Genomic DNA, 56,075 nt, shown 5'->3' with positions numbered 1-56,075 from the left:
CACGCTGCTCACCGCGCGTTGCCCGGTGGTGCTGGCCCCGGCCATGCACACCGAGATGTGGGAGCACCCGGCCACCGTCGCCAACGTGGCCACCCTGCGCGCCCGAGGCGTCCGGGTCATCGAACCGGCCGTCGGTCGACTCACCGGCGTCGACACCGGCAAGGGCCGGCTGCCCGCTCCGGCGGAGATCTTCGCGGTCGCCCGCCAACTGCTGGCCCGTGGCGGGTCGGCACCGGCCGACCTCACCGGTCGTCATGTGGTGGTCACCGCTGGCGGCACCCGGGAGCCCCTGGACCCGGTCCGTTTCCTCGGCAACCGTTCGTCGGGCAAGCAGGGCTACGCGTTCGCCCGCGCGGCGGTCGCCCGGGGCGCCCGGGTCACGCTGATCGCGGCGAACGTCTCCCTCGCCGACCCCGCCGGGGTCGACCTGGTCCGGGTGGGCTCCACCGCCGAGTTGCGGGAGGCCACCCTGAAAGCCGCCGTCGAGGCCGACGCGGTCGTGATGGCTGCGGCTCCGGCCGATTTCCGGCCCGCGACGTACGCGACTGGCAAAATCAAGAAGTCGGACGACGGTGTCGCGCCGACCATCGAGCTCGTCACGAACCCGGACATCGCGGCGGAGCTCGGCCAGCGTAAGCGACCGGAGCAGGTGCTTGTGGTGTTCGCCGCCGAGACCGGCGACGCGGAGGCCAACGGTCGGGCGAAGCTCGTCCGCAAGCGGGCCGACCTGATCGTGGTCAACGAGGTCGGGCCCGACAAGGTCTTCGGCGCCGACACCAACACGGTGACGGTCATCGGAGCGGACGGCTCGGTGAGCCGCCTGCCGGAGCAGGCCAAGGAGGCCGTGGCCGACACCGTGTGGGATCTCGTCGTGGCGCGGCTGGCCGACCGCTCCTGACGAGTGGAACTGGACGTGACCGATCCCGACACCGGCCGCAGTGGTGACTAGACTGCCGCGAACGACTTCACACGCTTAGGAGTGCCGTGACACGCCGCCTCTTCACGTCCGAATCGGTCACGGAAGGCCACCCGGACAAGATCGCCGACCAGATCAGCGACGGTATTCTCGACGCGCTGCTCACCGAGGATCCGCACAGCCGGGTTGCGGTGGAAACCATGATCACCACCGGCCAGGTGCACATCGCCGGTGAGGTCACCACGAAGGCGTACGCCGACATCCCGACGATCGTGCGCAAGACCATCCTCGACATCGGCTACGACTCGTCGAAGAAGGGCTTCGACGGCGCGTCCTGCGGCGTCAGCGTCTCCATCGGAGCGCAGTCCGAGGACATCGCGCAGGGCGTGGACAACGCCTTCGAGCTGCGTACCGGGGCGTCGGAGAGCGCACTGGACGCGCAGGGCGCCGGCGACCAGGGCATGATGTTCGGCTTCGCCTGCTCGGAGACGCCGGAGCTGATGCCGCTGCCGATCGCCCTCGCGCACCGGCTGGCCCGCCGCCTCGCCGCGGTCCGCAAGGACGGCACCATCCCGTACCTGCGCCCGGACGGCAAGACCCAGGTCACCATCGAGTACGAAGGGCTGCGCCCGGTCCGGTTGAACACAGTTGTCGTGTCCAGCCAGCACGCCGCGGACATCTCGCTGGAGTCGCTGCTCACGCCGGACGTGCGCGACCACGTGATCGCCCCGGAGCTGGAGAGCCTCGGTCTGGACACGGACGGCTACCGGCTGCTCGTCAACCCGACCGGCCGGTTCGAGATCGGCGGCCCGATGGGTGACGCCGGCCTGACCGGCCGCAAGATCATCGTCGACACCTACGGCGGGTACGCCCGGCACGGCGGCGGCGCGTTCTCCGGCAAGGATCCGTCCAAGGTGGACCGCTCGGCGGCGTACGCGATGCGCTGGGTGGCCAAGAACGTGGTCGCCGCCGGCCTGGCCGAGCGGTGCGAGGTGCAGGTCGCCTACGCCATCGGCAAGGCGCACCCGGTGAGCCTGTTCATCGAGACGTTCGGCACCGAGACGGTGCCGGTCTCCTCGATCGAGAAGGCCGTCAACGAGGTGTTCGACCTGCGCCCGGCAGCGATCATCCGGGACCTCAACCTGCTCCGCCCGATCTACCAGCAGACCGCCGCGTACGGCCACTTCGGCCGTGAGTTGCCGGACCTGACGTGGGAGAGCACCGACCGGGCCGCCGACCTCAAGTCGGCCGCGGGAGCCTGACCGCCACCAGGCGTAGCGACCGGCGACCCGCTGCGGGGTCGCCGGTCGCGCGCGTCTGCGTGGACGTCCCGTTGGCGCACCTGGACCGACCGTTCGACTATCTGGTGCCGGCCGACCTGGACGACGTGGCGGTGCCCGGCACCCGGGTGAAGGTGCGCTTCGCGGGGCAACTCGTCGACGGCTGGCTGCTGGCCCGCGCCGACGACTCCGGGCACACCGGCCGGCTCGCGTACCTGGAGAAGGTGGTCTCGCCGGAGCCGGTGCTGTCGCCCGAGGTGGCCCGGCTGGCCCGCGCGGTCGCCGACCGGTACGCGGGCAACCTCGCCGACGTGCTCCGGCTCGCCGTGCCGCCCCGGCACGCCCGCGTGGAGAAGGAAGCCCGCGCCGACCACCTCAGCCCTTCGACCGCCGCCGAAGCCGCCGAAGCCGCCGACGCCGACGCCGACGCCGACGCCGCGGACGTCCCCGTCGCTGAAAGCGCCGTCGCCGACGCTGTCGCCGGGGCCGCAGCTCCCGCTGCCTATGGCAACGGTCACGCTGCCGGCGGCGGTGCTGTTCACGCTGCCGACGCGGCAGCCCCGGCCGGCCGGGACGTGGCCGCCGTACCCACGGCCACGGCCGGGGCCGACGCGGACCCGGCGGTTGGGTCCGCGCCGGTGGATCCGCGCGGGTGGCGGGATTACCCGACCGGGCCTGCCCTCCTGGCGGCGCTCACCGACGGCCGGGCACCCCGCGCGGTCTGGTCGGCGCTGCCCGGCGAGGACTGGGCGGCCCGTTACGCCGACGCGGTGGCCGCCACCGTCGCCGGGGGGCGCGGTGCGGTGGTCGTGGTGGCCGACGCCCGTGACCTCGATCGGCTCGACGCCGCGCTCACCTGTGTGCTCGGCCCGGGGCGGCATGTCAGCCTCTCCGCCGCGCTCGGGCCGGCCCGGCGCTACCGGGCGTTCCTCGCCGCCCGGCGCGGGGAGGTTCCGGTGGTGATCGGCACCCGGGCGGCCATGTTCGCCCCGGTGGACCGACTCGGCCTGGTCGCGGTCTGGGACGACGGCGACGATCTGCACTCCGAACCCCGGGCGCCCTATCCGCACGCCCGCGACGTGCTGCTCACCCGCGCCCAGCTCGCCGAGGCCGGCGCGCTCGTCGGTGGGTACGCCCGCACGGCCGAGGCGCAACTCCTGCTGGAGACGGGGTGGGCCCGGGAGGTGGTCGCCGACCGGGCGACAGTACGGGCCCGGATCCCGACAATCGCGCCGACCGGTGACGACCCGCAGTTGGCCCGCGACCCGGGGGCGGCCACCGCGCGGCTGCCCAGCCTGGCCTGGACGGCCGCCCGAGACGCCATCCGGGCGGACCTGCCGGTGCTGGTGCAGGTGCCCCGGCGTGGCTATCTGCCCTCGATCTCCTGCGCCGAGTGCCGGACTCCGGCCCGCTGCGCGCACTGCGCCGGCCCGCTGGCGTTGCCGTCGGCCGGCGGCACTCCGGCCTGCCGCTGGTGCGCCCGGGTGGCCGCCGCGTACGCCTGCCCGCAGTGCGGTGGCCGGCGGCTGCGGGCGGCGGTGACGGGCGCGCGGCGTACCGCCGAGGAGTTGGGCCGGGCCTTTCCCGGCGTGCCGGTGCGCACCTCGGGCCGGGAGGAGGTGCTCACCGACGTGCCGGGCGGCGCGGCTCTGGTGGTGGCCACGCCCGGTGCCGAGCCGGTCGCCGAGGGCGGCTACGGCGCGGTGTTGCTGCTCGACTCGTGGGCCCTGCTGACCCGTGCCGACTTGCGCGCCGGTGAGGAGGCGCTGCGGCGCTGGATGGCCGCCGCGGCCCTGGCCCGGCCGGCCCCGGCCGGCCGGGTGGTGGTGGTCGCCGACGGCGCGCTCGCCCCGGTGCAGGCGCTGCTGCGGTGGGACGCGGCCTGGTTCGCCGGCCGGGAGTTGGCCGAGCGCCGGGAGTTGGGTTTCCCGCCGGCGGTGCGGATGGCGAGCGTCACAGGCTCCGCCGAGGCGGTGGCCGACCTGCTCGCCGCCGCCCGGCTGCCCGGCGACGCCGAGGTGCTCGGCCCGGTGCCGGCCGACGAGGGCCGGGAGCGGATGCTGGTCCGGGTGCCCCGCGCTCGGGCCGCCGCGCTCGCCGAGGCGCTGCACTCGGCCGCCGGGGCGCGGGCCGCCCGCAAGGCCGCCGACCCGGTCCGTCTCCAGGTCGATCCGCTGAGCCTCTTCTGACCGTTTCGGTCCGCGCCGACGGCCCCTGGCCTGGTCCGGGACGCCTGTGCTCGCACACCGCGTCCGGCAAAGTGGTGGCGCCCGAGTGGTAGCATCGCCCGTCATGCCATGGCGTACGACGGCTCCAGGTCGCGACGGGGCGTCAGACGCGCCGAGCTGGGTCCTCGCCGGATGGCGGGAACGCGTCGGTCGGGCGCGATGTCGATGATGTCTTTGAGCCGGTGATCAGGGGTGGACCAGTCGTGACCGTTCGACAATCGATCGTCTTCAACGGCGACCTGGGCAGCGGCAAGAGCACGGTTTCGGTGGAGATCGCCAACCGGCTTGGGATGCGCCGGGTGAGCGTGGGTGACCTCTATCGGGAGATGGCGCAGCAGCGGCAGATGACCGCCCTGCAGCTCAACCTGCACGCCGAGCTCGACCAGGCCGTCGACGGATACGTCGACCAGCTCCAGCGGGACATCGCCGCCTCCGGCGAGCACCTCGTCATGGACTCCCGGCTGGCGTGGCACTTCTTCACGAACGCGCTCAAGGTGCACATGATCACCGAGCCGGGGGAGGCGGCCCGCCGGGTGCTGGCCCGCCCGTCCGGGCCTGCGGAGAGCTACGCCTCGCTGGAGGAGGCCAAGGCCAAGCTCCGCGAGCGCAGCGAGAGTGAGCGGAGCCGGTTCATCGTCCGCTACGGGGTGGACAAGGCTCGCCTGCGCAACTATGACCTGATCTGCGACACGACCCGGGCGTCCGCCGCCGAGGTGGTCGAACACATCATCGCCGCGTACGAGGGCACGCTCGGCGCCGACGTCCTGCGGGATTGCTCGCCGCTGCTGCTGCTGGACCCGGCCCGGGTCTACCCGACCGAGGACATCGCGACGCTGCGCGGTCTGTGGGACAGCGACTTCGTCGGTGACGTGGCCGAGGCCGGTGACGAGTCGCTGGAGCCGTTGAAGATCGGTTTCACCGGTGAGTACTTCTTCGTCGTCGACGGGCACCGCAGGCTCAGCGCCGCTCTGCAGAACGGCTTCTCCCTGGTGCCCGCCCAGCTCGTCGCGGAGGTCGACGAGCCGGTCGTGGGCGGCATGAGCGCCATCGACTTCTTCGCCGCGCAGGTGCGCCCCGGCGTGGTCTACGACTGGGAGTCCGCCCACAAGATCCAGCTGCCGCTGCCGGAGCCCGCTCTGCTCGGCGGCGCCACGGTCCTCGCCGGGGAGCCGGGCGTCAGCGCCTGAGAGTCAGTTCGTCGGGCCGGCCACCGCGGCCGTGCCGGTGACGCTCGGCACCCCGGCGGTGGCCGATCGAGGTACGCCGGCCGGCGCCCCGCCGTGCACTCCGTAGACTGGTACGGCACCGCACGTCCCACACATGAAGGAGTCGTCCCGCGTGACCGTCCAGCCCATCCGTCTTTTTGGGGATCCGGTGCTGCGCACGCCGGCCGATCCGGTGGTCGACTTCGACGCCGAGCTGCGTCGGCTCGTGGCCGACCTCACCGACACGATGCGTGAGCAGGGCGGCGCCGGCCTGGCCGCGCCGCAGCTCGGTGTGAGCCTGCGGGTGTTCACCTTCGACGTCGACGACGTGCTCGGGCACCTGATCAACCCGGTGCTGGAGTTTCCCGACGAGGAGGAGCAGGACGGCCCGGAGGGCTGCCTGTCGATCCCCGGGCTCTACTTCGACACCAAGCGCCGGCAGAACGTCATCGCCAAGGGCTTCAGTTCGTTCGGCGACCCGATGCAGATCGTCGGTACCGGCCTGATGGCCCGCTGTGTGCAGCACGAGACCGACCACCTCGACGGGGTGCTCTTCCTCGACCGGCTCGATCCGGAGGGGCGTAAGGAAGCCATGAAGGCGATCCGTCAGGCCGAGTGGTACGACGCGGCAGCCCCGCCGACGGTCAAGCTGAGCCCGCACCTCAGCGACCCCTTCGGTCTGGGGCGGTGACCCGGATGCGCGTGATCTTCGCCGGTACTCCGGCCGTGGCCGTTCCCGCCCTGGCCGCCGTCGCGGCCTCCCCGCACGAACTGGTGGCCGTGGTCACCAGGCCCGACGCGCCCGCCGGGCGTGGGCGTGGCCTGTCCCGCTCCCCGGTCGGCGCGTGGGCCGACGAGCACGGCGTCGAGGTGCTCACCCCGGCCCGCCCTCGCGACCCGGAGTTCCTCGACCGGCTGCGCGAGCTGGCACCGGACTGCGTGCCTGTGGTCGCCTACGGCGCGCTGGTGCCGCCGGCGGCCCTGGAGATCCCCCGGTACGGGTGGATCAACCTGCACTTCTCGCTGCTGCCCGCCTGGCGCGGCGCCGCGCCCGTGCAGCACGCCGTGCTGCACGGCGACGAGCTGACCGGGGCCAGCGTCTTCCAACTGGAGCAGGGTCTGGACACCGGGCCGGTCTTCGGCACCCTTACCGACGAGATCCGCCCCACCGACACCTCCGGCGACCTGCTGGAGCGGCTCGCCGACTCCGGCGCCGGGCTGCTGGTGGCGGTGCTCGACGCGATCGCCGACGGCACCGCCCGGGCCGAGCCGCAGCCCGCCGACGGTGTGTCGCTGGCGCCGAAGCTGACAGTGGAGGACGCCCGGGTGCGCTGGGCTGACCCGGCCTTCGCCGTGGACCGGCGGATCCGCGCCTGCACTCCGGCCCCCGGGCCGTGGACGACATTCCGGGACGAGCGGGTGAAACTCGGCCCGGTCGTGCCGGTGGCCGACGGCCCGGACCTGAAACCAGGGGAGCTGTTGGTGGAGAAGTCCCAGGTGCTTGCCGGAACGGCCACCGTGCCGGTGCGCCTCGGCGAGGTTCGTGCCGCGGGTAAGCGGGCCATGCCGGCGACTGACTGGGCGCGCGGCGTCCGGGTCAGCACCGGCGAGGCCTTCGCGTGACGGCCCCGGAGGGGACCCGCCCGAGCCGTGGTGGTTCGTCGGCCGGCCGCGGTGTGGATCGTCGGCCCGTCCGGCCTCCACTGGACCGGCCACGGCGCGCGGCGTACGAGGCGGTGGCCGCCGTGCACCGCGACGACGCGTTCGCCAACCTGGTGCTGCCGATCATCCTGCGCGACGAGGGGCTGTTCGGTCGGGACGCGGCCTTCGCCACCGAGCTGACCTACGGCACCCTGCGCCACCTGGGCACGCTGGACGCGATCCTCACCGACGCGGCCGGCCGGGACGTGGCCCGGATCGACCCGCCGGTGCGCGACGCGCTGCGGATCGGGGCCTACCAGTTGCTGCACACCCGGGTGCCCCCGCACGCGGCCGTCTCGTCGACAGTGGATCTGGTCCGTGCCGTCGCGCCGGGCGCCACCGGGTTCGCCAACGCGGTGCTGCGCGAGGTGTCCACCCTCGACTCCGACGGGTGGGTGGCCAAGCTGGCTCCGCCGATGGATACCGACCCGGTCGGGCACCTCGCCCTGGCGTACAGCCATCCACAGTGGATCGTGCGGGCCTTCTCCGAGGCGCTCGGCGGTGACCTGGGCGAGACGGAGCGGCTCCTGATCGAGGACAACGAGCGGCCTCCTGTGCACCTGTGCGCCCGCCCCGGCCTGATCGACCCGGTCGAGTTGGCCGACCAGGTCGGTGGTGCCCCCGGCGCCTTCTCGCCGTACGCCGTCTATCTGTCCGGCGGCGCGCCGGGTGACGTGCCTGCGGTGGTCGACGGCCGCGCCCACGTCCAGGACGAGGGCTCGCAGCTCGTGGCCGTCGCGCTCGCCGACGCGCCGCTTGACGGCCCGGACGGGCGCTGGCTGGACCTGTGCGCCGGCCCGGGCGGCAAGGCCGGCCTGCTCGGCGCGCTTGCCGCGCAGCGCGGCGCCCGCCTGACCGCCGTGGAGGTGGCCGAGCATCGGGCCCGGCTGGTGTCCCAGGCGACCCGAGGTCTGCCGGTCACCGTGCTGGCCATGGACGGCCGGGAGGTCGGCGCGGACCCGAAGTTGCCCGAGGGGCACTTCGACCGGGTGCTTGTGGACGCCCCGTGCACGGGGCTGGGGTCACTGCGCCGCCGGCCCGAGTCGCGCTGGCGGCGCCAGCCGTCCGACCTGCCGCAGCTCACCCGGCTGCAACGGGAACTGCTCGGCGCGGCGCTGCGGGCGGTCCGCCCGGGCGGCCTCGTCGCCTACGTCACCTGCTCGCCGCACACCGTGGAGACGCACGTGACGGTGACCGAGGCGGCGCGTCGCAGCGGGGTGTCGGTGGACTTCGTCGACGCCCGGCCGTTGCTCCCGGCGGGGATGCCCGGTCTGGGCGACGGCCCCACCGTGCAGCTCTGGCCGCACCGGCACGGCACCGACGCGATGTTCCTCGCTGTCCTGCGCCGAGGCTGAGTCCGCGCCAACGGTGAAAGGAAGGGCCCCTTGTTAACGCGGCGCGTTAACAAGGGGCCCTTCCTTTCAGCTCAGCTCGGCTGGGCGGTCAGTTGACCGGGAGGCCCTTGTTGCCCGCGTTCTTCATCGAGCGGGTCAGGTTCCGGTCGCTGATCCAGAGGAAGCACTGCACGCCCCGGTTGCCGTTCTTCCAATCCTCCTCGTACGGCTGGTAGAAGATCGTTCCGGCGCGGTAGTCGAGGTCGGAGTTGTCCGGCACCTTGGCGAACTTGGCGATCAGCGACCGGCAGGCCTTGTGGGTCCGCTTGCTGGTGCGCTTGAACTCCGCGTAGCTGATGTCCGGTGCCTCCCAGATTCCGACGAACTCGGCGTGGTGCTTGGCGGTGCAGGAGACCGACACCATCTCCTCGACCTTGTCCTTGACCAGCTTCGGGTTGAAGCAGCGGTACGCCAGCGGCGCCGCACCGGTAAGCGCACCCCGGAGGCTGCCGGTGCGCAGGTCGACGGCGGAGTCGTCGATGCTGGCGATCTCCGAGACGTCGCAGCGGTACCAGCGGGCGCCACCGGCCCAGGCGGGTGCGGACGGCAGCACGACGGTCAGGGTGAGCCGCCCGGTGCGCCGGTCGGCGCCGAGCGCCTTGCCGACCTCGGCCTCGCAGGCATCCCGCGCGGCCCGCATGCCCACCGAACCGGGCGGCGGGGGTGTGCTGCGCTCGGCGCCCGGACCGGTGAGCGTGCCGACGTACATGGTCTCCACCCGGTGCGACTCGCCGCACTCCATCGGGTTGTAACCGCTCAGGAAGCCCACCTGCTGCGACGAGTGGTGGCAGACATCGGCGGCGGGCACGAACTGCTGCGCGGCGACGGGCGCCGGCCAGTCGTCGGTGAGGTCACGGTCGACTCCGGCGGGTGCGCCACAACCGGCGAGCACCAGGGCCACCGCCGCGCTCCCGACGACCGCCGTCAACCACCGTCGCATCTCCGACCTCCCGCTGCCGGTGGCGTCCGGCCGGCCCCAGCCGGCCGGTAGCGCCACGGCGCAGGAGCATACGGCACCGTAGGTCAGATCGCGGGTAGTCCCTCGGGGCCTGCGCCGCGCATCGAACGGGTGAGTTTGCGGTCGTCGCTCCACAGGAAACAGCGCACCCCACGGTCACCCTCCTCCCACTCCTGCTGCGATGGTGGGTAGTAGATGGACCCGGCCCGGTACGGCAGGTCGCTGTTGTTCGGCACGGCGGCGTACGTGGCGATCAGCGCCATGCAGCGCCGGTGCACCTTGTCGCCGGAGCGGGTGAACTCCGCCCAGGTCATGTCCTGTTCCTCGTAGACGCCGACGAATTCGGCGCGGTGCGGCTCGGTGCAGAGCACAGGCGCCATGTAGTTGAGGTTGTCGCCGATCAGCTTGGGATCGAAGCAGCGGTGGAACAGCGGCGCGTCGCCGATCAGCGCGCCGCGCAGGCTGCCGACGCGGTTGACCGGCCGGGTGTTGTCGATGCTGTCGGTCTCGCTGAGTTCGCAGCGGAACCAGCGTGCGCCGCCGGACCAGGCCGGCGCGGAGGGCAGCGAGACCGACAAAGCGAGCCGCGCGGTGTGCCAGTCGCCGCCGAGCATCTCCCGGGCCCGCTGGTCGCACTCGGCGCGGGCCGCGCGCAGTGCCGTCGAGCCGGGCCCCGGGCGGCTGCCGGCCAGCGCGGCGGGGCCGGTGAAGGTGCCGACGTGGATCGCCTCGGCGAGGTGGCTGCGGGCACAGTCCACCGTCTCGTACGTGCTTGCCTGCACGATCGAGGTGATCCGGGGCAGGCAGGTGTCGGTGGCGGGGGTGAACGGACTCGGCGTCCGCAGGGCGGGCCAGTCGTCGGTGAGGTCGCCGTCCGGACCTCGCGCGTGCCCGCAGCCGGTCAACAGCACGGCCGTGACGCCGGCCAGCGCCAGCGCGGAAAGCCACCGTCGCATCGTTCGCCCTTCCGGAGCTGGCGGCCGGTCATCGCGCCCCCGCGGCGAGACTCCGGCGGGCGGGCAGCCTACGGCACCGTCCCCGTTGGAGTGTTGTCGCGTTTCCGTCGATCGGCTAGCCGCTGATGTCTGTTCGTCCGGATTCGCCGATCCGGAGCGGCCAATTCTGCACGACGGGTCACTGTCGCGTCACATCGCGTTCCAGATGGTGCCGCGATGCGGGCAGTGGGTGGCCGCGTTCGTACACTGGCCCCGTGACCGTACCGCCGCCCATCGTCGCGCCGAGCATCCTGGCCGCCGATTTCGCCCGCCTCGCCGACGAGGTCCGTGCCGTCGAGGACGCCGCGGACTGGCTGCACGTCGACGTGATGGACAACCATTTCGTGCCGAACCTGACCATCGGGCTGCCCGTGGTGCAGAGCCTGCGGGCCGCCACCACGATGCCGTTCGACGTGCACCTGATGATCGAGGACCCGCGTCGGTGGGCTCCCGGCTACGCCGACGCGGGGGCGTACAACGTCACCTTCCACGCGGAGGCGGCCGACGACCCGGTGGCCCTTGCCAAGGACCTGCGCGCGGCAGGTGCCAAGGCCGGGCTGGCCATCGACCGGGACACGCCGATCGAGCCGTACCTGGACCTGCTGCCCAGCTTCGACACCCTGCTGATCATGACGATCAAGGCCGGCTTCGGTGGGCAGCGGTTCATCCCGCAGATGCTGGACAAGGTCCGCGCCGTCCGCCGGCACGTCGACGCCGGGCACCTGGAGCTGCGCATCGAGGTGGACGGCGGGATCGCCGCCGACACCATCGAGCAGGCGTCCGCCGCCGGGGCCGACGCGTTCGTGGCCGGCACCGCCGTCTACGGCGCCGCCGACCCGGCCGAGGCGGTCCGGCATCTGCGGGCGCTCGCGGAACGCGCCGCTTCCGGCGCCTGAGGTGGAACCCGACGGCGACCGCAAGGACGTCATCCTCGTCGTCGACGACGACGAGGACATCGCCCGGTTCGTCGAGTTCAACCTGCGCCTGCACGGCTTCGAGGTGGTCCACGCCAGCGACGGCCAGGAGGCTCTCGACATCATCGAGCGGGAGCGGCCGGACCTGGCAGTGGTCGACCTGATGATGCCCCGCATCGACGGGCTGGAGCTGACCCGTCGGCTGCGCGCCGACCCGATGACCTCCGCCCTGCCGGTGATCATGCTGACGGCGAAGGGGATGACCGTGGACAAGGTCCACGGGCTCAGCGCCGGCGCCGACGACTATCTCGTCAAGCCCTTCGACACCGCGGAGTTGGTGGCCCGGGTCTCCTCGACGCTGCGCCGCAACAAGGAGTTCCGGGAGGTCTCCCCGCTGACCGGGCTGCCCGGCAACAGCCGGATCCGCCGGGAGATCAGCGACCGGGTCCGCAATGGCGTGGACTACGCGGTCGGCTACATCGACATCGACCGGTTCAAGAGCGTCAACGACAGGTACGGCTTCGTCCGCGGCGACGACTTCATCTCCGCGCTGGCGCGCAGCCTGCACCGGGCGGTGGTGGCGGTCGGGCTGCCGCCTGCCTTCCTCGGTCACGTCGGCGGCGACGACTTCGTCATCGTCTGCGCCCCGAACCAGGTCCGCCCGCTGACCTCCCGCGCGGTTGTCGACTTCGAGAAGTCCGCCGACACGCTCTACGACCCGACCGACCGCGAGCGCGGATTCGTCGAGCTGAAGGACCGGCGGGGCACCATCCGCAGGGCCGCCCTGGTCACCCTCTCGATCGGCGTCTCCCTATCCGATGCCGGCAAGCGATTCACCGACCCGCTTGAGGCCATCGCGGTGGCCTCGGAGATGAAGACGGTGGCGAAGAGCCAACCGGGGTCGTACGTCGCGGTGGACCGACGCCGCGGTGTCCCGTGAGCGTTACAGCGCTGTGAAGTAGCTCGCCACAAGTAGCGATGCACCCCCGTCGGCGTGTAAGACTTCGGGGTACCCACCACGCGCTGGCGGGACTCGGTGAAATTCCGAACCGGCGGTGATCCACGGTCCAACCGTGGTCAGCCCGCGACCCGGACGGCTTGCCGCCCGGTGGACCTGGTGTAACTCCGGGGCCGACGGTTGGGGGCGGCTCGTCTGCTCCCAGACAGTCCGGATGGGAGACAGCGCGCGGGACGGACGGGTCCGAGCCGGCCGCTGGCTTCAGCGTGCCGTTCGACCTCCCGGGGCGGCTGCGCCGTACCCGGAATCCGCCGCCGCCTGCCCGCGGCCCCATGCCGCCTCCCTGACCGCCCGCGCGCGGACCGGCGAGTGAGAGGGCAGGGGCAGGGCGATGGCCAGCGTCTCCGTTGATGAGGCGATGCGGCGCGCGATCGAGTTGGCGGCGCGCGGGCTCGGCACCACAAGCCCCAACCCGGTGGTCGGCTGCGTGCTGCTCGACGCGGACGGCGAGGTCGTCGGGGAGGGCTTCCACGCCTACGCCGGCGGGCCGCACGCCGAGATCGTCGCGCTGGCCCAGGCCGGCCCAAGGGCCGAGGGCGGCACCGCGGTCGTCACTCTGGAGCCCTGCGACCACACCGGCCGCACCGGCCCCTGTAGCAGCGCGCTCGTCCAGGCCGGCGTGGCCCGTGTGGTGATCGCCGTACCCGATCCGAACCCGGTGGCGTCCGGCGGCGCCGCCACGTTGCGCTCCGCAGGGGTCCGGGTGGATCTGGGGGTACGCGGCGACGAGGCCGAGGCCGGAAACGTCGCGTGGCTGACCTCGATGCGCCGGGGCTGGCCCTACGTCATCTGGAAATACGCCGCGACTGTCGACGGCCGGTCCGCGGCGGCCGACGGCACCAGCATGTGGATCACCTCGGAGGCGGCCCGCATCGATGTGCACGCCCTGCGCGGCACTGTCGACGCGGTAGTCGCCGGGGTCGGCACCGTGCTCGCCGACGATCCCCGACTCACCGCCCGCAACCTGCGCGACGGCAGCCTGGCCATCCGGCAGCCGCTGCGGGTGGTGGTGGACAGCTCGGGGCGTACACCCGTCGACGCCCGGGTCCGCGACGGCGCCGCGCGGACGTGGATCGCGACCGCCGCCGAGGTGGGCGCAGGCCCAGACGGTCGGGTCGACCTGCCGGCGCTGCTCGCGGCGCTGCACCAGCGCGGGGTCCGCGCGGTCCTGCTGGAGGGCGGCCCCCGGCTGGCCGGCGCGTTCCTGGCCGCCGGCCTGGTCGACAAGATCGTCGGGTACGTCGCGCCCCGGCTGCTCGGCGCCGGCCCGACCGCACTCGTCGACGCGGGAGTGACGACCATCGCCGAGGCCATCGATCTGGAGTTCGTCGACGTTACGCAGATCGGCCCGGATCTCCGGATCACCGCTTTGCCCCGAAAGAGGGAGGGCTGACATGTTCACCGGCATTGTCGAGGAGCTGGGCGAGGTCGTCCGGGTGACGCCCACGGCTGACGATTCGGCGCTTGTCGCCGTACGCGGCCCGCTCGTCACCTCCGACGCCCGGCACGGCGACTCCATCGCCGTCAACGGCGTCTGCCTGACAGTCGTGGAGGCAGCCGACGGCGTCTTCACCGCCGACGTGATGGGCGAGACGCTGCGCCGCTCCGCGCTGGGCGCGCTGCGCCCCGGTGACCCGGTCAACCTGGAGCGGGCCGCCGCGCTGGGCAGCCGGCTCGGCGGGCACCTCGTGCAGGGCCACGTCGACGGCGTCGGCGAGCTGATCTCCCGGGAACCGGCCGAGCAGTGGGAGACGGTCCGGTTCCGGCTGCCCGCCGCCCTGGCCCGGTACGTGGTGGAGAAGGGCTCGATCACCATCGACGGCGTCTCGCTGACCGTGGCCGAGGTGGGCGCGGACGAGTTCGCCGTCGGGCTGATCCCGACCACCCTGAAGCTCACCACGCTCGGCGCGAAGGGCGTCGGCGACCCGGTCAACCTCGAGGTCGACGTGGTGGCCAAGTACGTCGAGCGGCTGCTCGGCGCCCGGCTCACCGACACCGCCGCCGGCGCGACAGGCGGGGTGGCCTGATGGGCCCGCTCGGCTGGTTGCTCGACGCCCAGGTGCAGGTGGCCGGCTCGCCGGTGCTGGTCCGGGAGATCGTCGGCAACGGCTTCGGGTTGATCTCCGCGCTGCTCGGGTTGCGCCGGGTGGTCTGGGCCTGGCCGGTCGGCATGATCGGCAACGCGCTGCTGTTCACCGTCTTCCTCGGCGGGGTGTTCGTCACCCCGCAGGCCCACGACCTGTACGGGCAGGCCGGCCGGCAGGTGTTCTTCTTCGCGGTGAGCGTCTACGGCTGGTGGCGGTGGCAGCGCAACCGCCGTGCCGACGCCGGGCAGGCCGCCGTGGTGCCGCGCTGGGCCACCGGACGGGAGCGCCTGGCGATGCTGCTGGCCGCCGGGGTGGGCACCGCCGCGGCGTACCCGGTCCTCGACGCGCTGGGCTCCTGGGGTCCGCTGCCGGACGCCTGGATCCTCACCGGCAGCCTCCTGGCCACGTACGGCATGGCGCGGGGCTGGGTGGAGTTCTGGCTGGTCTGGATCGCTGTCGACGCGGTAGGCGTGCCGCTGCTGCTGCGCGGCGGGTTCTACCCGTCGGCGGTCATGTACCTGGTCTACGGCGCCTTCTGCGCCTGGGGCTTCGCCGCCTGGTGGCGCACCTCGCGCGCCGTCCGGTCCGCGACCTCCATCCCGCCCACCTACACGGAGGCCGTCGCATGAGCGAGCGCAGCGAGCTTTTTGGCAGCATCGAGCAGGCGGTCGCCGACATCGCGGCCGGGCGGCCGGTCGTCGTGGTCGACGACGCCAACCGGGAGAACGAGGGCGACCTGATCTTCGCGGCCGAGATGGCCACGCCGGAGCTGATGGCGTTCATGGTGCGCTACACGTCCGGGTACGTCTGCGTGCCGCTTACCGAGAGCGAAGCCGACCGGCTCGACCTGCCGCCGATGCACCACACCAACCAGGACCGGCGCGGCACCGCCTACACGGTGACAGTGGACGCCCGGGAAGGTGTCAGCACCGGCATCTCGGCGGCCGACCGCGCGCACACCATCCGGTTGCTCGCCGACGCCGCCACCGACCCGACCGATCTGGCCCGACCCGGGCACGTGGTGCCGCTGCGGGCCCGCGAGGGCGGGGTGCTGCGCAGGCCGGGGCACACCGAGGCGGCGGTGGACCTGACCCGGCTGGCCGGTCTGCGTCCGGCGGGCGTGCTCTGCGAGCTTGTCAACGACGACGGCACCATGATGCGCCTGCCGGACCTGGAGAAGTTCTGCGCCGAGCACGGCCTCACCCTGATCACCATCGCCGACCTGATCGCCCATCGGCGGCGTACCGAGAAGCAGGTCGAACTGGTCGCGGACGCCCGGATGCCGACGCGGCACGGGGTGTTCCGGGCGCTCGGCTACCGCGCCGAGCACGACCCGGCGGAACACATCGCGATGGTCCTCGGTGACCTCGGCGACGGCCAGGACGTGCTGGTTCGGGTCCACTCCGAGTGCCTGACCGGGGACGTGTTCGGGTCGCTGCGCTGCGACTGTGGGCCGCAGTTGGACGCCGCGCTGGCCCGGGTCGCACGCGAGGGCCGGGGTGTGGTGCTGTACGTGCGCGGGCACGAGGGGCGCGGCATCGGGCTGTTGCACAAGTTGCAGGCGTACCAGTTGCAGGACCAGGGCCGGGACACTGTGGACGCCAACCTCGACCTGGGCCTGCCGGCCGACGCCCGCGACTACGGCACCGGCGCGCAGATCCTCTACGACCTGGGTGTGCGCTCGATGCGGCTGCTGACCAACAACCCGGCCAAGCGGGCCGGGTTGGAGGGCTACGGGCTGACCATCACCGGGCGGGAGGGGCTGCCGGCCGGCGCGCATCCGGAGAACCTGCGCTATCTGCGCACCAAGCGGGACCGGATGGGACACCTGCTGGGCGAGTTGGACGAGATGTCCGAGGCGCCGTTGGGGCGTCCGGTTGCCGACGACGAGATCGGAGCATGACGATGGCGGGTTTCGGTGAGCCGGGAGTCGACGCGGTGGACGCCGCGGGGCTTACCGTCGGCGTGGTGGCCGCCCGGTGGCACGGCGAGCTGACCGACCACATGCTGGAGCGCGCGGTAGCCGCCGCCGAGGCGTGCGGGGCGCGGTCCGTGGTGGCCCGGGTCGCCGGCTCCGTCGAGCTGCCGGTGGTCGCGCAGGCGCTGGCGCGCCGCTGCGACGTGGTTGTCGCGCTCGGCGTGGTGGTGCGCGGCTCCACGGCCCACTTCGACTACGTGTGCCGTTCGGTGACCGACGGTCTGACCCGTGTGGCGCTCGACGAGGGCAAGCCGGTCGCGCACGGTGTGCTCACCGTGGAGACCATCGAGCAGGCCCGGGACCGGGCCGGGCTGCCCGGTTCGGCGGAGGACAAGGGCTGGTCGGCGACGGTGGCGGCGCTCGACGCGGCGCTTGCCGTGCGGAGCGTGGCCACCGGCAACGCCCAGCGGGTCGGCTTCGGCGGCTGACCTGTGCGCCGGCGCTCCTGTCGGGGCGGCCCTTCAGAGGCGGCCGGCTTCGATGATCCGGCGCAGGAACTGCCGGGTGCGGGGTTGGGTCGGCTCGCCGAGCACCTGCTCGGGTGGGCCGCTCTCGACGACCCGTCCCGCGTCGAGGAAGCAGACCTGGTCGGCGACCTCCCGGGCGAAGCCCATCTCGTGGGTGGCCAACACCATTGTCATCCCGTCGGCCTTCAGGTCCCGGATCATCGACAGGACCTCGCCGACGAGTTCTGGGTCCAACGCCGAGGTCACCTCGTCGAGCAGCATCAGCCGGGGGGAGTTGGCAAGCGCCCGGACGATCGCGACCCGCTGCTGCTGCCCGCCGGAGAGCCGGTCCGGGTAGGCGTCCGCCTTGTCGCCAAGCCCCACCCGGTCGAGCAGGTCCCGGGCCTGGGCCTCCGCGTCGGCTCGTTCCCGCCGGTGTACGCGGCGGGGCGCGAGTGTGATGTTCTGCAACACGGTCAGATGGGGAAACAGGTTGTACGCCTGGAACACCATGCCGATCCGCCGCCGGACCCGGTCGGGGTCCACCCGGGGGTCGGAGATGTCCTCCCCGTCCAGCTCGATGGTGCCGTCGTCGAGCTCTTCGAGGAGGTTCACGCACCGCAGCAGCGTCGACTTGCCCGAACCGGAGGCGCCGATCAGGGCCACCACCCGGTGCTCGGCGACTGTCAGGTCGAGCTGGTCCAGCACGACGTGGCCGGCGAACTCCTTGCGCAGTCCCCGGCAGCGCAGCAGCGCCATGGTCAGCCTCCCGACTGTCGACGGGCCGAGCGCAGCGTCACCCAGTCGGTGACCGCGATCAGCGGGATCGCCAGCAGCACGAAGAGCACCCCGGCCACGACGTACGGCGTGTAGTTGAACGACTGGGCGGTGGCGATCTGGGCGGCGCGTACCGCGTCGATCGGACCGGCGAGCGAGACCAGCCCGACGTCCTTCTGCAACGCCACCACGTCGTTGAGCAGCGGTGGCGCCACCCGGCGGACGGCCTGCGGCAGCACCACGTGCCGCATCGTCTGGCGGTAGGTGAGGCCCAGTGAGCGGGCCGCCGCGAGCTGGCTGGGGTGCACCGACTCGATTCCGGCCCGGAACACCTCGGCGAGGTAGCCACCGTAGGTGAGGACCAGCGCGAGCCCGCCGAGCACAAGCACCGGCGGCATGCCCTGCAGGCGGAGCCCGGGCACGCCGAGGGTGAGCAGGTACAGCACGATGATCAAAGGCAGACCACGGAAGGTGTACGTGTAGCCGGCGGCAAGCGCCCGGACCGGGAAGAAGATCGGCCCGCGCAGCGTCCGCAACACGGCGATCAGCAGCCCGAGCAGCAGCGCGCCCGCCGCGCAGCAGACGAGTAGCCGGACGTTGAGCCAGAGCCCGCTCAGCACGGCCGGCAGCGCGTCCCGGGCGATCTCCGGGTCGAGGAACGACTGCCGGACCCGGTCCCAGCCCGGCGCGCCGGTCACCGCCACCACCAGCAGCGTGCCCAGCGCCGCCGTGGAGGAGGCCGCGACGAGCACGCTGTACACCGTCTGCCGGCGGCGGTACGCCGAGCGTCGCAGTTGTGCCTCGGACGGAGTGTGATCCAGCAGGGTCACCGGAGCTCGGCCGCCCCCGCCACCTGTGCGAGCCACTTCTGCTCCAGCTCGGTGAGGGTGCCCGCCTCGCTGAGCTGCCCGACCGCGGTGCTCACGCAGGACGTCAGCGGGGAGTTCTTGTCCAACAGCAGGCCGAACGCCTCGGGCACGCCGACCTGCGGCACCTGACCGACGATCGTCGCATCGGTGATCTCCGCGCCGGTGATGTAGAAGGCGGTCGGCAGGTCCACCACGAGACCGTCGATCTGCCCGTTCTGCAGCGCCTTCTTGGCGTCGTCGTTGCTGTTGTAGACCTGCGGCTTCGCCGTCGGCTTGAGCACGTCGGTGATCGCCTGGTAGCTGGTCGTGCCGACCTGGGCGCCGAGGCGGGCGCCACGAAGATCGGCCAACGACGTCTTTCCGGCGATCTTCGACGACTTCAACGCGATGACTGTCTGCCGCACCAGGTAGTACGGCGCGGAGAAGTCGACAGCCTGCTTGCGCTCCTCGGTGATGGAGAACTGGTTGATGTCGAAGTCGAAGCTCTTGGGGCCGGGCGCGATAGCCGTGTCGAACTTGACCCGGGTCCAGGTGACGTCGGCGCGGGCGTAGCCCAACTTCTCGGCCACCGCGTACGCGACGGCGGCCTCGAAGCCCTCACCGTTGTCCGGCTTGTCCTGCCGGAACCACGGCTCGTACGCGGGCTGGTCGGTGGCGATGGTGAGCTTGCCCGGCGTACGCGTGGGCAGGCTGTCCTTGGTGCAGGACGCGGCGGCGGTGACGGTGGGGGTGGGTTCCTCGTCCTGTGGCGCGCATCCGGCGGCGGTGGCGACGACGACGCCGGCGAGGGTGAGCGCGAAAAGACGTGAGCGGCTGGCCATGGCGGTCAGCGTAGAGGCATCGACCGCTCTGCTTGAAGATCGTCCCACCAAACTGATAGGGAATTGCCGCGTAGGCCGGCCGCCGGATGTCCGGGAGGTGGACCGTGCCGACCCGGGGGCGGTACCCGCCTGGGGCGGCTGGAAGAATAGCCTTCCGTGAAGACGTTCGAGGAGTTGTTCGCCGAGCTGCAGGCCAAGGCCGCCGCCGGCACCCCGGGCTCGGGCACCGTCGCCGCCCTCGACAAGGGCGTGCACTTCATCGGCAAGAAGGTCGTCGAGGAGGCGGCCGAGTCGTGGATGGCCGCCGAGCACGAGGGGCCGGAGCGCACCGCCGAGGAGATCTCCCAGCTGCTCTACCAGGTCCAGGTGCTGATGCTCGCCAGCGGTCTCGAGCTCAAGGACGTCTACCGACATCTGTGAGTGCGCCCCGTCGTTGATCACACCCGATCTGAAGGAGCACTCCGTCATGCTGCGTGTCGCCATTCCCAACAAGGGCACCCTTGCCGAGCCGGCCGCCCAGATGCTGCGCGAGGCGGGCTACCGCCAGCGCACCGACCCCAAGGACCTCGTCTGCCGGGACGAGGCGAACGACGTCGAATTCTTCTACCTGCGCCCCAAGGACATCGCCACCTACGTCGGCTCCGGTGACCTCGACCTCGGCATCACCGGCCGGGACCTGCTCATCGACTCGGCCGCGCCGGCCGAGGAGGTCGTCGACCTCGCCTTCGGCCGGGCCACCTTCCGCTTCGCCGCCCGCCCCGACGACATCGCCTCGGTGCAGGACCTCGGCGGGCACCGTATCGCCACCGCGTACCCCGGGCTGGTCGAGCGGCACCTCAGCGACGTGGGCGTCAAGGCCGACGTGATCCGCCTCGACGGCGCGGTGGAGAACGCCGTACGCCTCGGCGTCGCCGACGTGATCGCGGACGTGGTCGAGACCGGCGCCACCCTGCGCCAGGCGGGCCTCGTGGTCTTCGGGGAGCCGCTGCTGCGCTCGTCGGCGGTGCTGGTTCGGCGTGCCGCCGCGCCCGCGCACGCGCAGGCCGAGCAGCTGCTGCGCCGCCTGCACGGTGTGCTTGTGGCCCGCCGCTACGTGATGCTCGCCTACGACGTGCCGGCCGGTCTGCTGGACCGGGCCAGCGGGTTGACCCCCGGCATCGAGTCGCCCACGGTGTCGCCGCTGCACCGCGAGGGCTGGGTGGCCGTGCAGGCGATGGTGCTCCGCGACGACGTCCACCGGATCATGGACGAGCTGTACGAGCTGGGCGCCCGCGCCATCCTGGTCACCAACATCCACGCCTGCCGCCTCTGACGCCTGCCGCCGCAGCGGGCCTGAGCGCGTCCGCCGCGAGTGGCCCGCGTGCACAGGCTGGGCCGTCCGCCGCGAGTGGTGCCCGTCGGGCTGGCCGGGTCAGCGGCCGCTTGATCGACTCCGTACCGCCGATATGGGGGTGTCCCCGGCGCGGGACACCCCCATATCGGCGATCTCGTGTGGATCTTCCCCGAGGCAGGCCGGGATCCTGCGCGAATCCCGTCCCGGTGCGGTGGTGCTCGGCGGGTGGTGCGGGTGTGGTGTCCGGGTGGGTGGCAGACTGGTGGGGTGAGTGAAACCGAGGTTGTCCGCCTGAAGCCGCGCCGCATCCGAGTGGTCTGCTGGTCTGCGGCCATTGCCCTGGTGGTGGTGTTCGGCGCGGTCGCCACCTCGCTGAGCGGCCCGACAGGCAACGGCTACGGCAGCTTCCAGCGCGGCGACCAGCTCGCCATGGTCGGCCTGGGCGTGTTCGGCGCGCTCGGGTTCCTGCTCTTCACCCGCCCGAGGGTGGAGGCCGACGCGCACGGCGTCCGGGTGCGCAACGTCATCAGCTCGTACCAGCTGCCCTGGGAGGTCATCCGGGGTGTCCGCTTCGACCGTGGAGCGCCCTGGGCCAGCCTGGAGCTGCACGACGACGATCTGCTGCCGCTGATCGCCCTCCAGGCCGCCGACAAGGAGCTGGCCGTCGACGGGGTCCGCGCTCTGCGCCGGCTGCACGAGGCACACCTGTCCCGCCTCACCGAGCGCGCCAACAGCTAGCCCGCCGCGCACGCCGCGCCAGGTCGCGCCGCGCACGCCGCGCCAGGTCGCGCCGCGCACGCCGCGCCAGGTCGCGCCGCGCACGCCGCGCCAGGTCGCGCCGCGCCGCCCGGTTTGAGGGTGACCAGGCCGGCGGTGTAGTGTTGTCGAGTCGACCAGGCTGTCTCCGCATGCGAGCAGACAGCCATGAAAGTGGAGCGCCTGCTCCCACCCGAGTCGCCGCTACGGTGGCCGGGTTCCGGTCACCGATTCCGGGCATGTCCCGGCATCGGATGCGCGATCCTGTGATCGTGCCGACCGGTCGAGCAGGCCCTGGCATATGCCGGGGCCTTCTGCTTTCCAGGATGACCCCCACCCGGGGGCCGCAGGGGTCGGCAACTGAGCAGAAACGACTCGAGGAGGCCCCATCAGCGTCGAACCACGCGTGAACGAGCAGATCCGGGCACGTGAGGTCCGACTGGTCGGCCCCGAGGGTGAGCAGGTGGGCATCGTCCCGCTGGAGCGCGCCCTTCAGCTGGCTGCGGACGTCGATCTGGACCTGGTCGAGGTTGCGCCGATGGCGCGCCCGCCAGTGTGCAAGCTCATGGACTTCGGCAAGTTCAAGTACGAGAGCGCACTCAAGGCGCGCGAAGCGCGGCGTAACCAGCAGCAGACCGTCATCAAGGAAATGAAGCTTCGGCCGAAGATCGACCCGCACGACTACGAGACCAAAAAGGGTCACGTGGTGCGGTTCCTCAAGGCGGGCGACAAGGTCAAGGTGACGATCATGTTCCGCGGTCGCGAGCAGAGCCGCCCGGAGCTGGGTTACCGGCTCCTGCGTCGGCTCGAATCCGAGATCACGGACCTGGGATACGTCGAGGCCGCTCCGAAGCAGGACGGCCGAAACATGATCATGGTTCTCGCTCCGCATCGGGCCGTCAAGGCCTCCGCGGTCGCCGCTACGGCGTCCCGTGGTGCACCTCGGGAGCGGGCAGGGGACGAATCCGCCCCGGCAGCCGATGAGACCGCAGCGGCCGGCGAGACCGCAGCAGCCGTAGACGGCGGCACCGCCGCCGACACCAGCGGCGAGTAACAGGGGAGAGACGTTCCACATGCCGAAGATGAAGAGCCACACGGGTATGGGTAAGCGGGTCAAGGTGACCGGCAAGGGCAAGATCGTTGCCCAGCAGGCCGGCCTCCGCCACAACCTGGAGAAGAAGCCCTCCACCCAGACCCGCCGGCTGACCGGCACGGTCGTGCTGGCCAAGGCCGACGTCAAGCGCATCAAGAAGCTGCTCGGCCGCTGACGCGCGCCACCTTTACGTAATAAGGAGTTGAGATGGCACGCGTCAAGCGGGCTGTAAACGCCCAGAAGAAGCGTCGTACCCTGCTGGAGACCGCGAGCGGTTACCGCGGTCAGCGCTCCCGGCTGTACCGCAAGGCCAAGGAGCAGGTGCTGCACTCGATGCAGTACGCCTACCGGGACCGTCGTGACCGCAAGGGCGACTTCCGGCAGCTGTGGATCCAGCGGATCAACGCGGGTGCCCGTGCGAACGGGATGACCTACAACCGCCTGATCCAGGGCCTGCGTCTGGCCGGCATCGAGGTCGACCGCAAGATCCTGGCCGACATGGCTGTCAACGACGCCGCTTCGTTCGCGGCGATCGTCGAGCTGGCCCGGGCCGCGGTCGCGGCCGAGGGCACCGGCGGCGCGGCGGCTCAGGCCGCCTGATCCCCACGCACCAGAGCGAGGCGTCTCCCGTGTCGGCACCGCCGTCCGGGGGGCGCCTCAATCGTGCCGGAGGAGCCCACACCATGGCCTTCACACCGCGTACCCCACGGGTTGTCGCCGCCCGCCGCCTGCAGCGCCGCCGGGACCGCGACGCCACAGGCCAGTTCCTGGCCGAGGGGCCGCAGGCGGTCCGCGAGGCCCTCGCGCGGCCGGGGTTGGTCACCGAGTTGTTCGGTACGCCCGCCGCCCTCGACCGTTACCCGGAGTTGGCCGCGACGGCGGCGCGGGCAGACGTGCCCGTCTCCGAGATCACCGACGACGCCCTCGCCGCGCTGGCCGAGACCGTCGCCCCGCAGGGGCTCGTGGCCGTCTGCCGGCACCTGGACGTGTCGTTGGAGCAGGCCCTCGCGGGCGCGCCGCGCCTGGTGGCGGTCCTCGCCGAGATCCGCGACCCGGGCAACGCCGGCACGGTGCTGCGCACCGCCGACGCGGCCGGGGCGGGCGTGGTGGTCTTCGCCGGCGACGCCGTCGACCCCTACAACGGCAAGTGCGTGCGCGCGTCCGCCGGCAGCCTCTTCCACGTCGACGTGGTGCGCGCCCCCGACCCGGCCCAGGTGATCGACGCGCTGCGCGCCGCCGGGCTGTCGATCTTCGCCACCACCGGGTACGGCGACAGCGACCTGGACGACATGACCGACTACGGCCGACTCGTCGGGCCCACCGCCTGGCTGTTCGGCTCGGAGGCGCACGGGCTGCCCGAGGCGCTGACCGCCGCCGCCGACGCCCGCGTGCGGGTGCCGCTGTACGGGCGCGCGGAGAGCCTCAACCTGGCTGCCGCCGCCGCGGTCTGCCTGTACGCTTCAGCGAGAGCACAGCGCTGATGGTGACCACACCCGGCGCGACTGACCGCAGGGGAGAGCGTCCGTCGATGAGCGCGCAACGGCGTTCGTTTAGCCAGCCCGCCGGTGTCGGCGGGCGGCGGGCCTGACCTGCCCCCTGCACAACTCCTACCGGCGGGCTGCGGCACAGCCGCGCGTCCGTAGACTCGCCTAGCCGCCCCGATGAGGGCTGGTGCCGCCGTGAGGGAGTGCCCGTACGCCATGAGCTACCGCAACGATCCGTACGACCCGAAGCAGGTCGCCCTGCTCGACCCGGCCGCCCTGGCCGAGGCCGTCGCCGACGCCACGAAGGCGTTCGAGGCCGCCGCCGACCCGGACGCGTTGACCGCGCTGCGTTCCGCGCACCTCGGTGACCGGTCCCCGGTGTCGCTGGCGCGCCGGGAGATCGGCGCGCTGCCGCCGGCCGCGAAGTCCGACGCCGGTAAGCGGGTAAACGAGGCCCGCCGGGCAATCGAGGCCGCGTACGCCGAGCGCTCCGAGGTGGTGGAGCGCGAGCAGGCCGAGCGGGTACTCGTCGAGGAGCGGGTGGACGTCACCCTGCCGTACGACAGGCGCCCCCGTGGTGCCCGGCACCCGCTGAGCACCCTGATGGAGTCGATAAGCGATCTCTTCGTCGGGATGGGCTACGAGGTGGCCGAGGGCCCCGAGGTCGACCTGGAGTGGGTCAACTTCGACGCGCTGAACATCCCTGCCGACCATCCTGCGCGTGGGCTGATGGACACCTTCCACATCGCACCGCAGGGCTCCGGCCTCGTTCTTCGTACGCACACCTCGACGGTGCAGACCCGCACGATGCTCAGCCGCAAGCCGCCGATCTACGTGATCGTGCCCGGCCGCGTCTACCGCACCGACGAGATCGACGCCACCCACAGCCCGGTGTTCCACCAGGCTGAGGGCCTCGTCGTCGACAAGGGCATCACGATGGCGCACCTGCGGGGCACGCTCGACCACTTCGCCCGGGCGATGTTCGGCCCGGAGGCGAAGACCCGGTGGCGGCCGCACTACTTCCCGTTCACCGAGCCGTCGGCGGAGTTCGACGTCTGGTTCCCGGAGCACCGCGACGGTCCACAGTGGGTCGAGTGGGGCGGCTGCGGGATGGTCAACCCGCGGGTGCTGCGCGCCTGCGGCGTCGACCCGGAGGTCTACTCCGGGTTCGCCTTCGGCATGGGCATCGACCGGACGCTCATGATCCGGCACGGGGTCAGCGACATCCGCCATCTCTTCGAGGGCGACGTGCGGTTCAGCCGCGCGCTCGGGACCGGGGCGTAGGCGATGCGGGTACGAGACACGGGAACGGTGGTCTGAAGTCATGCGAGTTTCTGTCAGCTGGCTGCGGGAGTACGTCGACCTCCCCGCCGACCTGCCCACAGGTGACCTGGAGCAGGCCCTTGTCGACCTCGGCATCGAGGTCGACTCCGTGGTGGACCTGCGCGAGACCGTCACCGGTCAGCTCGTCGTCGGCGAGGTACGCGAGATCGAGGAGCTCACCGGCTTCAAGAAGCCGATCCGGTTCTGCCGCGTGGACGTGGGCCACGCCAACGGCACCGGCGAGCCGCAGGAGATCGTCTGTGGGGCGCGCAACTTCGCCCCCGGTGACCGGGTGGTGGTGATCCTGCCCGGCGGCGTGCTGCCCGGCGGCTTCGCGATCGGCGCCCGCAAGACGTACGGGCACAACTCCGCGGGCATGATCTGCTCGGCGAAGGAGTTGGGTCTGGGCGACGACCACTCCGGCATCGTCGTGCTGCCGCCGGACGTGACGGCCAAGCCGGGCGACGACGCGCGGCCCGTCGTGGGCCTCGACGACGTCGTGCTCGAGCTGGAGATCACCCCCGACCGGGGGTACGCGCTGAGCCTGCGCGGCCTGGCCCGGGAGTTGTCGCACGCGTTCGACGTGCCGCTGCGTGACCCGGCTCTGGTGCCGGCGCCGCGTGGCACCGAGAAGCCGGCGTACCCGGTGGAGGTCCGCGACCCGGTCGGCTGCGACCGGTTCACCGCCCGCCTGGTCCGCGGCGTCGACCCGACCGCGCCCACCCCGTCGTGGATGCAGCAGCGGCTGGTCACCGCCGGCATCCGCAGCATCTCCCTGCCTGTCGACATCACCAACTACGTGATGCTGGAGCTGGGCCAGCCGATGCACGCCTTCGACGCCGACCGGATCGCCGGGCCGCTCGTGGTCCGTCGCGCCGAGCCGGGGGAGAAGCTGACCACCCTCGACGGCGTCGACCGGGTGCTCACCGCCGACGACATGGTCATCTGCGACGCGGGGCTGCCCAGCGCCGTGGCGGGCGAGGGCGCCGGCACGCCGATCTCGCTCGCGGCGGTGATGGGCGGTGAGACGAGCGAGGTCGTCGCCGGCACCACAACTGTGCTCTTCGAGGCGGCGCACTGGGACCCGGCGATGGTCGGGCGCACCGCCCGCCGGCACAAGCTGTTCAGCGAGGCCGCGAAGCGCTGGGAGCGGGGTGTCGACCCGGCTGTGGCGCTTGTCGCGCTGGAACGGGCCGTGCACCTGCTCACCGAACACGGCGGTGGCACCCCGAGCGCGGAGATCCTGGACATCGACCACGTCCAGCCGCGTACCCCGATCACCCTGCCGGCGGATCTGCCCACCCGGCGGATCGGCGTCGAGTACCCGCCGGCGCGGGTGATCGCCCTGCTGGAGCAGGTCGGTTGCACAGTCGCGCAGGGCGCGGACCGGTTGGCCGAGGACCCGGGCGCGGTAGGCGTGGCCAGCGGGGCCGGGGTGGCGCTCAGCGTCACCCCGCCGACGTGGCGGCCCGACCTGACCGACCCGGCCGACCTGGTCGAGGAGGTGGTCCGCCTCGACGGGTACGACAAGGTGCCGTCGGTGCTGCCGACCGCGCCGCCCGGTCGCGGCCTGACCCCGCGCCAGCGTCGGCGCCGGGCGGTCGCCGGGTCGCTCGCCGAGCGGGGGTACGTGGAAGTGCTCGCGCACCCGTTCGTGTCGCCGCGGCTTGCCGACCTGCTCGGCCTGCCGGCCGACGACACGCGCCGACCGGCGGTGCGGCTGGCCAACCCGCTGTCGGAGGAGGAGCCGCTGCTGCGCACCATGCTGCTCGGCTCGCTGCTCGGCATCCTCAAGCGCAACCTCGGCCGGGGCCACCGTGACCTGGCGCTCTACGAGATCGGTGCGGTGTTCCACCCGCGCCTGGACGCCGGCAGCCCGCCCGCGATGGGCGTCGACCGGCGCCCCACCGACGCCGAGTTCGCCGCCGCCGACGCGGTGGTGCCGGCGCAGCCGGTGCACGTGGCAGTGGTGTTGGCCGGCGACGTGGACCCGGCCGGCTGGTGGGGTCCGGGTCGGCCGGCCGGCTGGGCGGACGCCATCGAGGCGGCCCGTGACGTGCTGGACGCCGCAGGTGTTCCCGCCGGGCGGGTCGAGGTGCGTGCCGCCGATTACGCCCCGTGGCACCCCGGCCGCTGCGCCGAGCTGCGGGTCGACGGCACGGTCGTCGGGCACGCCGGTGAGCTGCACCCGGCGGTGGTGGCGGCGCTGGAGCTGCCCCGACGTACCTGCGCCATGGAGCTGAACCTTGACGCGCTGCCGCCCGTACCGGTGACGCCCGCCCCGGCCGTCTCCGGCTTCCCGCCGGCGCTCATCGACGTGGCCCTGGTGGTGGACGAGTCGGTGCCGGCGGAGCAGGTGCGCCGGGCGCTGGAGGCGGGCGCCGGCGAGCTGCTGGAGGACGTCCGGCTTTTCGACGTGTACGCGGGCGCGCAGCTCGGCGAGGGCCGCCGGTCCCTGGCCTACAAGCTGACCTTCCGCGCCCCAGACCGAACACTGACGGTCGAAGAGGCGCTGGAGGCCCGCGACGCAGCGGTAGCGGTAGCAGCAGAACGCGTAGGAGCAACCCTGCGCGGCGCGTAACGACCCCCAACACCCCCGCGATCTTGCAGTTTGTGTCGCTGATCTGCCCGTGTTGTCCGCTATGCGGGGGCAGTAAGTGCAAGATCGCGGGGGTTGGGGTCGGTCTTACATCACCATGCAGTGGTGTGTATTTAGTTGCAGCTGACCTGGGGCGCTGCTAGCCTTCGTTGCATAGTCATGCGGAGGTGGGTATGGGGATTCGAGTCGCGGTCGCCGGGGCGAGCGGTTACGCCGGAGGTGAGCTGCTGCGCCTGATCGCCGGGCATCCCGAGTTCGATCTCGTCGCCGCCACCGCCCACAGTCAGGCCGGGCACCGCGTCGACACGGTGCACCCGCAGCTCACAGGGCTCGACCTGGTGCTCGGCACGACCGACCCGGCGACCCTTGCCGACGCGGACCTGGTCTTCCTGGCCCTGCCGCACGGCGAGTCGGCGGCCATCGCGGCCCAGCTCCCGCCTGAGGTGCGCATCGTCGACCTGGGTGCGGATCACCGGCTCGCCGACCCGTACGCCTGGGCGCAGTACTACGGCGGCACCCACGCCGGGCAGTGGACCTACGGCCTGCCCGAGCTGCCCGGTCAGCGGGAGCTGATCGCCAACTCCAACCGGGTCGCCAACACCGGCTGCTACGCCGCCGCGATCACCCTGGCACTCGCGCCGCTGATCGCCGACGGCGCGGCCAACCCCGCCGACGTGGTGGTGGTCGCCGCCTCCGGCACCTCCGGGGCGGGCCGGGCGACGAAGCCGCACCTGCTCGCCAGTGAGGTGCTGGGGGACCTGTCGCCGTACCGGGTCGGCACCCACCAGCACGTGCCGGAGATCAAGCAGGCCACCGGGGCGACGGGGCTGTCGTTCACCCCCGTCCTGGCGCCGATGCCGCGCGGCATCCTGGCCACTGTCACCGCCGTGCCGGCGCGCGGCGTCGACCCGCAGCAGGTGCTGGCGCAGGCGTACGCCGACGCGCCGTTCGTGCACGTGCTCCCGGAGGGCAGGTGGCCGCACACCGCTGCCACGCTGGGCTCCAACTCCTGCCACCTGCAGGCCACAGTCGACGTCGACTCGGGTCGACTGATCGTGCTCAGCGCCCTGGACAACCTGGGCAAGGGTGCCGCCGGCCAGGCCGTGCAGAACGCCAATCTGATGCTCGGTCTGCCGGAGACGACGGGCCTGTCGATCTGGGGAGTCAGCCCATGAGTGTCACCACCCCTCGGGGGTTCCGGGCGGCCGGGGTGGCCGCCGGTTTGAAGTCCAGCGGTGGCGCGGACGTCGCGCTTGTGGTCAACGACGGCCCGGACGCCGGGGTCGCCGGGGTCTTCACATCCAACCGGGTCAAGGCCGCGCCGGTGCTCTGGACCCAGCAGGTCGTGCAGGGTGGTGTGGTCCGCGCGGTGGTGCTCAACTCCGGTGGCGCCAACGCCTGCACCGGCCCGGCCGGTTTCCAGGACACTCACGCCACCGCCGAGCACACGGCCGCCGCGCTGACCTCTGTCAGCCCTCGGCTGATCCTCGGCGCCGGTGAGGTGGCGGTCTGCTCCACAGGCCTGATCGGTGAGCGGCTGCCGATGCCGAAGCTGCTGCCGGGCGTCCGCTCGGCCATCCGTGGGCTGTCCCGCGATGGTGGTGTGGCCGCCGCCGAGGCCATCATGACCACGGACACCCGGGCCAAGACCACGGTCGCCCGGGGCAGCGGCTGGACGGTCGGCGGGATGGCCAAGGGCGCGGGGATGCTCGCGCCGGGCATGGCCACCATGCTCTGCGTGCTGACCACCGACGCGGTGGCCGGGCCGGCGGTGTTGGACGAGGCGCTGCGGGCGGCTACCCGGGTCAGCTTCGACCGGGTCGACTCCGACGGCTGCATGTCCACGAACGACACGGTGTTGCTGCTGGCCAGCGGTGCGAGCGGCATCGAGCCGACCCCGGCCGAGTTGGCCGCCGCGGTCACCACTGCCTGTCACGACCTGGCCCAGCAACTGGTCGCCGACGCCGAGGGCGCCACCAAGCAGATCGCCATCGACGTGGTCGGTGCCGCCGACGAGGACGACGCGGTCGAGGTGGGCCGCGCGGTGGCGCGCAACAACCTGGTCAAGACCGCGCTGTTCGGCAATGACCCGAACTGGGGTCGGATCCTCGCCGCGGTCGGCACCACCGCTGCCGCGTTCGAGCCGGACGAGGTGGACGTCGCCGTCAACGGCGTGTGGGTGTGCCGGGGCGGTGCCGCCGCCGAGGACCGCTCGAAGGTCGACCTCACCGGTCGGGACGTGACCATCCGGATCGACCTGCACGCCGGTCCGTCGGCGGCGACGATCTGGACCAACGACCTGTCCCACGCGTACGTACACGAGAACTCGGCGTACTCGACATGAGTCTCAGCACCGACCTCACCCGCGCTCAGGTCAAGGCGGAGGCGCTTATCGAGGCGTTGCCGTGGTTGGCGCGCTTCTCCGGCTCCACTGTGGTCATCAAGTACGGCGGCAACGCCATGACCGACCCCGCGTTGCAGCAGGCGTTCGCCGCGGACATGGTCTTTCTGCGCTACGCCGGTCTCAAGCCGGTGGTGGTGCACGGTGGTGGTCCGCAGATCTCCGCCATGCTGGGTCGGCTCGGCATCGCCAGCGAGTTCCGGGGTGGCCTGCGGGTGACGACGGCCGAGGCGATGGACGTGGTCCGGATGGTGCTTGTCGGGCAGGTCGGCCGCGAGCTGGTCGGGCTGATCAACTCGCACGGCCCGTTCGCCGTCGGCCTCTCCGGTGAGGACGCCCGGTTGTTCACCGCGGTGCGCCGCCCGGCGTACGTGGATGGGCTGCCTGTCGACGTGGGTCAGGTGGGCGACGTCGAGTCGGTCGACGTGTCGGCGGTCACCGACCTCATCGAGGCCGGTCGGATCCCGGTGATCTCCACTGTGGCGCCGGACGTCGACGGGGTGCTGCACAACCTCAACGCGGACACCGCCGCCGCGGCTCTCGCGATCGCGCTGCAGGCCCGCAAGCTTGTCGTGCTCACCGACGTGGCCGGCCTGTACGCCGACTGGCCGGACACCACAAGCCTGGTCTCCGAGATCGTCGCGGACGACCTGGCCAAGCTGCTGCCCAGCCTGGAGTCGGGGATGGTGCCGAAGATGGAGGCCTGCCTGCGGGCGGTCCGTGGGGGAGTGCCCGCGGCGCACGTCGTCGACGGCCGGGTGGCGCACTCCACGTTGCTGGAGGTCTTCACCTCGGAAGGGTTCGGAACGATGGTGGTGCCGGGAGACGGGACGGTCGGAGCATGAGCAGCCTGGCGCAACGCTGGACGCAGTCGATGATGGACAACTACGGCACGCCGCCGCTGGCGTTGGTGTCCGGCTCGGGCGCCGTGGTGGTCGACGACACCGGGCGGGAGTACCTGGACCTGGTCGGCGGGATCGCGGTGAACGCTCTCGGGCACGCCCACCCGGCGGTGGTGGCCGCCGTGTCGAAGCAGGTCGCGACCCTCGGGCACGTCTCCAACCTCTACATCGCCGAGCCGCCGGTGGCCCTCGCGGAGTTGCTGTTGGCGCTCGCCGGTCGGCCGGGTCGGGTCTTCTTCGCCAACTCGGGCGCGGAGGCGAACGAGGCCGCGTTCAAGCTGTCCCGGCGGACCGGCCGCACTCACGTGGTGGCCGCCAACGGCGGCTTCCACGGCCGCACGATGGGCGCCCTCGCGTTGACCGGGCAGCCGGCCAAGGCCGACCCGTTCCGCCCGCTGCCCGGCGACGTGACCCATGTCGACTACGGCGACGTGGGCGCGCTCGAGGCGGCGGTCACCGACGCCACCGCCATGGTGATCCTGGAGCCGATCCAGGGCGAGAACGGTGTGGTGGTTCCGCCCGCCGGCTACCTCGCCGCGGCGCGGCGGATCACCGACCGGCACGGCGCGCTGCTGGTGCTCGACGAGGTGCAGACCGGCATCGGCCGTACCGGCCACTGGTTCGCCCACCAGGCCGAGGGCGTGGAGCCGGACGTGATCACCCTGGCCAAGGGGCTCGGCGGCGGGCTGCCGCTCGGTGCCACGCTGGCCTTCGGTCGGGCCGCCGACCTGCTCACTCCCGGCTCGCACGGCACCACCTTCGGTGGCAACCCGATCAGCTGCGCCGCCGCGCTCGCCGTGGTGTCGACGATCGCCCACGAGGGGCTGCTCGACCACGTCAAGCGTGTGGGCGAGCGGCTGCGTCGGGGGATCGAGGCGCTGGGCCATCCGCTGGTCTCCGACGTACGCGGCGCGGGGCTGCTGCTCGGCGTGGTGCTCACCGAGCCGGTGGCGGCGGCGCTCGCCGTGTCGCTGCGGGAGGCCGGTTTCCTGACCAACCCGGTGCAGCCGGGCGTGCTCCGGCTCGTACCGCCGCTGATCCTCACGGCCGACCAGGCCGACGCCTTCGTGGCTGCCCTGCCCGCCGCCCTGGCCGCGGCGACGCCGACCGGCGCGGACCCGGGGTCCGGGACCGCCACGATCCCGACGCCGCTGACCTCACCCACCACCACGAGTACGGGGACGACCGCATGATCCGGCACTTCCTGCGCGACGACGACCTCTCGCCCGCCGAGCAGTCCACGGTGCTGGACCTGGCGGCCCGGATGAAGGCCGACAGGTTCGGTCACCGGCCGCTGGCCGGCCCGCGTTCGGTGGCGGTGCTCTTCGACAAGCAGAGCCTGCGGACGCGGATCTCGTTCGACGTCGGCATCGCCGAGTTGGGCGGGCACCCGCTCGTCGTGGACACCCAGGTCACGCACTTCGGCCGGGGCGAGGCCCTCATCGACGCCGGGCGGGTGTTGTCCCGCTACGTCGTGGCCATCGTGCTGCGCACCCACGGCGACGACCGGATCGCCGAGGTCGCGGCGGGGGCGAGCGTCCCGGTGGTCAACGCGCTCACCGACGGCTTCCACCCCTGCCAGTTGCTGGCCGACCTGCTCACCATCCGCGAGCGGTGCGGTGGCACGGCCGGTCGCACGCTCACCTACGTGGGGGACGGCGCCAACAACATGGCGCAGTCGTACCTGCTGGCCGGGGCTATGGCCGGTATGCACGTGCGGATCGCCGGGCCGGAGGGTTTCGCGCCGGATCCGGACGTCGTGGCGCGGGCGGCGGAGATCGCCGCCGGCACCGGCGGGTCGGTGCGGGTCCTGACCGACCCGATCCAGGCGGTACGCGACGCCGACGTGCTGGCCACCGACACGTGGACGTCGATGGGGCAGGAGGCCGACGGGCTGGACCGGATCACCCCGTTCCTGCCCTACCAGGTCAACAAGGAGCTGCTCGGTCAGGCCGCGCCGGACGCCGTCGTGCTGCACTGCCTGCCCGCGCACCGTGGCGAGGAGATCACCGACGAGGTGCTCGACGGGCCGCAGAGCGCGGTCTTCGACCAGGCGGAGAACCGGCTGCACGCCCAGAAGGCGCTGCTGGCGTTCCTCCTGGACGCCGCCGACGCCAACGCCGCCGCCGCCGTGAGCGGCGCGGCCGGGGTGGCGCGGTGACCACCCCGCTGACCCGCGCCGCCCGGCACGCCCGGATCGTGGAGCTGATCCGTGACCGGGCCGTCCGCTCGCAGACCGAGTTGGCCGATCTGCTCGCCGCTGACGGGGTCGGCGTCACCCAGGCCACCCTCTCGCGGGACCTGGAGGAGTTGGGCGCGGTCAAGGTGCGCGGCGGCGACGGGCCGGCGGTCTACCTGATCCCCGAGGACGGCCACCGTCCGCTGCGCGACGCCGAGGCCGCGCCGGCCCGGCTGGTACGGCTGCTGCGCGAACTGCTCAACGGCGTCGACTCCAGCGGCAACATCGCCGTGTTGCGTACCCCGCCGGGCGCAGCCCAGTACCTGGCCAGCGCGTTGGACCGAGCGGGCCTGCCCGAGATCGTCGGCACCATCGCCGGCGACGACACCATTCTCGTCGTGGCCCGCGAGGCCGTCGGCGGAGCCGCACTGGGTGACAAGCTCTCCGGTTGGGCCCGCCGGGAAGACACAGTTGAAGGGAACACCACAGCATGACCGAGCGGGTTGTTCTCGCGTACTCCGGCGGGTTGGACACCTCCGTCGCCATTCCCTACCTGGCCGAGCAGACCGGCGCCGAGGTGATCGCGGTGGCGGTCGACGTCGGGCAGGGCGGCGAGGACCTCGACGCCATCCGGCAGCGCGCGCTGGACTGCGGCGCCGCCGAGGCCGAGGTGGTCGACGCGCGCGACGAGTTCGCCGCCGACTACTGCCTGCCGGCCATCCGGGCCAACGCCCTCTACATGGACCGCTACCCGTTGGTGTCGGCGCTGTCCCGGCCGCTGATCGTCAAGCACCTGGTGGCGGCGGCACGCCAGCACGGCGGCACGATCGTCTCGCACGGCTGCACCGGCAAGGGCAACGACCAGGTCCGGTTCGAGGTGGGCCTGAACGCGCTCGCCCCCGACCTGAAGATCATCGCCCCGGCGCGGGACTTCGCGTGGACGCGCGACAAGGCCATCGCGTTCGCCGAGGAGAAGGGGCTGCCGATCGACGTGTCGGCCAAATCCCCGTACTCGATCGACCAGAACCTGTGGGGCCGCGCCGTGGAGACCGGCTTCCTGGAGGACATCTGGAACGCCCCGATCGAGGACCTCTACTCGTACACTGCCGACCCGGCGCAGGCCCGCGACGCCGACGAGGTCGTGATCACGTTCGACGGTGGCGTGCCGGTGGCCATCGACGGTGAGACCGTCACCCCGTACCAGGCGATCCGGGAGCTGAACCGCCGCGCCGGCGCGCAGGGCGTGGGCCGGCTCGACATGGTCGAGGACCGCCTCGTCGGCATCAAGAGCCGCGAGGTGTACGAGGCGCCCGGCGCCATCGCGTTGATCACGGCTCACCAGGAGTTGGAGGCGGTGACTGTGGAGCGGGACCTGGCCCGGTTCAAGAAGGGCGTCGACCAGCGCTGGGGTGAGCTGGTCTACGACGGCCTGTGGTTCTCGCCGTTGAAGGACTCGCTCGACGCGTTCATCGACGACGCGCAGCGGCACGTGAGCGGTGAGGTGCGGTTGACACTGCACGGCGGCCGCGCCACCGTCACCGGTCGACGCTCCGAGGCGAGCCTCTACGACTTCGGGCTGGCCACCTACGACACAGGTGACACCTTCGACCAGTCGCTGGCGAAGGGTTTTGTGCAGCTGTGGGGCCTGCCGAGCGGGTTGGCCGCCGCACGTGACGCCCGGCTGGGCGGCTGACGACCATGGAGACCACAATGGGCCGGGTGGACGACAAGAGCCTGACCGAGAACAGCGCCGCCACCAACCGGACAAGCCTGTGGGGTGGCCGGTTCGCCGGTGGCCCCGCCGAGGCGCTCGCCCGCCTGTCGGTGAGTGTGCAGTTCGACTGGCGGCTGGCCCCGTACGACATCGCTGGTTCCCGGGCGCACGCCCGGGTGCTGGCCGGCGCCGGCCTGCTCGACCCCGACGAGTTGGGCCGGATCCTGGCGGCCCTGGACGACCTGGAGGCGGCCTGCGCATCCGGGGCGTTCCGTCCGACTGTCGACGACGAGGACGTGCACACCGCGCTGGAGCGGGGCCTGCTGGAGCGCCTCGGCAGTCTCGGCGGCAAGCTGCGGGCCGGCCGGTCCCGCAACGACCAGGTGGCCACGGACCTGCGGCTCTATCTGCGCGATCACGCCCGGGGCGTGGCGAGTCGGCTCGTCGAGCTGGCCGAGGCGCTCATCGAGCAGGCCGAGCGGCACATCGACACGGCAGCACCCGGCATGACGCATCTGCAGCACGCCCAGCCGGTCACGTTCGGGCACTGGCTGCTGGCGCACGTGCAGCCGCTGCTGCGCGACCTGGAGCGGCTGCACGACTGGGACCACCGGGCGGCGATCAGCCCTCTCGGCGCGGGCGCGCTCGCCGGCTCCGGGCTTCCGCTGGACCCGGTGGCCGTGGCCAAGGAGCTGGGGTTCCGCACGTCGTTCGCCAACTCGATGGACGCGGTGGCCGACCGGGACTTCGTCGCGGAGTTCCTCTTCACCACCGCCATGATCGGGGTGCACCTGTCCCGCCTCGGCGAGGAGGTGGTGCTCTGGACCTCGCACGAGTTCGGGTGGGTGGAGCTGGACGACGCCTTCGCGACCGGTTCGTCGATCATGCCGCAGAAGAAGAACGCGGACATCGCCGAGCTGGCCCGGGGCAAGTCCGGCCGGCTGGTAGGTGGCCTGATGACGGTGCTGACCATGCTCAAGGGCCTGCCGATGACCTACGACCGGGACATGCAGGAGGACAAGGAGCCCGCGTTCGACGCCGTCGACACGCTGGAGCTGCTGCTCCCGGCCCTGGCGGGAATGATCTCGACGATGACCGTCCGGGTGGACCGCCTCGTCGCCGCCGCGCCTGTCGGCTTCTCGCTCGCCACGGAGGTCGCCGACTGGCTGGTACGGCGCAACGTGCCGTTCCGCGACGCGCACGAGATCACCGGTCGTCTGGTGGCGCTCTGCGCGGTCCGCGAGTGCGAGCTGGAGGACGTCTCCGACGCCGATCTGGCCGCTGTCAGCGAGCACCTCGACCCGTCGGTGCGCGATGTGCTGTCGGTCCGTTCGGCGCTCGCGGCCCGGACCACCCCCGGCTCGACGGGCCCCGGCCCGGTCGCCGACCAGCTCGCGGCCGCGTCGGACCGGGTGGCCGGCTGGCGGGACTGGGCCACCGAGCGGGTCGTCCCGCGCTGACCTCACCGTGGCGCCGGAGCTGCCCGCTTCCGGCGCCACGGCCGGTTCAGGCCGTCGGGCGCTCCCGCTTCGGGAGCTTGGCCACCACCATGTCGTACGACGAGTCGACAGCCTCGGTCAGCTCGTCGGAGTCGATCCCGCCGTCGAGGCGCAGCGTGTTCCAGCCGGACCTGCCGATGTAGGCCATCGGGCGGGCGTCGTCGGGGTGGCGGTGCAGCCACTCGTCGGCGATCTCGCGGGTCGCGCCGCACTTCACGCCCACCGTCGGCTGGCCGTCGCCGTTGCCGAGGAACGCGAAGATCCGGCTGCCGACCTTCACCACCTCGTCGTTCTCCCACGGTCGGTCCCGCCACGCCCCCGGTTTGGCCAGGCAGTACGCCAACATCGCCGCGCGGTCCATGGATCTCCTCCCGGAATCGTCGTGCGCACAGTGTGCCCGCCCGAGCGCCACCCGGGGCGCGACAAGCCGACCTGACCCGAGGCGTGCCCGGCGGTGCGTCGTGTCGTGAGTGCGGGATCAGCGGGTGCGGGATCAGCGGGTCTGCTCGGCGGAGCGGGCGGCGACCCGCTCGTAGCGCTGCCGGGCGGCCTGCGCGCTGCCCAGCCCCAACCCGTACGCGATGGACTGCCAGGTGAGCCCCCGGTCGCGGGCCAGGGTCAGCAGCCCCGCCTCCAGCGCGTCGAGTTCGGCGCGGACGTACGGCAGCAGGGTCAGCGCGGCGGTGAGGTCGGCGGTGTCGACAGGTTCCTCCGTCGGCTCCCGTTCGGCCCCGCCCGCGGCCAGCGCGGTGACCAGGGCGACCGCCTCCCACGGGTCCAGCACGGACGGGTGGGCCCAGCGCGCTCGCTGCGCGCTGGTGCCGGCGTGCCGCTCGCTGATGCGCTGTAGCGCCTCGTGGGTGCGGTGGGCGCGGACCCGCGCCGGGTCGGGCGCGGTGAACGGGTCATCCGTTGTCGTCATGCCCCGAGCACACCCCATGAACGAAGCCTTGTCAACACAACGTTCAAATTCTGCCCCCTGGATGGCCGGTCGCGCTGGTAGCGTCCGACTCGTTGCTGGACCTGCGGGGGGAGAGCAGCGTGACGACGTCCGTGGAGACGCAGGCCCTGCGCGGCGCGGCCAAGGCCTACCTGGAATACGGCAGGCAGCTGCACGACGATGTGGGCAAGGCCCTGCCCAGGTGCTCGATCCCGAGCACCGCGATCCCGACCCCTGACTCCGGGTTCACCGAGACGTACTCGGCCGCCTACACCGCCGCCGATCTCGGCGCACGCGCCTGCGCCGACGTGTTCACAGCGATTGGCAGCGCCCTGCTCCGGGTGGCGAACCACTACGAGGGCCAGGAAGCCGAGAACGCCAAGCTGTTCGGCGGCACGCCGATCCCGGCGCCGGCCTTCCCCGTGCCGCGCGAGATGTCGACGTCGCCGAGCGGCAGCGAGATGGCCCGGTTCGTCGCCGCGGAGACCGGCATCATCGTGGCACTGGAAACCGCCACCGTCGGCCTGATGGTGGCCGCCGCCGCGATCCCGGCGCTCTTCGTCCACTTCGCCGGCATCGCCGCGCTGGCACTGCTCAAGGACCCGTTCCCCTATTTCGACGCCGCTGGCGGGTGGGGTGAGCTGGAGCAGCACCTGTCGCTCGCCGCCGCGCAGGTCCTGCCTCTCGCCGAGCGGGTCGTCAACGAGGCGAAATGGGAGGGCGAGGGCGCCAACGCGTTCCTCAACTACGTCTCCAACCAGTTCGATCCGGCCGTCAACCAGCTCGCCACACTTGTCAGCGAACTCAAGAACCAGTGCCTGACGATGGGGGTGGTGATGTCGTTGGCCGACGCGACATACCTCGTCGGCACCGCCATCATCACCGGCGGTCTCGTGGCCGCCGCCCTCGACCCGGAGCCGATCACGCGCGAGGCGCTCGGCTGGACGCTCTCCGCGCAGTACGTGCTGGAGGTCGGTGCCCTCATCATCGAGGTCTCCGGCGTCGCCGCAGCGGTGGCGCTGACAAACGGCGCGGTCGTCACCGAGACACAGAAGCTCAACGGATACTTCGGGCAGCAGAGCAGCGAGATGACGGTCAACTCCGCGGCGCTCACCCCGCAGCGGATGACCGAGATCCAGACCTGGGAGGCCGGCGGTTGGACGAACACAAAGGTCCCCGACCCGGCGCGGCAGTCGTCATGACCGACCTCCGCGCCCAGCGCAACCGCGTTCTCACCCGGGTGCTGCCGCTGCTCGCGCTGGCGTTTGTCGTCTCCGGCGTGGCGGCCTACCTGTTGCTCGGCCCGTCCGAGGTCGCCGGCTGGCTCGTCGCAGCGGTCGGCCTGGCGATCGCCGTCACCGCGATCGTGCTGTTCCAGCGCTTCCCGGACGCCGAGACCCGCAAGCGGTACCCGCCGGGCCAGCTCGGCCTCGCGCGGGTCGGCTTCTGGTGGCTGGCGGCACTGTCGCAGGGCCCGGCCTTCATCGCGCTGACCCTCCTCCTCGACCGGAGCTGATCCGCCGTGAACGAGTTCGTCGAACGGTTTCTCGAGACCAGTGAGCGCTACTACCGCAGCGACAGCGCACCGGAGAAGCTCACCGAGGCGGCACGCGACTTCCAGGCCGGCCTGACCGAACTGATGAGCCAGACGGCGTCGGCGACGGACCGGCGCGGCTACGTGGAGGCGACGGTCTCCCTCGGCCGCACTGTCGTCACGACGTACATCAGCCCGCGCGCCCTGCGCGACCTCGACGCGGGGGAGCTCGGCGAGGCCTGCGTGGAGGCGATCGCCGCGGCCCGGCTGGTCGCCGCCGAACAGTTCACGGCCCAGGTGGGCGACTTCCCCGACCGGCTCACGCACCTCGATCCGGCCGAGCTGATCCGCAGGGGCAGGGTGTAGACGTGACGACGAGGGACCCACACGAGACCGCCGAGGCGCTGCGCGACCTGGTGGCCGATCCGGAAGGCCTCCAGAGCCGCGTCCATGGCCTCGTCAGCGACGTCCAGGGCGAGACCTTCACCGGCACCGCCCTCGACGGCGCCGTCACCGCCACCGTCAACGGTCTCGGCGCCCTCCAGTCGATCGAGATCAGCACCGTGGCTAAGCGCACCACCGACAACCTGACACTCGGCGACGCCGTCACCGAGGCGGTCGCCGCCGCGGAGCGCAACGCCCGCGCCACACTTGTCAGCCGCGTCGTCGGGGACGCCATGCACACGCGTTTCGGCGTGCTCCTCGACGAGGCCCGCCTCCGCCGGTTCATCCCCGACCAGAGCCGCTGACCGCGCACTGTTCGTGGTGGCGGCGGCTGCCCGACCAGGGCCGTGGCGGCGCTGCCGGTTGGCCGGTGTTCGTTGCGACAGTTCTAGCGACGGGCGGGACTCGCACCCGTGCGGTTTCGGGGTGCGTGTCGGCGGTAGGCGCTGACCGTCGGGTCGTCGGTGATCCAGAAACGCCAGGGGACGTCGTGGGCGGCGGCCACTCCCACCCGGGGCCCGGCGGAGATGGCCGACGGGGCAACCGGGCGCGTCGGCGGGATCAACAGCACCGGCCCGCTGCCGTCGACGACGGAGGTGCCGTTCGCCTCGGCTGTGACTCCCAGCGCGACCACCAGCCGGGCCGGCCCACGCGCCAGGTCGCGGTCGGGGACCTCCCCTCGCCGTTTGCGGGCGAGGTCGACACCGTCGACGACCTCACCCGCCCGCAGCAGGACCGCCGCCGCCTCTCCGGTGCGGCCGCAGACGATGTTCAGGCACCAGTGCACCCCGAACACGAAGTAGGTGTACGCGTGTCCCGCGGGCCCGAACATGACAGCGGTGCGGGGAGTCGGCCCCCGGTGGGCGTGTGACGCGGGGTCTTCGCCGGTCCCCGCGTACGCCTCGACCTCGGTCAGCCGGACCCGGACGCCGCCGGTCGAGATCTCCCATCCGAGCAGCGCCCGCGCCGTCTCGGGTACCTCGACGGCAGGGGCGCGCAGCCACGAGTAGTCCACTCGGTAAAGGAAACGCCTGGTGGCGGGGATCGGCAAACCGGCGGCGGTGCTGACGGCGCGTGCCCGGTCCTGCCGCCGAGCGTGACTGTCGGCGTGTGGCCGATCGAATGTGTCGTGGGGTGTGGCCATAATCACCGCACTACCCGAGGACGGTTCGGAGGACGTCATGGCAACGCTGCTCGCGATCGGCACCGCCAAGGGGCTGTTTCTGGCCACCAGCGCCGACGACCGGCGCAGTTGGGAGATCACCGGCCCGCACTTTCCGATGACGGGTGTCTACGCGGTGGCGGTCGACACCCGGCGTTCCGCTCCCCGGCTGCTCGCCGGGATGACCAGCTCACACTTCGGCCCCAGCGTCGCCACGAGCGACGACCTCGGTGTCTCCTGGGACGAGCCCGACGAGGCGCCCATCGCGTTCCCGTCCGACACGGGCGCGGCCCTGGGGCGGGTCTGGCAGTTGATGCCTGCCGGTCCCGACGAGCCGGACGTGGTCTGGGCCGGCACCGAGCCGTCGGCGCTGTTCCGCTCCACCGACGGTGGTCGCAGCTTCGAGTTGGTCCGCTCCCTCTGGGACCATCCGCACCGGCCGCAGTGGGACGAGGGGTTCGGCGGCCAGGCGGTGCACACCGTGCTGCCCCACCCGCGTGACCCGGCTCGCCTGCTGGTCGCCATGTCCACCGGCGGGGTCTACCGCTCGCAGGACGCGGGGGCGAGTTGGGCTCCGGCCAACACCGGCATCCGCGCCTACTTCCTGCCCGACGAGTGGCCGGAGTTCGGCCAGTGCGTGCACAAGGTCGCCCGGGACGCCGGCGACCCCGACCGGCTCTACGCGCAGAACCACCACGGCGTCTACCGCTCCGACGACGACGGCCGCACCTGGTCGTCGATAGCTGACGGGCTGCCCAGCGACTTCGGTTTCCCGATGGTGGCCCACCCGGGTCGGGCCGGCGTGGTGTGGACGTTCCCGCTGGTGGCCGACAGCGTGCGGTTCCCGGCCGACCACCGTTGCCGGGTGTTCCGCTCGGTCGACGCCGGCGGCAAGTGGGAGCCGCTGTCGGTGGGGTTGCCGGAGGGTCCGTTCTATCCGGCGGTGCTGCGCGACGCGATGTGCGCCGACGACGCCACCCCGGGCGGGGTCTACTTCGGCACCCGATCCGGTGCGGTCTTTGCCAGCCGCGACGAGGGCGACTCCTGGTCGCAGGTGGCGGCGCACCTGCCCGACGTGCTCTGCGTCCGGGCGGCGGTGATCTGAGTGGTCACCGTGCTGCTGCCCGGTCCGCTGCGTGGCGAGGCCGGTGGCGCCGGTCGGCTCGACGTCGGCGCCTGTGGCACGCTGCGGGCGGTCCTCGACGAGTTGGCCGCCGCCCACCCCCGGTTGGCCCGGCGGATCCGTGACGAGCGTGGCGAGCTGCGCCGCTACGTGAACGTCTACGTCGACGGGGAGGATTGCCGGCACTCCGGCGGGCTGGCCACGCCTGTCGGTGAGGGTGCCCAGGTGCAGGTGCTGCCGTCGGTGGCGGGCGGTTGACGGAATAGTTGACTCGTCAAGTATGTTGACCGGAGCGTCCGGGTGATCCACCAGGACCCGGTCGACACGCGAGGAGCTGGTCATGCAGTTCGGAGTCTTCACCGTCGGGGACGTCACCGTCGACCCCACCACCGGTCGGGAGCCGACCGAGCATGAGCGGATCAAGGCGATGGTCGCCATCGCGCTCAAGGCCGAAGAGGTCGGGCTTGACGTGTTCGCCACCGGCGAGCACCACAACCCGCCGTTCGTGCCGTCGTCACCGACCACCATGATGGGCTACATCGCGGCCCGCACCGAGCGGCTGCTGCTGTCCACCGCGACCACGCTGATCACCACGAACGACCCGGTGAAGATTGCCGAGGACTACGCGATGCTCCAGCACCTGGCCGACGGCCGGGTCGACCTCATGATGGGCCGCGGCAACACCGGCCCGGTCTACCCGTGGTTCGGCAAGGACATCCGCGCCGGCATCCCCCTCGCGATCGAGAACTACGACCTGCTGCGCCGGCTGTGGCGCGAGGACGTGGTCGACTGGAAGGGCAAGTACCGCACGCCGTTGCAGTCGTTCACCTCGACGCCGCGCCCGCTCGACGGCGTGCCGCCGTTCGTCTGGCACGGCTCGATCCGCAGCCCGGAGATCGCCGAGCAGGCCGCCTACTACGGTGACGGCTTCTTCGCCAACCACATCTTCTGGCCCAGGGAGCACACCCAGCGGATGGTCGGGCTCTACCGCGAGCGGTACGCGCACTACGGTCACGGCTCCGCCGACCAGGCCATCGTCGGCCTCGGTGGGCAGGTGTTCATGCGCCGCAACTCGCAGGACGCGATCCGGGAGTTCCGACCGTACTTCGACAACGCCCCGGTCTACGGGCACGGGCCGTCGATGGAGGAGTTCACCAGGGAGACCCCGCTGACCGTGGGCAGCCCGCAGCAGGTCATCGACCGCACGCTGGGCTTCCGCGAGTATGTCGGTGACTACCAGCGCCAGCTGTTCCTCATGGACCACGCGGGGCTGCCGTTGAAGACGGTGCTGGAGCAGCTCGACCTGCTCGGCGAGGAGGTTGTGCCGGTGCTGCGCAAGGAGTTCGACTCGCTGCGCCCGGCGCACGTGCCGGCGGCGCCCACGCACGCCTCGCTCGTCGCCGCTGCGGGCGGCGGCACGGACAGCACCGTGCACGCCGTCGACGACGTCACGGGCAAGGCGCCCGAGGTGGCCCGATGAGCCAGCCCACCCTGGCCGTGGTCTCGGCGGGGCTGAGCCAGCCCTCGTCGACCCGGCTGCTCGCCGACCAGCTCGCCGCGGCGACACGCGACGAGCTGGTCCGGCGCGGCTCCACCGTGCAGCTACGCGTCGTCGACCTGCGGGAGTACGCCCACGACGTGGTGAACAACATGCTCACCGGCTTCCCGCCGGCCGCGCTGCGCCAAGCCACCGAGGCGGTGACCGGGGCGGACGGGATCATCGCCGTCACGCCGATCTTCAACGCCTCGTACAGCGGGTTGTTCAAGTCCTTCTTCGACGTGTTGGAGGCCGAGTCGCTCGTCGACCGGCCGGTGCTGATCGGAGCCACCGGCGGCACCGCCCGGCACTCGCTGGCCCTGGAGCACGCCATCCGCCCGATGTTCAGCTACCTGCGGGCGGTGGTGGTCCCCACCTCGGTCTTCGCCGCCCCGGAGGACTGGTCCGGTGGCACAGCGGACGGCGCCCTGCGGGGCAGGATCCAGCGCGCCGGCGGCGAGTTGGCCGACCAGGTCGAGCGCCGGCCGCCCGCCAGCGGGCCGGCCGACCCGTTCGCCCTCACCACCGACTTCCTGCAGATGCTCGGCCGGGGTGACGGCCCGGTCAACTGACCGGGTGGGCGACAAGCACCGGGCAGTGTGCGTGCTGGATCACCGCCTGGCTGACCGAGCCGAGCAGCAGACCGGTCAACCCGTGCCGGCCCCGGGTGCCCACGACGAGCAGCGACGCCGTGCCGCTGGCCTCGACGAGCCCCTGGGTCGCGCCGGCCGCCCGGATCGGATGTTCCCGCACCACCAGGCCGGGATGCTCGGCGCGCACCGCTTCGGAGGCGTCGGCGAGCACCCGCACCGCCTCGGCCTGGTGCGCGGCCTGCGACTCCTCGGTCTCCTCCGGCACCGGGCGGGCCTCCTCCAGCGGGCTGACGTGCACAAGCACCAGCGGGACCTTCCGTAGCGTCGCCTCGACGGCGCCGTAGCCCGCGGCGAGCCGTGACGCCTCGGACCCGTCCACGCCGACAAGCACCGGCCCGTCCCCACCTGTCGCCTGCTCGTCCGGGCGGACCACGAGCACCGGGCAGTGCGCGTGCGCGGCGACCTGCGCGCCCACCGAGCCGAGCAGCAGGCCGACGAACCCGCCCAGCCCTCGACTGCCCACCACGACGAGGTCGGCCCGGCGGGACTCCTCGACCATCGTGGCGCCGGGCCCACCCGCGACCTGGCGCACCTCGACGGTGAGGCCGGGCCACCTGTCGGCGAGGTCCGCCGCCGTACGCTCCAACATCTTCTGCGACTCCTCGGAGGGCGCCGGAACCCCGAGGTCGTACGGGTTGAGCGGCACGCCGTAGCCGAGCGGGTGCAGGTAGCCGTGCACAAGCAGCAGCGGCCGGGACCGGAGCCGCGCGGCGTGAGCGGCGTGCTCCGCGGCGACGAGGCTGGACGGCGATCCGTCCACACCCACCACGACAGGTCGGTTCATCTGGCTCTCCCAGGGTCGGTCAGCTCATTGTCGGGGGTGGCTCCCCGACGACGCCGTCGAACGCGCCGGCACGAACCAGCCGGCGCGTACACCGCACACGGGTCCGCGCCGACCGGGGTGCGGTCGGCGCGGACAACGCGACGGGTCAGCTCTTGCGGCTCTGCCGGATGACAACCACAGGGCTCTTCGCGTGGTGCAGCACCGCGTGGCTCACCGAGCCGAGCAGCACGCCTGCCAGCGCGCCCCGGCCCCGTGCCCCGACCACTGTGAGCTGCGCGTCGGCCGACTCCTCCACAAGCAGCCGCGCCGGGGACCCGTACGCCACCCGCTGCCGTACGTGTACGTCCGGGTACCGCTCGGCCCAGCCGGCGAGCGCCTGGGCGAGCACGCGCTCCTCCACGGCGGCGAGCGCCTGCACGTCGTAGCCCAGCGGCAGGAGGTCGCTCGGCGGGGCCGGGATGGTCCAGCCGTGCACGGCCACCAGATTGGTGCCCCGCATCGAGGCGGCCTCGTACGCGAAGCCCAGCGCCTCGGTGGACAGGGCCGAACCGTCGACGCCGACCAGGACCGGCCCGTCGGCGCGGGTCTCACCCTTGACCACGAGCACCGGGCAGTCGGCGCGGGCGGAGACCTGCACCGCCACCGAGCCGAGCAGCAGGCCGCCGAAGCCGCCCAGGCCCCGGCTGCCGAGCACCAGCAGCTTCGCGTCGCGAGCCTCGTCCAGCAGCACAGGTGTGGCCGCGCCGTCGATCACGGCGCCGGTGACTGTGACGTCCGGTGCGACCTTGGCGGCCTCGGTGACCGCTTCGGCGACCAGCTTGTCGGCCTGGGCACGGAACCCGGCGTCGGCGGGAGCGCCAGGTGCCGGCGTCAGCGGCACCTCGTAGAGCGGCCAGATGAACGCGTGCACCACTCGCAGCGCCCGGCCTCGCGTCGCGGCCTCCCGGGCTGCGACGCGCACCGCCTCCAGCGCCGATGTCGAACCGTCGACCGCCACCACCACGGGTGCACCGGATCTCTTGGTCATCACGTTCCTCCTTCGGTCGAGCTCCATTCTCCTACGGGCGTCGGCCTGATGATCAGGGAAGGAGGGTAGGGGGGTGGGGGCCATTGGTCCCGTCGTCGGCCCGCGACTGCCCGTCGGCGGTGTCCGAGCGCCTCGACCGCGGCCCGGGGATGTCGTCCACAGACGCGTCGGACGGTGGCGGCGTTACACGGCGGCGGGTCAGCCGCAGCACCAGGGCGGGCAGGGCACTGACCGCCGCGCAGGCCAGCAGCACGGCCGGTGTCAGTGGTTCGGTGTCGAGCAGTTCGCGCAGCGGGGGGAGCAGCACGCCGCCGACCTGGAGCAGCGCCGACACGGCGACCGCGACGAGGAGGCCTGGGTTGCCGCGTCGCGTGCCCGCAGGCCGGGGTGCCCGGACCGCGAGTGCCACGCCGAGCTGGGCCAGGCCGAGCACCACGAAGACCACTGACTGCCAGGGCAGGTCCCGGGCGGCGGCGACCACGCCGGCGCCGAGCACCACGGCGGCGATCAACGCGCCGGTGAACAGGACGTCCCGACCCAGACCGGCACCGAGCACCGACTCCTGCGGCGAGCGGGGCGCTCGACGCAGCGTGCCGGGTTCGGCAGGCTCCGCGCCGAGAGCCACCCCGGGCACCCCGTGGGTCAGCAGGTTCACCCAGAGGATCTGCGCGGGTTGCAGCGGCACAGCCAGCCCGAACAGCGGGCCGACGAGCATCACCAGGATCTCGGCGACTCCACCGGAGAGGGCGTACCGCAGGAACCGGCGGATGTTGTCGTAGATGCGCCGGCCCTCGCCGATCGCGGTGGTGATCGTCGACAGGTCGTCGTCGACGAGGACCAGGTCGGCGGCCTGCCGGGCGACCTCGGTGCCGCCGCCCATCGCCACCCCGATGTCGGCGCGGCGCAGCGCGGGCGCGTCGTTGACGCCGTCGCCTGTCATCGCCACCACATGGCCACGCGATTGCAGGTCGGCGATGATGTCGAGCTTCTGCTCCGGCTGGGTGCGGGCGAAGACCCGGGTGTCCGGATGCGTCGGCGAGTCGTCGTCGCCCCGAGCCAGGGGGTCACCGTCGCGCCACAGGCCCAGCTGCGAGCCGATCGCGGCGGCGGTCGCCGGGTGATCGCCGGTGATCAGCAGCAGGCGTACCCCTGCGGTGTCGAGACTGTCGGCGATCTCGGGAGCGGCCGCGCGCAGCGGGTCACCGACGGCGGTCAGGCCCAGTGGGCGCAGGCCGGTCGGCGCGGCGAGGTCCGGCGGGGAGTCCACCAGGGCGGCGGCGACGGCGAGCACCCGCAGCCCTTCGGCGGCGAGTTGGTGCGCGGTGCGGGTCAGCGCGGCGATCTCGTCGTCGGTGGCGTCGAGCAGGGTCGAGTTGAGGACGCTCTCCGGGGCGCCCTTACAGACCACCAGGTAGCGCTTGTCGCAGGAGCGGTGCACGGTGACCATCCGGCGCTGGGCCTGGTCGAAGGGGTGCTCGGCGAGCCGTGGCCAGGCGCTGCGGGTGGTCTGCGGGTCGAGGCCGGACCGGGCGGCGAAGGCGACGAGCGCCGCTTCGAGGGGGTCGCCCACGGCGCCCCAGTCCTGTCGCTCGTCGTTCGGGGGTGACAGGGCGGCGTCGTTGCAGAGCAGCCCGGCCCGCGCCAGCCGGCGCAGTTCCTCCGGTACGGCTACCGCGGCGCCATCGCGGTGCACGGCGCCGTGCGGGGCGTACCCGCTGCCGGTGATCTGGTATCGCGTCCCGTCGGTGGTGACGACCTGCTGCACGGCCATCCGACCCTCGGTGAGGGTGCCGGTCTTGTCGGAGGCGATCACGGTCACCGAGCCGAGGGTCTCCACCGCGTGCAGCCGGCGCGGGATGGCCTTCGCGGCGGCCATCCGGCGTGCGCCAAGCGCCAATGCCAGGGTCACCACCGCCGGCAGCGACTCGGGCACCGCCGCGACGACGAGGCTCACCGCCGTGACGGCCATCTCCACGATCGGTCGGCCGCTGAGCACCCCGATCGCGAAGACCAGCCCGGACAGCGCGACCGCGATCACACCGAGCGTGCGTCCCAGGGTGGAGAGCCGACGCTGCAACGGTGTCGCTGTCGGCCGGGTGCCCGCCACCAGCGAGCTGATCCGGCCCAGTGCGCTCGCCGGCCCGGTCCGGACCACTGTGCCGTCCGCGCGTCCGGTGGTGACCACCGTCCCGGCCAGCGCCTCCTGGCCGACCGTCCGTCCCACCGGCACCGACTCGCCGCTCAACGCAGACTCGTCCAGTTGCAGGCGGTTCGCCTCGACCAGCACCAGGTCGGCCGGCACGATGTCGCCGGCCTCGATCCGGACCAGGTCGCCGTGCACCAGGTCGGCGGCCGGAACCGCCAGGTCCCGGCCGTCACGCACCACACGGGCGGCGGGGGCGGCGAGTTGACCGAGCGCCGCGATGGCGCGGTCCGCGCGGATCTCCTGCACCAAGCCGATGACCGTGTTCACAAGCACGACCAGGAGGATCACCGCGGTGTCCGGGTAGTCGCCGAGCGCGGTAGTGACCACGGCCGCAGCCAGCAGCAACGCCACAAGCGGGTCGGTGAGCTGACGCAGGACCCGTACGGCCACGTGCCGGCGCGGTGGCGGCGCCACGGTGTTCGGTCCGTTCGCCCGCAGCCGGGCGGCGGCCTCCGCCGAGTCGAGCCCGACCGGGACGGGCACGTCGACCGTTGCCTCCAGCGTTCGGACCGGTACGCCGGTCTTGGCCACCGTGAGCTCCCTACCTCGCGCGGCGTGTCGAAGGCACGCCATCCCCACCCACCTTCGCGCGGTGGGCTCCGGGGAGGCAGGGGCGTTGCGCCCGCTGGACCCGGGACCAACGGCCCGTGTCGAGCCGCATCGCCGCTTGCACGTAACTACGTATGTTCGTACTATCGACGCGTGACGCACATGGAAGAGCGACTAACCGCGCTTGAGGCACAGGTCGCCGCCCTGACCGAGCGCCTGACGTCGACATCAGCCCCGACTGACACACCGCCCACGCCCGAAGGTGCCTTCTGGGCCCTCGACGGCCTCAAGCAGCGCCTGCCGTCCGACGGCACGGGCGCCGTGCTCTACACCGGCACCGTCCGCGTCGCCGACCAGCACTACGACTGGCAGTACGGGCGCACCGTCGATGATCTGCTCGACGGCGACTGGACGGAGCTGGCCGCCACCCTGTCCGCGCTGGCCCACGGGGTGCGGCTCCGGCTGTTGCGGGAGGTTCTCGGCGGCCGGCAGGGCACCGGCGAACTGGCCGAGATCGAGGAGTTGGGCACCACGGGCCAGCTCCACCACCACCTACGCCAGCTCACCGCCGCCGGTTGGCTGCGCAGCGTCGGCCGAGGCCGGTACGCCGTTCCCGCCGAACGCGTGGTGCCGCTTCTGGCCATCCTCGCCGCCGCCGGCCGCTGAGCCGGCCCACAGCTGTCACATCCCTCGATCGTCGAGCCACCGCCAGGTGGACACCCCCTCCGACCGAAGGAGCACGATGCGGAGACCAGTCGTCACCGCCCTCGTCGTCGCGCTCGCCGCCGGCCTCGTCGGGGCCGCGCTGATGCCCCGCGTCCCTCGCCTCGGCACGCAGGTGACCGGCGACCCCGACCTCGCGCGCACCGCCCGAGCGGCAGTGCCCGACCCGAAAGGACACCGCGGGCTCGCCGTCGCACTGGTCGAGAACGGGCGGATCCGCACCGCCGGCCTGGGCGACCGGGACCCCGACGGCCGGCCCGTCGAGACCGGCACCGCGTTCGAGATCGGGTCGGTCACCAAGGTCCTCACCGGAATGCTCCTCGCCGACCAGGCCGCCGCCGGTGTCGTGCGCCCCGACGATCGGCTCGGCGACACGTGGCCCACGGTCACCGGCCCCGTCCGCGACGTCACGCTGGCCGAGCTGTCCAGCCACCGGGCCGGCCTGCCTCGGTTGGCCGCCGGCTCCGCGCTGGGCTGGGCGCGCGTCCTCTGGTCCAACGTCTCCGGCGGCAACCCCTACGCCGGGCAGGACGTCCACGGCGTCCGGAACATCGCCGACCGGGCCACCCCCGGCGACGGGCGCGGCGAGGTGCACTACTCCAACGTCGGCCCGTCGGTTCTCGGCCAGGCGCTCGCCGCGAAGGCCGGCGCGACGTACCCCGATCTGCTGGAGGCACGGCTGCTGCGGCCCCTCGGAATGACCGCGACAGTGGTCGCCACCGGGGCGACCGACCTGCCGGCCGACCGCGCCCACGGCAGCCGGGCCGGTGGGCGGCCCTCCGACCCCTGGTGGGGAGCCGGGTACGCCGCAGCCGGCGTCGGCCCCTGGTCCACAGCCGAGGACCTGGCCCGCCTGGTCGCGGCCACCCTCGCCGGCACCGCGCCGGGCGCCGACGCTGCCACCGCCCGCTTCCGCGGCGACGACGACACCCGCATCGGGTACGGGTGGTTCACTACCCGCCACGGCGACCGCGAGATCGTCTGGCACAACGGCGGGACCGGCGGGTTCCGCTCCTACGTCGGCTTCGAGCGCGCCACCGGCCGGGCGGTGGTGGTGCTCGCCAACACCGACAAGGGCGTCGAGGCGATCGGTCTGCGACTGCTCGGAGTGGTGGAGGAAGACGCCGAGGCGGCGACGCCGGCGGTGTCGCTGTGGATCGGCGCCGGTCTCGCGGTGGCACTCACATTCGTCGGCGGCCTCTCCCTGCTCGGCACCGCCCGCCGACGCGAACTGGACCGCGTGACGCTGCTGGCTTCCACGGTGTGGGCGTTCGCCTATCTCGGTCTCGGGCACCGACTGGGGGACTGGTCAGTGGTGCCCGCCTGGCTGTGGCCGCTCGGGGCGGGTCTGTCGGCGGCGGCGGTGGCCCTGGCGGCGACCAGGTGGCGGGCCCTGCCGGCGGTGGACGCACGGGTGCCCTGGCGCCGCCTGCTGTCGGTGGCGGGTTCCCTGTGCGTCGCCGCGGTGGCCGTCGCGGCCGTGCTCGCCTGAGCGCCGCGACCGTCGGGGGCGCCGCGGCCGGTTGCCTCAGACTGTCACCTCGGCTGCGTACCCTTCTCCGATGACCTCCGATGTGCGGTTACGCCCCGTCCGCGAGGACGACCTCGTGGAGTTCTTCCTGCACCAGCAGGATCCGGAGGCCAACCGGATGGCCGCGTTCGGCCCCGCGGACCCGTCCGACCGCCGCGAGTTCGCCAGGCACTGGGCGCGGGTGCTCACCGACCCGGCGAACCTGGTCCGCACCGTCGAGGTCGACGGCGATGTGGTCGGCCACGTCACCGCCTTCCCGGTCGGCGACCGCACCGAGGTCAGCTACTGGATCGACAGGGCCCGGTGGGGGCGGGGCCACGCCACGGCCGCCCTGACCGCGCTGCTGCGCGAGCTGCCCCGGCCGGTGCACGCCCGCGCCGCCAAGGACAACGCCGCCTCCCTCGCGGTGCTGCGCAAGTGCGGCTTCGTCGTGGTCGGTGAGGATTCGGGGTACGCCAACGGCCGCGGCGAAGACGTCGAGGAGTGGCTGCTCGAACTGCCCACCGATGGGCCTGACCTGGGCGGGCACTAGTCTCGCGGGGTGAACTGGTTGGATCTGGTCGGCTGGGCCGGCTCCGCGGTGCTGGTCTGGTCGCTCCTTCAGTCCCGCGTCCTGCGGCTGCGCGCGATCAATCTCGTCGGCTGTGTCGTGCTGATCGGCTACAACGCCGCCATCGAGGTCTGGCCCATGGTCGGGCTCAACGTCGTGCTCGCGGTGATCAACATCTGGTACCTGCGGGGCATGCTCGCCACCCGCCACGACGAGCAGACCTACCAGGTGGTGGAGGTCGGCGTCGGCGACCAGTTTCTGGCACACACGCTGCGGGTGCACGGGTCGGACATCGCCCGGTTCAACCCCGACTTCCGCTGGGACCCGACCGCGGGCAACCGCTCGGCCTTCCTCGTGGTCACCGCCGACGAGGTGGTCGGTGTGGTGCTGTCGCACGCCGAGGCGCACGGAGTCGCCCAGATCGACCTGGACTACGTCACCCCGAAATTCCGCGACTTCACCCCCGGCGAGTTCGTCTACCGGCGCAGTCGCCTCTTCACCGATCGGGGCTTCCACCGGGTGGTCAGCCCGCCCGGCATGCTCGCCCCCTACTACCACCGGCTCGGCTTCCGCCGCGAGGGCGACTCGTACGTCCTGGATCTGCCCGCCGCATCGGCCACCGGCTCCGCCTAGCGCGCCCGGCATGATTCGTTCGCCGTCCGACGGGGCACAGACACGCGTACGCCGGGCGGGGTTACCGACCGGCGGGCGCCGCGCGGACCGGCCGGCGCCACCACCGGAGAGGGAGCGAACGCGGCGTGCAGAGCTACGGGAGCCAACTGGCCCTGGTCGGAATTCTGATCGTCATCAACGCGCTCTTCGCCGGCAGTGAGATGGCGTTGGTGTCGCTGCGGGACAGCCAGATCCAGCGGTTGGAGCGCACCAGCAGGGCCGGGCGGGTGCTGGCCCGGCTGGCGAAGGACCCGAACCGCTTCCTGGCCACCATCCAGATCGGCATCACCCTGGCCGGCTTCCTGGCCTCCGCCGCGGCGGCCGTCTCGCTGGCCAAGCCCCTCGTACCGCTGCTCGGGGCGTTCGGGAGCGCCGCGGAGACGGTGGCGATCGTGGTGGTCACCCTCGCGCTGACCTTCGTCACACTGGTCTTCGGCGAGCTGGCACCCAAGCGGATCGCCATGCAGTCCGCCGAGCGCTGGGCACTGCTTGTGGCCCGCCCGCTCGACCTGCTCGCCACCTTCTCCCGGCCGGCCGTCTGGGCGCTCGGCGCGACAAGTGACCTGGTGGTCCGGCTGGTCGGGCTCAACCCGAAGCACAAGCCGGACGAGATCGGCCCGGACGAGCTGCGCGACATCGTCGCCGGCAACCACGGCTTCACCAAGGAACAACGCACAATCATCGCCGGCGCCGTGGAGATCGCCGACCGGCGGTTGCGGGCTGTCCTCGTACCCCGGTTGCAGGTCTTCACGCTCGACAGCGGGACCACCGCGGAGGCCGCGCGGCTGGTGCTGGCCGCCACCGGGCACTCCCGGGCGCCCGTGGTGCGCCACGGCGGCCTGGACGACACGGCAGGCGTGATCCACCTGCGGGACCTGGTGGGAGTGCCCGACGACCGCCCGGTCGACGAGATCGCCAGGCCCCCGATGCTGCTGCCGGACTCGCTGCCCGTGGTGGACGCGCTGCGCCAGTTCAAGGCCGAGCGGCAGCACATCGCGCTTGTCGTGGACGAGCGCGGCGCCGTCGACGGAATCGTGACGCTTGAGGACATCCTGGAGGAGATCGTCGGGGAGATCTACGACGAGACCGACAGGGACGGCTACTCGGTGCGCCGCGACCCGGACGGAGCGCTCCTGCTGCCGGGCACCTTCCCGGTGCACGACCTGCCGGACATCGGTGTCGACCTGCCGTCGCGGCCGGTCGGTGACTACACCACCGTCGCCGGTCTGGTGCTGACCCACCTCGGGCACATCCCCACCGTGGCCGGGGAGGACGTCACCCTGGACGGCTGGGTGCTCCTGGTGGCCGGCATCGACCACCGGGCCATCACCGAGGTACGCGTGAGCCGGCTCCCCGACGAAACCGACACCGACGTCGACACCGACGCCGAGCCCGTGCTGGACGAGGCCCGCAGTTGACCGCTCAGTTGTTGGAGAGGTTCTGCAGCCGGACCTGACCACGCGCGACCAGCCGCTCGTCGGCGTCGGTGATCTCCACCTGCCAGAGCTGCTGGCTGCGGCCCCGGTGCACCGGAGTGCCGACTGCCCGCAGCTCGCCCTCGCGCACGGCCCGCAGGAAGTCGGTCTGGTTCGACACCCCTACGACCGTGCCACGGTCGGCCAGCCAGAGGGAACCGCCGACGCTTGCCGCGGTCTCCACCACCGAGCAGTACACCCCACCGTGCTGGATGCCGAACGGCTGGTGCAGCTCCGGCCGGACCTGCCAGCTGATGACGACGCGCTCGGCGGTCGCCTCCTCGAACTTGAGGCCGAGTAGGGCGACGAACCCACCAGTGATGTCCGGCATCTCCACGGCAAACCCCTCCTCGATCAACAAGGCGCCAAGCGTAACCGGGTCGGGTTGCGCGAAACCCGGTATGGGCCGGCACCGGCGATGGGGGAGAATCGGTGACCGTGACCGACAGCAGCCTCCCGCCCCCCGGGCGGGCCTCCCTGACCGATGACCTGCTCTGGCGTGGCCTGATCCAGGACTCGACCGGCCTCGACGAGCTGCGCGAGCTGCTCGACGGTGGGAGTGCCGCCACCTATTACGTGGGCTTCGACCCGACCGCGCCGAGCCTGCACGTCGGCAACCTCATGCAGGTCCTGATGGCCCGCCGGCTGCAACTGGCCGGCCATCGCCCGTTGCTGCTTGTCGGCGGGGCGACCGGGCAGATCGGTGACCCGAAGGAGAGCGCCGAGCGGGCGCTCAACCCGACCGAGGTGATCGCCGGCTGGGTCGAGGGAATCCGCGACCAGCTCGCGCCCTTCGTGTCGTACGAGGGGGACAACGCGGCGCAGTTGGTCAACAACCTGGACTGGACCGGCGAGATGTCGATCGTCGAGTTCCTCCGTGACGTCGGCAAACACTTCCCGGTCAACAAGATGCTCGCGCGGGAGGTGGTGCGGGCCCGGCTGGAGACCGGCATCAGCTTCACCGAGTTCAGCTACCAGCTGTTGCAGGCCAACGACTTCTTCGAGCTGCACCGCCGGCACGGCTGTCAGCTCCAGTTCGGTGGCTCCGACCAGTGGGGCAACATCACCGCCGGCGTCGACTACGTACGCCGACGCGGCGTGGGGCCGGTGCAGGCGTTCACCACGCCGCTTGTCACCAAGTCGGACGGCACGAAGTTCGGCAAGAGCGAGGGCGGCGCGGTCTGGCTCGACCCGACGATGACCAGCCCGTACGCGTTCTACCAGTTCTGGCTCAACGTCGAGGACCAGGAGGTCGACCGCTACCTGCGGTACTTCAGCTTCCGGTCCCGTGACGAGCTGGAGGAGCTGGCGAAGGCGACGGCCGAGCGGCCGGCCGCTCGGCTGGCCCAGCGGGCGCTCGCCGAGGAGCTGACCACGCTTGTGCACGGCGCCGGGGAGGCCCGACAGGCGATCGCCGCCAGTCAGGCGCTGTTCGGCCGTGGCTCGCTCGACGAGTTGGCTCCGGAGACGCTGCGCGCGGCGCTGACCGAGGCCGGCCTGGTGCGGCTCTCCGGCGACCTGCCGGACGTGGCAGGTCTGCTGCGGGACTCCGGCCTCGTCAGCGGTCTCAAGGAGGCCCGCCGGGTGATCGCCGAAGGCGGCGCCTACGTCAACAACAACCGGGTGACCGAGGTGGACGCTGCGGTGTCGCCGGCCGACCTGCTGCATGGCCGATACCTGGTGCTGCGCCGGGGGAAGCGCTCCTTCGCGGGCGTTGAGCTGGGTGAATAGTCGGCTGTCGACGATGTGACGGGGGACGCGTCCGGCGGATTTGACGATCATCCCGCCGGACGCGTAACTTTCTCTCTGCCAGCGCGGAACGGACGAAACAGGCGAAAGCCTGCAAGGCCGGAGCGCAGGTGACGGCCTCGGGGTCGGGCGGTTACGCCGACCGGATTCCCCGACCGGGTGGTGCCCACGAAACGCCGCGAGGCGGATTTGGCGCGGCGAAACCGACCGGGTAAGGTAGTCAGTCGGCAGGGAAACGGGCGAGCGAGCGGGAAACCGCTACGGCCGTCCTGTCGAACCCCGTGACGAGAGCGGCGCAAGCCGGTCGAGACATGGCGCCCGCAACACGGTACGAAGCACGACGAACCGCGAAACACCGGTTTGACACGGCGGAAACCAGCGGGTAACGTAGTAAAAGTGCCTGGCGCTGGAAAGCGCTAAGGGACACGAACGAAAAGCCCCGCGATGGGGCCCCGGGTTGGGGCTTTCTGGTCGGTGTGTGGTTGTTCTTTGAGAACTCAACAGGGTGCTTTGTAAAGCCAGTGCCAATTATGATTTATACCCCGG

The 56,075-nt window shown here is 72.3% G+C and carries 57 protein-coding genes (1 of these 57 running past the window's edge); 45 read left to right on the top strand and 12 right to left on the bottom strand.

Features of this window, described 5'->3' with window-relative positions; all coding sequences use genetic code 11:
• The 7 genes from coaBC to ACFY2Q_RS24080 form a co-directional block, all read left to right on the top strand.
• On the top strand, positions 1–898 hold the 3' portion of the coding sequence (gene coaBC / locus ACFY2Q_RS24110) for a bifunctional phosphopantothenoylcysteine decarboxylase/phosphopantothenate--cysteine ligase CoaBC (protein ID WP_387133766.1). It extends 311 nt beyond the left edge of the window; 898 of the gene's 1,209 nt are visible here — the last part of the coding sequence; its start codon lies off the left edge, out of view; its stop codon occupies positions 896–898.
• Positions 899–984: 86 nt separating this feature from the next.
• Positions 985–2,178, top strand: coding sequence for a methionine adenosyltransferase (metK, locus tag ACFY2Q_RS24105; RefSeq protein ID WP_387133765.1), 1,194 nt, complete (start codon positions 985–987; stop codon positions 2,176–2,178).
• A gap of 59 nt (positions 2,179–2,237) precedes the next feature.
• Positions 2,238–4,385 carry a primosomal protein N' gene (locus ACFY2Q_RS24100; protein WP_387133763.1) on the top strand — a complete coding sequence of 716 codons (2,148 nt, stop codon included), beginning with the start codon at positions 2,238–2,240 and terminating at the stop codon, positions 4,383–4,385.
• Between the two features lie 242 nt (positions 4,386–4,627).
• Positions 4,628–5,611, top strand: a complete 984-nt coding sequence (locus ACFY2Q_RS24095; protein WP_387133761.1) for an AAA family ATPase — start codon at positions 4,628–4,630, stop codon at positions 5,609–5,611.
• 151 nt (positions 5,612–5,762) lie between these two features.
• A complete protein-coding gene (gene def / locus ACFY2Q_RS24090) occupies positions 5,763–6,320 on the top strand; it encodes a peptide deformylase (RefSeq protein ID WP_053655520.1) in 558 nt (185 codons plus the stop codon).
• A 5-nt stretch (positions 6,321–6,325) separates the two neighbouring features.
• A complete protein-coding gene (gene fmt, locus ACFY2Q_RS24085; protein WP_387133760.1) occupies positions 6,326–7,252 on the top strand; it encodes a methionyl-tRNA formyltransferase in 927 nt (308 codons plus the stop codon).
• A complete protein-coding gene (locus ACFY2Q_RS24080; protein WP_387133880.1) occupies positions 7,207–8,685 on the top strand; it encodes an RsmB/NOP family class I SAM-dependent RNA methyltransferase in 1,479 nt (492 codons plus the stop codon). The genes fmt and ACFY2Q_RS24080 overlap by 46 nt, the downstream gene beginning before the upstream one ends.
• A gap of 88 nt (positions 8,686–8,773) precedes the next feature.
• On the opposite strand, the gene ACFY2Q_RS24075 is transcribed toward ACFY2Q_RS24080, so the two are convergent.
• Both ACFY2Q_RS24075 and ACFY2Q_RS24070 read right to left on the bottom strand, forming a co-directional pair.
• Positions 8,774–9,664: a septum formation family protein gene (locus tag ACFY2Q_RS24075; RefSeq protein WP_387133879.1), complete on the bottom strand. Its 891-nt coding sequence runs from the start codon at positions 9,662–9,664 to the stop codon at positions 8,774–8,776.
• Positions 9,665–9,747: 83 nt separating this feature from the next.
• A complete protein-coding gene (locus ACFY2Q_RS24070) occupies positions 9,748–10,638 on the bottom strand; it encodes a septum formation family protein (RefSeq protein ID WP_387133759.1) in 891 nt (296 codons plus the stop codon).
• 254 nt (positions 10,639–10,892) lie between these two features.
• Between ACFY2Q_RS24070 and rpe the strand changes: the two genes are divergently transcribed.
• From rpe to ribH, 7 genes are all read left to right on the top strand, one after another.
• Positions 10,893–11,573 carry a ribulose-phosphate 3-epimerase gene (gene rpe / locus ACFY2Q_RS24065; RefSeq protein WP_387133757.1) on the top strand — a complete coding sequence of 227 codons (681 nt, stop codon included), beginning with the start codon at positions 10,893–10,895 and terminating at the stop codon, positions 11,571–11,573.
• A complete protein-coding gene (locus ACFY2Q_RS24060; RefSeq protein WP_387133877.1) occupies positions 11,533–12,531 on the top strand; it encodes a response regulator in 999 nt (332 codons plus the stop codon). Before rpe ends, ACFY2Q_RS24060 begins: the two co-directional genes overlap by 41 nt.
• 409 nt (positions 12,532–12,940) lie before the next feature.
• Positions 12,941–14,002 carry a bifunctional diaminohydroxyphosphoribosylaminopyrimidine deaminase/5-amino-6-(5-phosphoribosylamino)uracil reductase RibD gene (gene ribD, locus ACFY2Q_RS24055; RefSeq protein WP_387133756.1) on the top strand — a complete coding sequence of 354 codons (1,062 nt, stop codon included), beginning with the start codon at positions 12,941–12,943 and terminating at the stop codon, positions 14,000–14,002.
• A gap of 1 nt (position 14,003) precedes the next feature.
• On the top strand, positions 14,004–14,636 hold the full coding sequence (locus tag ACFY2Q_RS24050; protein ID WP_387133754.1) for a riboflavin synthase: 633 nt from the start codon (positions 14,004–14,006) through the stop codon (positions 14,634–14,636).
• Complete coding sequence (pnuC, locus tag ACFY2Q_RS24045) at positions 14,636–15,325, top strand: nicotinamide riboside transporter PnuC (RefSeq protein ID WP_387133753.1); 690 nt, start codon at positions 14,636–14,638, stop codon at positions 15,323–15,325. Before ACFY2Q_RS24050 ends, pnuC begins: the two co-directional genes overlap by 1 nt.
• Positions 15,322–16,599 (top strand): bifunctional 3,4-dihydroxy-2-butanone-4-phosphate synthase/GTP cyclohydrolase II, encoded by a 1,278-nt coding sequence (locus ACFY2Q_RS24040; protein ID WP_387133751.1) that lies wholly within the window; start codon positions 15,322–15,324, stop codon positions 16,597–16,599. The genes pnuC and ACFY2Q_RS24040 overlap by 4 nt, the downstream gene beginning before the upstream one ends.
• Positions 16,600–16,601: 2 nt before the next feature.
• Positions 16,602–17,102, top strand: coding sequence for a 6,7-dimethyl-8-ribityllumazine synthase (gene ribH / locus ACFY2Q_RS24035; protein ID WP_387133875.1), 501 nt, complete (start codon positions 16,602–16,604; stop codon positions 17,100–17,102).
• Positions 17,103–17,135: 33 nt separating this feature from the next.
• On the opposite strand, the gene ACFY2Q_RS24030 is transcribed toward ribH, so the two are convergent.
• Genes ACFY2Q_RS24030 through ACFY2Q_RS24020 form a run of 3 tightly spaced genes read right to left on the bottom strand, consistent with a single transcriptional unit; the run spans position 17,136 to position 19,587 of the window.
• The gene (locus tag ACFY2Q_RS24030) at positions 17,136–17,879 is read right to left on the bottom strand and encodes an amino acid ABC transporter ATP-binding protein (protein WP_387133750.1); all 744 of its coding nucleotides are present in this window, start codon (positions 17,877–17,879) and stop codon (positions 17,136–17,138) included.
• A 2-nt stretch (positions 17,880–17,881) separates the two neighbouring features.
• On the bottom strand, positions 17,882–18,727 hold the full coding sequence (locus ACFY2Q_RS24025) for an amino acid ABC transporter permease (RefSeq protein ID WP_387133748.1): 846 nt from the start codon (positions 18,725–18,727) through the stop codon (positions 17,882–17,884).
• The gene (locus ACFY2Q_RS24020; protein ID WP_387133746.1) at positions 18,724–19,587 is read right to left on the bottom strand and encodes a transporter substrate-binding domain-containing protein; all 864 of its coding nucleotides are present in this window, start codon (positions 19,585–19,587) and stop codon (positions 18,724–18,726) included. Before ACFY2Q_RS24020 ends, ACFY2Q_RS24025 begins: the two co-directional genes overlap by 4 nt.
• A gap of 156 nt (positions 19,588–19,743) precedes the next feature.
• Here ACFY2Q_RS24020 and ACFY2Q_RS24015 point away from each other — a divergent pair, with 156 nt between their 5' ends.
• The 17 genes from ACFY2Q_RS24015 to argH all read left to right on the top strand — a co-directional run bounded on the left by ACFY2Q_RS24015 (position 19,744) and on the right by argH (position 36,831).
• Positions 19,744–20,007 (top strand): phosphoribosyl-ATP diphosphatase, encoded by a 264-nt coding sequence (locus ACFY2Q_RS24015; RefSeq protein WP_030335709.1) that lies wholly within the window; start codon positions 19,744–19,746, stop codon positions 20,005–20,007.
• A 46-nt stretch (positions 20,008–20,053) separates the two neighbouring features.
• Positions 20,054–20,899, top strand: a complete 846-nt coding sequence (gene hisG / locus ACFY2Q_RS24010; protein WP_387133745.1) for an ATP phosphoribosyltransferase — start codon at positions 20,054–20,056, stop codon at positions 20,897–20,899.
• 288 nt (positions 20,900–21,187) lie between these two features.
• The gene (locus ACFY2Q_RS24005; protein WP_387133744.1) at positions 21,188–21,658 is read left to right on the top strand and encodes a PH domain-containing protein; all 471 of its coding nucleotides are present in this window, start codon (positions 21,188–21,190) and stop codon (positions 21,656–21,658) included.
• Positions 21,659–22,082: 424 nt separating this feature from the next.
• On the top strand, positions 22,083–22,730 hold the full coding sequence (gene infC / locus ACFY2Q_RS24000; RefSeq protein WP_387133742.1) for a translation initiation factor IF-3: 648 nt from the start codon (positions 22,083–22,085) through the stop codon (positions 22,728–22,730).
• Between the two features lie 19 nt (positions 22,731–22,749).
• Complete coding sequence (gene rpmI / locus ACFY2Q_RS23995) at positions 22,750–22,944, top strand: 50S ribosomal protein L35 (RefSeq protein WP_007458415.1); 195 nt, start codon at positions 22,750–22,752, stop codon at positions 22,942–22,944.
• Positions 22,945–22,976: 32 nt separating this feature from the next.
• Positions 22,977–23,369, top strand: a complete 393-nt coding sequence (gene rplT, locus ACFY2Q_RS23990; protein WP_091087503.1) for a 50S ribosomal protein L20 — start codon at positions 22,977–22,979, stop codon at positions 23,367–23,369.
• Between the two features lie 83 nt (positions 23,370–23,452).
• Complete coding sequence (locus tag ACFY2Q_RS23985; RefSeq protein WP_387133740.1) at positions 23,453–24,250, top strand: TrmH family RNA methyltransferase; 798 nt, start codon at positions 23,453–23,455, stop codon at positions 24,248–24,250.
• Between the two features lie 219 nt (positions 24,251–24,469).
• Positions 24,470–25,537 carry a phenylalanine--tRNA ligase subunit alpha gene (pheS, locus tag ACFY2Q_RS23980; protein WP_387133738.1) on the top strand — a complete coding sequence of 356 codons (1,068 nt, stop codon included), beginning with the start codon at positions 24,470–24,472 and terminating at the stop codon, positions 25,535–25,537.
• Between the two features lie 40 nt (positions 25,538–25,577).
• The gene (gene pheT, locus ACFY2Q_RS23975; RefSeq protein WP_387133736.1) at positions 25,578–28,157 is read left to right on the top strand and encodes a phenylalanine--tRNA ligase subunit beta; all 2,580 of its coding nucleotides are present in this window, start codon (positions 25,578–25,580) and stop codon (positions 28,155–28,157) included.
• A gap of 191 nt (positions 28,158–28,348) precedes the next feature.
• Positions 28,349–29,350 carry an N-acetyl-gamma-glutamyl-phosphate reductase gene (gene argC, locus ACFY2Q_RS23970; RefSeq protein ID WP_387133733.1) on the top strand — a complete coding sequence of 334 codons (1,002 nt, stop codon included), beginning with the start codon at positions 28,349–28,351 and terminating at the stop codon, positions 29,348–29,350.
• Complete coding sequence (gene argJ / locus ACFY2Q_RS23965) at positions 29,347–30,519, top strand: bifunctional glutamate N-acetyltransferase/amino-acid acetyltransferase ArgJ (RefSeq protein ID WP_387133731.1); 1,173 nt, start codon at positions 29,347–29,349, stop codon at positions 30,517–30,519. Before argC ends, argJ begins: the two co-directional genes overlap by 4 nt.
• Positions 30,516–31,421, top strand: coding sequence for an acetylglutamate kinase (argB, locus tag ACFY2Q_RS23960; RefSeq protein ID WP_387133729.1), 906 nt, complete (start codon positions 30,516–30,518; stop codon positions 31,419–31,421). Before argJ ends, argB begins: the two co-directional genes overlap by 4 nt.
• Positions 31,418–32,671: an acetylornithine transaminase gene (locus ACFY2Q_RS23955; RefSeq protein ID WP_387133727.1), complete on the top strand. Its 1,254-nt coding sequence runs from the start codon at positions 31,418–31,420 to the stop codon at positions 32,669–32,671. The genes argB and ACFY2Q_RS23955 overlap by 4 nt, the downstream gene beginning before the upstream one ends.
• Positions 32,668–33,639 (top strand): ornithine carbamoyltransferase, encoded by a 972-nt coding sequence (gene argF, locus ACFY2Q_RS23950; RefSeq protein ID WP_387133725.1) that lies wholly within the window; start codon positions 32,668–32,670, stop codon positions 33,637–33,639. Before ACFY2Q_RS23955 ends, argF begins: the two co-directional genes overlap by 4 nt.
• Positions 33,636–34,151 carry an arginine repressor gene (locus ACFY2Q_RS23945; RefSeq protein WP_387133723.1) on the top strand — a complete coding sequence of 172 codons (516 nt, stop codon included), beginning with the start codon at positions 33,636–33,638 and terminating at the stop codon, positions 34,149–34,151. Before argF ends, ACFY2Q_RS23945 begins: the two co-directional genes overlap by 4 nt.
• On the top strand, positions 34,148–35,350 hold the full coding sequence (locus ACFY2Q_RS23940) for an argininosuccinate synthase (protein WP_387133722.1): 1,203 nt from the start codon (positions 34,148–34,150) through the stop codon (positions 35,348–35,350). The genes ACFY2Q_RS23945 and ACFY2Q_RS23940 overlap by 4 nt, the downstream gene beginning before the upstream one ends.
• Before the next feature lie 17 nt (positions 35,351–35,367).
• Positions 35,368–36,831 carry an argininosuccinate lyase gene (argH, locus tag ACFY2Q_RS23935; RefSeq protein ID WP_387133720.1) on the top strand — a complete coding sequence of 488 codons (1,464 nt, stop codon included), beginning with the start codon at positions 35,368–35,370 and terminating at the stop codon, positions 36,829–36,831.
• 46 nt (positions 36,832–36,877) lie between these two features.
• Here argH and ACFY2Q_RS23930 read toward each other — a convergent pair whose 3' ends face one another.
• Positions 36,878–37,231, bottom strand: a complete 354-nt coding sequence (locus ACFY2Q_RS23930; RefSeq protein WP_387133719.1) for an MmcQ/YjbR family DNA-binding protein — start codon at positions 37,229–37,231, stop codon at positions 36,878–36,880.
• Positions 37,232–37,363: 132 nt separating this feature from the next.
• A complete protein-coding gene (locus ACFY2Q_RS23925) occupies positions 37,364–37,792 on the bottom strand; it encodes a DNA-binding protein (protein ID WP_387133718.1) in 429 nt (142 codons plus the stop codon).
• A 119-nt stretch (positions 37,793–37,911) separates the two neighbouring features.
• Between ACFY2Q_RS23925 and ACFY2Q_RS23920 the strand changes: the two genes are divergently transcribed.
• The 4 genes from ACFY2Q_RS23920 to ACFY2Q_RS23905 are packed head-to-tail and all read left to right on the top strand — an operon-like array spanning position 37,912 to position 40,093.
• On the top strand, positions 37,912–39,012 hold the full coding sequence (locus ACFY2Q_RS23920) for a hypothetical protein (RefSeq protein ID WP_387133717.1): 1,101 nt from the start codon (positions 37,912–37,914) through the stop codon (positions 39,010–39,012).
• Positions 39,009–39,326 (top strand): hypothetical protein, encoded by a 318-nt coding sequence (locus ACFY2Q_RS23915; RefSeq protein WP_387133716.1) that lies wholly within the window; start codon positions 39,009–39,011, stop codon positions 39,324–39,326. The genes ACFY2Q_RS23920 and ACFY2Q_RS23915 overlap by 4 nt, the downstream gene beginning before the upstream one ends.
• A 6-nt stretch (positions 39,327–39,332) precedes the next feature.
• Complete coding sequence (locus ACFY2Q_RS23910) at positions 39,333–39,710, top strand: YbaB/EbfC family nucleoid-associated protein (protein ID WP_387133715.1); 378 nt, start codon at positions 39,333–39,335, stop codon at positions 39,708–39,710.
• A 2-nt stretch (positions 39,711–39,712) separates the two neighbouring features.
• Positions 39,713–40,093: a YbaB/EbfC family nucleoid-associated protein gene (locus tag ACFY2Q_RS23905; RefSeq protein ID WP_387133714.1), complete on the top strand. Its 381-nt coding sequence runs from the start codon at positions 39,713–39,715 to the stop codon at positions 40,091–40,093.
• Between the two features lie 83 nt (positions 40,094–40,176).
• Here the strand turns inward: ACFY2Q_RS23905 and ACFY2Q_RS23900 are convergent, their stop codons facing one another.
• Positions 40,177–40,803 (bottom strand): DNA-3-methyladenine glycosylase, encoded by a 627-nt coding sequence (locus ACFY2Q_RS23900; RefSeq protein ID WP_387133712.1) that lies wholly within the window; start codon positions 40,801–40,803, stop codon positions 40,177–40,179.
• A gap of 166 nt (positions 40,804–40,969) precedes the next feature.
• Between ACFY2Q_RS23900 and ACFY2Q_RS23895 the strand changes: the two genes are divergently transcribed.
• The 4 genes from ACFY2Q_RS23895 (at position 40,970) to ACFY2Q_RS23880 (ending at position 44,182) form a co-directional block, all read left to right on the top strand.
• Positions 40,970–42,055, top strand: a complete 1,086-nt coding sequence (locus tag ACFY2Q_RS23895) for a WD40/YVTN/BNR-like repeat-containing protein (protein WP_387133711.1) — start codon at positions 40,970–40,972, stop codon at positions 42,053–42,055.
• On the top strand, positions 42,056–42,331 hold the full coding sequence (locus ACFY2Q_RS23890; RefSeq protein ID WP_387133710.1) for a ubiquitin-like small modifier protein 1: 276 nt from the start codon (positions 42,056–42,058) through the stop codon (positions 42,329–42,331).
• Positions 42,332–42,413: 82 nt separating this feature from the next.
• Positions 42,414–43,553: an LLM class flavin-dependent oxidoreductase gene (locus tag ACFY2Q_RS23885; protein ID WP_387133709.1), complete on the top strand. Its 1,140-nt coding sequence runs from the start codon at positions 42,414–42,416 to the stop codon at positions 43,551–43,553.
• Complete coding sequence (locus ACFY2Q_RS23880; protein WP_387133707.1) at positions 43,550–44,182, top strand: FMN reductase; 633 nt, start codon at positions 43,550–43,552, stop codon at positions 44,180–44,182. The genes ACFY2Q_RS23885 and ACFY2Q_RS23880 overlap by 4 nt, the downstream gene beginning before the upstream one ends.
• Here ACFY2Q_RS23880 and ACFY2Q_RS23875 read toward each other — a convergent pair.
• From ACFY2Q_RS23875 to ACFY2Q_RS23865, 3 genes are all read right to left on the bottom strand, one after another.
• Complete coding sequence (locus tag ACFY2Q_RS23875; protein WP_387133705.1) at positions 44,175–45,047, bottom strand: universal stress protein; 873 nt, start codon at positions 45,045–45,047, stop codon at positions 44,175–44,177. The genes ACFY2Q_RS23880 and ACFY2Q_RS23875 overlap by 8 nt on opposite strands.
• 145 nt (positions 45,048–45,192) lie before the next feature.
• Positions 45,193–46,074, bottom strand: coding sequence for a universal stress protein (locus ACFY2Q_RS23870; protein WP_387133704.1), 882 nt, complete (start codon positions 46,072–46,074; stop codon positions 45,193–45,195).
• Positions 46,075–46,126: 52 nt separating this feature from the next.
• Positions 46,127–48,811 carry a cation-translocating P-type ATPase gene (locus tag ACFY2Q_RS23865; RefSeq protein WP_387133702.1) on the bottom strand — a complete coding sequence of 895 codons (2,685 nt, stop codon included), beginning with the start codon at positions 48,809–48,811 and terminating at the stop codon, positions 46,127–46,129.
• Positions 48,812–48,991: 180 nt separating this feature from the next.
• Here ACFY2Q_RS23865 and ACFY2Q_RS23860 point away from each other — a divergent pair, with 180 nt between their 5' ends.
• From ACFY2Q_RS23860 to ACFY2Q_RS23840, 5 genes are all read left to right on the top strand, one after another.
• Positions 48,992–49,495 carry an ArsR/SmtB family transcription factor gene (locus tag ACFY2Q_RS23860; protein ID WP_387133874.1) on the top strand — a complete coding sequence of 168 codons (504 nt, stop codon included), beginning with the start codon at positions 48,992–48,994 and terminating at the stop codon, positions 49,493–49,495.
• Between the two features lie 76 nt (positions 49,496–49,571).
• The gene (locus tag ACFY2Q_RS23855; protein WP_387133701.1) at positions 49,572–51,044 is read left to right on the top strand and encodes a serine hydrolase domain-containing protein; all 1,473 of its coding nucleotides are present in this window, start codon (positions 49,572–49,574) and stop codon (positions 51,042–51,044) included.
• A 70-nt stretch (positions 51,045–51,114) separates the two neighbouring features.
• A complete protein-coding gene (locus ACFY2Q_RS23850; RefSeq protein WP_387133700.1) occupies positions 51,115–51,615 on the top strand; it encodes a GNAT family N-acetyltransferase in 501 nt (166 codons plus the stop codon).
• A gap of 9 nt (positions 51,616–51,624) precedes the next feature.
• Positions 51,625–52,266, top strand: a complete 642-nt coding sequence (locus ACFY2Q_RS23845; RefSeq protein ID WP_387133698.1) for a hypothetical protein — start codon at positions 51,625–51,627, stop codon at positions 52,264–52,266.
• Positions 52,267–52,391: 125 nt separating this feature from the next.
• On the top strand, positions 52,392–53,723 hold the full coding sequence (locus tag ACFY2Q_RS23840; RefSeq protein ID WP_387133696.1) for a hemolysin family protein: 1,332 nt from the start codon (positions 52,392–52,394) through the stop codon (positions 53,721–53,723).
• Positions 53,724–53,727: 4 nt separating this feature from the next.
• On the opposite strand, the gene ACFY2Q_RS23835 is transcribed toward ACFY2Q_RS23840, so the two are convergent.
• Complete coding sequence (locus ACFY2Q_RS23835; protein ID WP_387133872.1) at positions 53,728–54,135, bottom strand: PaaI family thioesterase; 408 nt, start codon at positions 54,133–54,135, stop codon at positions 53,728–53,730.
• Positions 54,136–54,218: 83 nt separating this feature from the next.
• On the opposite strand from ACFY2Q_RS23835, the gene tyrS reads away from it, so the two are divergent.
• Entirely contained in the window at positions 54,219–55,511 is a 1,293-nt protein-coding gene (gene tyrS / locus ACFY2Q_RS23830) for a tyrosine--tRNA ligase (RefSeq protein ID WP_387133871.1), read from the top strand.
• Positions 55,512–56,075: the final 564 nt, after the last annotated feature.

It is taken from the genome of Micromonospora sp. NPDC000316 (genome assembly GCF_042898885.1).
Classification (GTDB): domain Bacteria; phylum Actinomycetota; class Actinomycetes; order Mycobacteriales; family Micromonosporaceae; genus Micromonospora.
This window is presented reverse-complemented; position numbering and strand designations above follow the sequence as displayed.

Coding starts and splice junctions, on each gene's coding strand:
- fmt (WP_387133760.1), top strand. CDS start 6,326: ATGCGCGTGATCTTCGCCGGTACTCCGGCCGTGGCCGTTCCCGCCCTG.
- ACFY2Q_RS24075 (WP_387133879.1), bottom strand. CDS start 9,664: ATGCGACGGTGGTTGACGGCGGTCGTCGGGAGCGCGGCGGTGGCCCTG.
- ACFY2Q_RS24070 (WP_387133759.1), bottom strand. CDS start 10,638: ATGCGACGGTGGCTTTCCGCGCTGGCGCTGGCCGGCGTCACGGCCGTG.
- ribD (WP_387133756.1), top strand. CDS start 12,941: ATGGCCAGCGTCTCCGTTGATGAGGCGATGCGGCGCGCGATCGAGTTG.
- ACFY2Q_RS24050 (WP_387133754.1), top strand. CDS start 14,004: ATGTTCACCGGCATTGTCGAGGAGCTGGGCGAGGTCGTCCGGGTGACG.
- pnuC (WP_387133753.1), top strand. CDS start 14,636: ATGGGCCCGCTCGGCTGGTTGCTCGACGCCCAGGTGCAGGTGGCCGGC.
- ACFY2Q_RS24040 (WP_387133751.1), top strand. CDS start 15,322: ATGAGCGAGCGCAGCGAGCTTTTTGGCAGCATCGAGCAGGCGGTCGCC.
- ribH (WP_387133875.1), top strand. CDS start 16,602: ATGGCGGGTTTCGGTGAGCCGGGAGTCGACGCGGTGGACGCCGCGGGG.
- ACFY2Q_RS24030 (WP_387133750.1), bottom strand. CDS start 17,879: ATGGCGCTGCTGCGCTGCCGGGGACTGCGCAAGGAGTTCGCCGGCCAC.
- ACFY2Q_RS24020 (WP_387133746.1), bottom strand. CDS start 19,587: ATGGCCAGCCGCTCACGTCTTTTCGCGCTCACCCTCGCCGGCGTCGTC.
- hisG (WP_387133745.1), top strand. CDS start 20,054: ATGCTGCGTGTCGCCATTCCCAACAAGGGCACCCTTGCCGAGCCGGCC.
- rpmI (WP_007458415.1), top strand. CDS start 22,750: ATGCCGAAGATGAAGAGCCACACGGGTATGGGTAAGCGGGTCAAGGTG.
- rplT (WP_091087503.1), top strand. CDS start 22,977: ATGGCACGCGTCAAGCGGGCTGTAAACGCCCAGAAGAAGCGTCGTACC.
- ACFY2Q_RS23985 (WP_387133740.1), top strand. CDS start 23,453: ATGGCCTTCACACCGCGTACCCCACGGGTTGTCGCCGCCCGCCGCCTG.
- pheS (WP_387133738.1), top strand. CDS start 24,470: ATGAGCTACCGCAACGATCCGTACGACCCGAAGCAGGTCGCCCTGCTC.
- pheT (WP_387133736.1), top strand. CDS start 25,578: ATGCGAGTTTCTGTCAGCTGGCTGCGGGAGTACGTCGACCTCCCCGCC.
- argC (WP_387133733.1), top strand. CDS start 28,349: ATGGGGATTCGAGTCGCGGTCGCCGGGGCGAGCGGTTACGCCGGAGGT.
- argJ (WP_387133731.1), top strand. CDS start 29,347: ATGAGTGTCACCACCCCTCGGGGGTTCCGGGCGGCCGGGGTGGCCGCC.
- argB (WP_387133729.1), top strand. CDS start 30,516: ATGAGTCTCAGCACCGACCTCACCCGCGCTCAGGTCAAGGCGGAGGCG.
- ACFY2Q_RS23955 (WP_387133727.1), top strand. CDS start 31,418: ATGAGCAGCCTGGCGCAACGCTGGACGCAGTCGATGATGGACAACTAC.
- argF (WP_387133725.1), top strand. CDS start 32,668: ATGATCCGGCACTTCCTGCGCGACGACGACCTCTCGCCCGCCGAGCAG.
- ACFY2Q_RS23940 (WP_387133722.1), top strand. CDS start 34,148: ATGACCGAGCGGGTTGTTCTCGCGTACTCCGGCGGGTTGGACACCTCC.
- argH (WP_387133720.1), top strand. CDS start 35,368: ATGGGCCGGGTGGACGACAAGAGCCTGACCGAGAACAGCGCCGCCACC.
- ACFY2Q_RS23930 (WP_387133719.1), bottom strand. CDS start 37,231: ATGGACCGCGCGGCGATGTTGGCGTACTGCCTGGCCAAACCGGGGGCG.
- ACFY2Q_RS23925 (WP_387133718.1), bottom strand. CDS start 37,792: ATGACGACAACGGATGACCCGTTCACCGCGCCCGACCCGGCGCGGGTC.
- ACFY2Q_RS23915 (WP_387133716.1), top strand. CDS start 39,009: ATGACCGACCTCCGCGCCCAGCGCAACCGCGTTCTCACCCGGGTGCTG.
- ACFY2Q_RS23895 (WP_387133711.1), top strand. CDS start 40,970: ATGGCAACGCTGCTCGCGATCGGCACCGCCAAGGGGCTGTTTCTGGCC.
- ACFY2Q_RS23885 (WP_387133709.1), top strand. CDS start 42,414: ATGCAGTTCGGAGTCTTCACCGTCGGGGACGTCACCGTCGACCCCACC.
- ACFY2Q_RS23880 (WP_387133707.1), top strand. CDS start 43,550: ATGAGCCAGCCCACCCTGGCCGTGGTCTCGGCGGGGCTGAGCCAGCCC.
- ACFY2Q_RS23875 (WP_387133705.1), bottom strand. CDS start 45,047: ATGAACCGACCTGTCGTGGTGGGTGTGGACGGATCGCCGTCCAGCCTC.
- ACFY2Q_RS23870 (WP_387133704.1), bottom strand. CDS start 46,074: ATGACCAAGAGATCCGGTGCACCCGTGGTGGTGGCGGTCGACGGTTCG.
- ACFY2Q_RS23860 (WP_387133874.1), top strand. CDS start 48,992: ATGGAAGAGCGACTAACCGCGCTTGAGGCACAGGTCGCCGCCCTGACC.
- ACFY2Q_RS23855 (WP_387133701.1), top strand. CDS start 49,572: ATGCGGAGACCAGTCGTCACCGCCCTCGTCGTCGCGCTCGCCGCCGGC.
- ACFY2Q_RS23850 (WP_387133700.1), top strand. CDS start 51,115: ATGACCTCCGATGTGCGGTTACGCCCCGTCCGCGAGGACGACCTCGTG.